53 protein-coding genes (1 of these 53 running past the window's edge) are annotated in these 57,671 nt (G+C 52.6%); 30 read left to right on the top strand and 23 right to left on the bottom strand.

Annotated features, from left to right (window positions below; translation table 11 throughout):
• Positions 1–663: 663 nt before the first annotated feature.
• On the bottom strand, positions 664–1,551 hold the full coding sequence (locus ACMHXH_RS19910; protein ID WP_319003354.1) for a GGDEF domain-containing protein: 888 nt from the start codon (positions 1,549–1,551) through the stop codon (positions 664–666).
• A 185-nt stretch (positions 1,552–1,736) separates the two neighbouring features.
• Between ACMHXH_RS19910 and ACMHXH_RS19915 the strand changes: the two genes are divergently transcribed.
• On the top strand, positions 1,737–3,683 hold the full coding sequence (locus ACMHXH_RS19915) for a monovalent cation:proton antiporter-2 (CPA2) family protein (protein ID WP_039036093.1): 1,947 nt from the start codon (positions 1,737–1,739) through the stop codon (positions 3,681–3,683).
• Positions 3,684–3,839: 156 nt separating this feature from the next.
• Positions 3,840–4,778, top strand: coding sequence for a hypothetical protein (locus ACMHXH_RS19920; protein WP_335912165.1), 939 nt, complete (start codon positions 3,840–3,842; stop codon positions 4,776–4,778).
• 7 nt (positions 4,779–4,785) lie between these two features.
• Here the strand turns inward: ACMHXH_RS19920 and ACMHXH_RS19925 are convergent, their stop codons facing one another.
• The 4 genes from ACMHXH_RS19925 to xseB form a co-directional block, all read right to left on the bottom strand.
• Entirely contained in the window at positions 4,786–5,910 is a 1,125-nt protein-coding gene (locus ACMHXH_RS19925) for a patatin-like phospholipase family protein (RefSeq protein WP_144361233.1), read from the bottom strand.
• A 161-nt stretch (positions 5,911–6,071) separates the two neighbouring features.
• Entirely contained in the window at positions 6,072–7,937 is a 1,866-nt protein-coding gene (gene dxs / locus ACMHXH_RS19930; protein WP_039036096.1) for a 1-deoxy-D-xylulose-5-phosphate synthase, read from the bottom strand.
• 21 nt (positions 7,938–7,958) lie between these two features.
• Entirely contained in the window at positions 7,959–8,840 is an 882-nt protein-coding gene (ispA, locus tag ACMHXH_RS19935; RefSeq protein WP_039036097.1) for a (2E,6E)-farnesyl diphosphate synthase, read from the bottom strand.
• Positions 8,841–9,080 (bottom strand): exodeoxyribonuclease VII small subunit, encoded by a 240-nt coding sequence (gene xseB, locus ACMHXH_RS19940; RefSeq protein ID WP_039036098.1) that lies wholly within the window; start codon positions 9,078–9,080, stop codon positions 8,841–8,843.
• A gap of 395 nt (positions 9,081–9,475) precedes the next feature.
• Between xseB and pomA the strand changes: the two genes are divergently transcribed.
• From pomA to thiI, 3 genes are all read left to right on the top strand, one after another.
• Entirely contained in the window at positions 9,476–10,243 is a 768-nt protein-coding gene (gene pomA, locus ACMHXH_RS19945) for a flagellar motor protein PomA (RefSeq protein ID WP_039036099.1), read from the top strand.
• Between the two features lie 4 nt (positions 10,244–10,247).
• Positions 10,248–11,183 (top strand): flagellar motor protein MotB, encoded by a 936-nt coding sequence (locus ACMHXH_RS19950; RefSeq protein WP_025887266.1) that lies wholly within the window; start codon positions 10,248–10,250, stop codon positions 11,181–11,183.
• Positions 11,184–11,345: 162 nt separating this feature from the next.
• Positions 11,346–12,800 carry a tRNA uracil 4-sulfurtransferase ThiI gene (thiI, locus tag ACMHXH_RS19955; RefSeq protein WP_335912163.1) on the top strand — a complete coding sequence of 485 codons (1,455 nt, stop codon included), beginning with the start codon at positions 11,346–11,348 and terminating at the stop codon, positions 12,798–12,800.
• Positions 12,801–12,866: 66 nt separating this feature from the next.
• Here thiI and ACMHXH_RS19960 read toward each other — a convergent pair whose 3' ends face one another.
• On the bottom strand, positions 12,867–13,145 hold the full coding sequence (locus ACMHXH_RS19960; RefSeq protein WP_071476304.1) for a hypothetical protein: 279 nt from the start codon (positions 13,143–13,145) through the stop codon (positions 12,867–12,869).
• 185 nt (positions 13,146–13,330) lie between these two features.
• Here ACMHXH_RS19960 and ACMHXH_RS19965 point away from each other — a divergent pair, with 185 nt between their 5' ends.
• The 5 genes from ACMHXH_RS19965 to ACMHXH_RS19985 all read left to right on the top strand — a co-directional run bounded on the left by ACMHXH_RS19965 (position 13,331) and on the right by ACMHXH_RS19985 (position 16,613).
• A complete protein-coding gene (locus ACMHXH_RS19965) occupies positions 13,331–14,242 on the top strand; it encodes a transcriptional regulator GcvA (RefSeq protein ID WP_025012011.1) in 912 nt (303 codons plus the stop codon).
• 76 nt (positions 14,243–14,318) lie between these two features.
• Positions 14,319–14,954, top strand: coding sequence for an imm11 family protein (locus ACMHXH_RS19970; RefSeq protein ID WP_144361229.1), 636 nt, complete (start codon positions 14,319–14,321; stop codon positions 14,952–14,954).
• A 6-nt stretch (positions 14,955–14,960) separates the two neighbouring features.
• The gene (locus ACMHXH_RS19975) at positions 14,961–15,452 is read left to right on the top strand and encodes a hypothetical protein (RefSeq protein WP_233962745.1); all 492 of its coding nucleotides are present in this window, start codon (positions 14,961–14,963) and stop codon (positions 15,450–15,452) included.
• Between the two features lie 124 nt (positions 15,453–15,576).
• Positions 15,577–16,221, top strand: coding sequence for an alpha/beta fold hydrolase (locus ACMHXH_RS19980; protein ID WP_234500707.1), 645 nt, complete (start codon positions 15,577–15,579; stop codon positions 16,219–16,221).
• 2 nt (positions 16,222–16,223) lie between these two features.
• Positions 16,224–16,613, top strand: coding sequence for a DUF423 domain-containing protein (locus ACMHXH_RS19985; RefSeq protein WP_039033710.1), 390 nt, complete (start codon positions 16,224–16,226; stop codon positions 16,611–16,613).
• A gap of 180 nt (positions 16,614–16,793) precedes the next feature.
• On the opposite strand, the gene ACMHXH_RS19990 is transcribed toward ACMHXH_RS19985, so the two are convergent.
• Positions 16,794–18,932, bottom strand: a complete 2,139-nt coding sequence (locus ACMHXH_RS19990; protein WP_071476299.1) for a M3 family metallopeptidase — start codon at positions 18,930–18,932, stop codon at positions 16,794–16,796.
• Positions 18,933–19,205: 273 nt separating this feature from the next.
• Here ACMHXH_RS19990 and ACMHXH_RS19995 point away from each other — a divergent pair, with 273 nt between their 5' ends.
• A complete protein-coding gene (locus ACMHXH_RS19995) occupies positions 19,206–19,784 on the top strand; it encodes a thymidine kinase (RefSeq protein ID WP_039033712.1) in 579 nt (192 codons plus the stop codon).
• Positions 19,785–19,862: 78 nt separating this feature from the next.
• A complete protein-coding gene (locus tag ACMHXH_RS20000) occupies positions 19,863–20,873 on the top strand; it encodes a tetratricopeptide repeat protein (RefSeq protein WP_335912161.1) in 1,011 nt (336 codons plus the stop codon).
• 18 nt (positions 20,874–20,891) lie between these two features.
• Here ACMHXH_RS20000 and ACMHXH_RS20005 read toward each other — a convergent pair whose 3' ends face one another.
• The 13 genes from ACMHXH_RS20005 to barA form a co-directional block, all read right to left on the bottom strand.
• Entirely contained in the window at positions 20,892–22,007 is a 1,116-nt protein-coding gene (locus ACMHXH_RS20005; protein ID WP_039033714.1) for an FUSC family protein, read from the bottom strand.
• Between the two features lie 205 nt (positions 22,008–22,212).
• Positions 22,213–22,674 carry a methyltransferase family protein gene (locus ACMHXH_RS20010; RefSeq protein WP_039033715.1) on the bottom strand — a complete coding sequence of 154 codons (462 nt, stop codon included), beginning with the start codon at positions 22,672–22,674 and terminating at the stop codon, positions 22,213–22,215.
• Between the two features lie 214 nt (positions 22,675–22,888).
• Complete coding sequence (locus ACMHXH_RS20015; RefSeq protein WP_039033716.1) at positions 22,889–24,280, bottom strand: NAD-dependent succinate-semialdehyde dehydrogenase; 1,392 nt, start codon at positions 24,278–24,280, stop codon at positions 22,889–22,891.
• A 340-nt stretch (positions 24,281–24,620) separates the two neighbouring features.
• Complete coding sequence (locus ACMHXH_RS20020) at positions 24,621–25,733, bottom strand: glycerol dehydrogenase (RefSeq protein ID WP_335912158.1); 1,113 nt, start codon at positions 25,731–25,733, stop codon at positions 24,621–24,623.
• Between the two features lie 313 nt (positions 25,734–26,046).
• Positions 26,047–26,628: a hypothetical protein gene (locus tag ACMHXH_RS20025; RefSeq protein WP_313954992.1), complete on the bottom strand. Its 582-nt coding sequence runs from the start codon at positions 26,626–26,628 to the stop codon at positions 26,047–26,049.
• A gap of 154 nt (positions 26,629–26,782) precedes the next feature.
• Positions 26,783–27,823, bottom strand: a complete 1,041-nt coding sequence (locus tag ACMHXH_RS20030) for a linear amide C-N hydrolase (protein WP_039033718.1) — start codon at positions 27,821–27,823, stop codon at positions 26,783–26,785.
• An 80-nt stretch (positions 27,824–27,903) separates the two neighbouring features.
• Positions 27,904–28,347 (bottom strand): hypothetical protein, encoded by a 444-nt coding sequence (locus ACMHXH_RS20035; RefSeq protein ID WP_039033719.1) that lies wholly within the window; start codon positions 28,345–28,347, stop codon positions 27,904–27,906.
• Positions 28,348–28,411: 64 nt separating this feature from the next.
• Positions 28,412–28,834, bottom strand: coding sequence for a DUF1801 domain-containing protein (locus ACMHXH_RS20040; protein WP_052248011.1), 423 nt, complete (start codon positions 28,832–28,834; stop codon positions 28,412–28,414).
• Between the two features lie 100 nt (positions 28,835–28,934).
• Positions 28,935–29,324, bottom strand: a complete 390-nt coding sequence (locus ACMHXH_RS20045) for an NUDIX hydrolase (RefSeq protein WP_039033720.1) — start codon at positions 29,322–29,324, stop codon at positions 28,935–28,937.
• Between the two features lie 39 nt (positions 29,325–29,363).
• Positions 29,364–30,506: a DUF5694 domain-containing protein gene (locus ACMHXH_RS20050; RefSeq protein WP_052248012.1), complete on the bottom strand. Its 1,143-nt coding sequence runs from the start codon at positions 30,504–30,506 to the stop codon at positions 29,364–29,366.
• Between the two features lie 506 nt (positions 30,507–31,012).
• Entirely contained in the window at positions 31,013–31,279 is a 267-nt protein-coding gene (locus ACMHXH_RS20055; protein WP_039033721.1) for a DUF3319 domain-containing protein, read from the bottom strand.
• Positions 31,272–31,880, bottom strand: coding sequence for a YjaG family protein (locus ACMHXH_RS20060; RefSeq protein ID WP_039033722.1), 609 nt, complete (start codon positions 31,878–31,880; stop codon positions 31,272–31,274). The genes ACMHXH_RS20055 and ACMHXH_RS20060 overlap by 8 nt, the downstream gene beginning before the upstream one ends.
• The gene (gene barA / locus ACMHXH_RS20065; RefSeq protein ID WP_335908386.1) at positions 31,870–34,653 is read right to left on the bottom strand and encodes a two-component sensor histidine kinase BarA; all 2,784 of its coding nucleotides are present in this window, start codon (positions 34,651–34,653) and stop codon (positions 31,870–31,872) included. The genes ACMHXH_RS20060 and barA overlap by 11 nt, the downstream gene beginning before the upstream one ends.
• 99 nt (positions 34,654–34,752) lie before the next feature.
• Here barA and rlmD point away from each other — a divergent pair, with 99 nt between their 5' ends.
• From rlmD to ACMHXH_RS20145, 16 genes are all read left to right on the top strand, one after another.
• On the top strand, positions 34,753–36,090 hold the full coding sequence (gene rlmD, locus ACMHXH_RS20070; protein WP_335912155.1) for a 23S rRNA (uracil(1939)-C(5))-methyltransferase RlmD: 1,338 nt from the start codon (positions 34,753–34,755) through the stop codon (positions 36,088–36,090).
• Between the two features lie 126 nt (positions 36,091–36,216).
• Entirely contained in the window at positions 36,217–38,427 is a 2,211-nt protein-coding gene (gene relA / locus ACMHXH_RS20075) for a GTP diphosphokinase (RefSeq protein ID WP_025889132.1), read from the top strand.
• Between the two features lie 116 nt (positions 38,428–38,543).
• A complete protein-coding gene (gene mazG / locus ACMHXH_RS20080; RefSeq protein WP_144361218.1) occupies positions 38,544–39,359 on the top strand; it encodes a nucleoside triphosphate pyrophosphohydrolase in 816 nt (271 codons plus the stop codon).
• A gap of 157 nt (positions 39,360–39,516) precedes the next feature.
• Positions 39,517–41,154, top strand: a complete 1,638-nt coding sequence (locus tag ACMHXH_RS20085; RefSeq protein ID WP_039033727.1) for a CTP synthase — start codon at positions 39,517–39,519, stop codon at positions 41,152–41,154.
• A 147-nt stretch (positions 41,155–41,301) separates the two neighbouring features.
• A complete protein-coding gene (gene eno / locus ACMHXH_RS20090) occupies positions 41,302–42,597 on the top strand; it encodes a phosphopyruvate hydratase (RefSeq protein ID WP_039033728.1) in 1,296 nt (431 codons plus the stop codon).
• Positions 42,598–42,695: 98 nt separating this feature from the next.
• Positions 42,696–42,998, top strand: a complete 303-nt coding sequence (gene ftsB / locus ACMHXH_RS20095) for a cell division protein FtsB (protein WP_335912152.1) — start codon at positions 42,696–42,698, stop codon at positions 42,996–42,998.
• A gap of 28 nt (positions 42,999–43,026) precedes the next feature.
• Complete coding sequence (gene ispD, locus ACMHXH_RS20100; RefSeq protein ID WP_052248014.1) at positions 43,027–43,779, top strand: 2-C-methyl-D-erythritol 4-phosphate cytidylyltransferase; 753 nt, start codon at positions 43,027–43,029, stop codon at positions 43,777–43,779.
• A 15-nt stretch (positions 43,780–43,794) separates the two neighbouring features.
• The gene (gene ispF / locus ACMHXH_RS20105; protein ID WP_028781518.1) at positions 43,795–44,274 is read left to right on the top strand and encodes a 2-C-methyl-D-erythritol 2,4-cyclodiphosphate synthase; all 480 of its coding nucleotides are present in this window, start codon (positions 43,795–43,797) and stop codon (positions 44,272–44,274) included.
• A 35-nt stretch (positions 44,275–44,309) separates the two neighbouring features.
• The gene (truD, locus tag ACMHXH_RS20110) at positions 44,310–45,374 is read left to right on the top strand and encodes a tRNA pseudouridine(13) synthase TruD (protein ID WP_039033731.1); all 1,065 of its coding nucleotides are present in this window, start codon (positions 44,310–44,312) and stop codon (positions 45,372–45,374) included.
• A complete protein-coding gene (gene surE / locus ACMHXH_RS20115; protein ID WP_101096167.1) occupies positions 45,371–46,117 on the top strand; it encodes a 5'/3'-nucleotidase SurE in 747 nt (248 codons plus the stop codon). The genes truD and surE overlap by 4 nt, the downstream gene beginning before the upstream one ends.
• On the top strand, positions 46,114–46,749 hold the full coding sequence (locus ACMHXH_RS20120; RefSeq protein WP_039033733.1) for a protein-L-isoaspartate(D-aspartate) O-methyltransferase: 636 nt from the start codon (positions 46,114–46,116) through the stop codon (positions 46,747–46,749). Before surE ends, ACMHXH_RS20120 begins: the two co-directional genes overlap by 4 nt.
• A gap of 93 nt (positions 46,750–46,842) precedes the next feature.
• Entirely contained in the window at positions 46,843–47,715 is an 873-nt protein-coding gene (locus tag ACMHXH_RS20125; RefSeq protein WP_162206768.1) for a peptidoglycan DD-metalloendopeptidase family protein, read from the top strand.
• A gap of 78 nt (positions 47,716–47,793) precedes the next feature.
• Positions 47,794–48,750 (top strand): RNA polymerase sigma factor RpoS, encoded by a 957-nt coding sequence (gene rpoS / locus ACMHXH_RS20130; RefSeq protein WP_039033734.1) that lies wholly within the window; start codon positions 47,794–47,796, stop codon positions 48,748–48,750.
• Between the two features lie 697 nt (positions 48,751–49,447).
• Entirely contained in the window at positions 49,448–50,137 is a 690-nt protein-coding gene (gene phoB, locus ACMHXH_RS20135) for a phosphate regulon transcriptional regulator PhoB (protein ID WP_025011640.1), read from the top strand.
• Between the two features lie 74 nt (positions 50,138–50,211).
• Positions 50,212–51,513 carry a phosphate regulon sensor histidine kinase PhoR gene (gene phoR, locus ACMHXH_RS20140; RefSeq protein WP_039033735.1) on the top strand — a complete coding sequence of 434 codons (1,302 nt, stop codon included), beginning with the start codon at positions 50,212–50,214 and terminating at the stop codon, positions 51,511–51,513.
• Positions 51,514–51,861: 348 nt separating this feature from the next.
• Positions 51,862–52,833: a PstS family phosphate ABC transporter substrate-binding protein gene (locus ACMHXH_RS20145; protein WP_025889126.1), complete on the top strand. Its 972-nt coding sequence runs from the start codon at positions 51,862–51,864 to the stop codon at positions 52,831–52,833.
• Positions 52,834–52,886: 53 nt separating this feature from the next.
• Here ACMHXH_RS20145 and ACMHXH_RS20150 read toward each other — a convergent pair whose 3' ends face one another.
• Positions 52,887–53,789 carry a LysR family transcriptional regulator gene (locus tag ACMHXH_RS20150; RefSeq protein WP_215774153.1) on the bottom strand — a complete coding sequence of 301 codons (903 nt, stop codon included), beginning with the start codon at positions 53,787–53,789 and terminating at the stop codon, positions 52,887–52,889.
• Positions 53,790–54,012: 223 nt separating this feature from the next.
• Here ACMHXH_RS20150 and ACMHXH_RS20155 point away from each other — a divergent pair, with 223 nt between their 5' ends.
• On the top strand, positions 54,013–54,966 hold the full coding sequence (locus ACMHXH_RS20155) for an AEC family transporter (protein WP_039033737.1): 954 nt from the start codon (positions 54,013–54,015) through the stop codon (positions 54,964–54,966).
• Positions 54,967–55,062: 96 nt separating this feature from the next.
• A complete protein-coding gene (gene recN, locus ACMHXH_RS20160; RefSeq protein ID WP_335912149.1) occupies positions 55,063–56,724 on the top strand; it encodes a DNA repair protein RecN in 1,662 nt (553 codons plus the stop codon).
• Positions 56,725–56,883: 159 nt separating this feature from the next.
• Here recN and ACMHXH_RS20165 read toward each other — a convergent pair whose 3' ends face one another.
• Together ACMHXH_RS20165 and ACMHXH_RS20170 are read right to left on the bottom strand one after the other, a co-directional pair.
• Positions 56,884–57,540, bottom strand: coding sequence for a CoA transferase subunit B (locus ACMHXH_RS20165; RefSeq protein WP_025009400.1), 657 nt, complete (start codon positions 57,538–57,540; stop codon positions 56,884–56,886).
• Positions 57,541–57,555: 15 nt separating this feature from the next.
• Positions 57,556–57,671: the 3' end of a CoA transferase subunit A gene (locus tag ACMHXH_RS20170; RefSeq protein ID WP_071476287.1), read on the bottom strand. It continues 586 nt past the right edge of the window; the window shows 116 of its 702 coding nt (coding positions 587–702); the start codon falls outside the window, past its right edge; the stop codon is at positions 57,556–57,558.

Genomic DNA, 57,671 nt, shown 5'->3' on the forward strand with positions numbered 1-57,671 from the left:
GTGGTTTGGCGAGTGTCGCGCAGCGACTGGCTGCGAGCGAGAGCCAGGGATGGCGAACTGGCCGTTGTGCATGGAGGCATTTACACCACGACTTTCGGCCGCTGGCACAGCGGCTATTTATGGCTTTAAGCCAAAACTCACCAATGAACTTGATCCTAGCGGCTAGCTAAGTTGTAGCCAATCACCTGCGGTGCGCTCTCGCACAGGCGATCCTGTGACTCGGCGAGAGTTGCATAGCAACATGCTTTCGAGCGCGAGTCATGGATGACGAGCTGGCCGTTAAACAGGGAAGTTGTTGCGAGTACGTCCCTGTAAGCTCTGCCTCGCCATCCCTAGCTCGGAAGGTCACAGTTCCGCCTGTGCCTGGAAATGAGGTGTATGTCTGAAGACACTTCAGATGTTTCAAGCTACTCAGTGCTAACAGAATTGCACCAATCCCCCTCGATGTCGCCGACAGCCGTTGGTGCAAATAACGTGGCTGAGGGCGAATACTCGCCATTAGCGAATACGCTTATGAGCGCGATCCCCAGATGGATTTGAGTACCAAATCTGCGCGGTTGATATGAAAACCAAGAGAGTCCTCTTGGTCGAGGGGCAAATCGAGGGGCACAGCACCGCGACTTATAGTCTCGATCGCAGGCTAGTCTCAATCGCCGGCTAGTCTCAGTCACGGGTCGCGACACAATATCTATTACGGCCGGTGGCCTTGGCGCGATAAAGCGCGCGGTCAGCCTGTTCAAACAGTTGATCCTGATTGATTCCGGCGCTCCAGACGGCGATACCTATGCTGCTGGCGATGCCGTGGCGCTGAAACAGGGGCTCCTTGGTGAGCATTTCAAGCAAGCGTTCGCTCATGCGCACCGCTGACTCCAGATCGCCTTCCACCAATACCACAAACTCGTCGCCACCTATGCGAAAAGCCTGGTCGGCATTGCGGATGCCACACTTAAGCAGCTTGCCGAACTGAGTCAGCACTCTGTCACCAAACTTGTGGCCGAGACTGTCGTTGAGCTGCTTAAAATTATCCAGATCAAGCACCACCAGAGATATCGGGCTGTGAGCCCGTCCGGCTCTGGCGAGCGAGGTGCGGATACACTGACCGAAATAGTGGCGGTTGCCAAGCTCGGTCAGGGAGTCAAACATCGCCTGCTCCGACATCTGCGAATAGGCGATGGCGTTGAACAGCGGTTGTGACAGTAGGGCTTCTATCTGCTCAAGCTCTGCCTGCTCTACCGGGCTCAATACTCTTTGCAGCCGGTAGAGTAGTTTGGCGGTACCCAGTTTACTGATCAGTTCTCTGCTCACTGTGCTCTGAGAGGTGCGTCCCCAATGAAATTGATGTCCTTGAACTTGTAACTGCACTCCCTGTACCGGCAAATATTGTTGCAGTAGCTTGCCATAGCAGGCAAATACTGTCCGCGGATCGAGACTTGCGTGTAACCGTTGAACCGCCTGCAGCAGATCCATTCTGGGGTGGATAGCCTGAGGTTGATCAGACAGATACTGATAGTCTTCAGGGTAAAACTCTGTTGCCAGACCAAAGTCCATCATAAATACTCCAATAAGGCAGAACCTTTTTCTATAGTTAATATGCAAGATTCGTGCCTGGTCGACCTTGGGCTAATTTGTATTGAGATCTCATTGAGTTAAGCTTTTTAGTGCTAAGTATATTGCGGTGACAAGTATTTGACACTGACAGAATAATGAACTGAACCATTGATAGCGGGGGAGTGTGCATGGAACATGGATTCTTTATCCAGATCCTTCTGATGCTGGTTATCGCCATAACAGCGATAGCCTTGCTCAGGCGCATAGGCTTGCCCGCTATTCTTGCTTATCTGTTGACCGGGGTTATCAGCGGCCCCTCGGGATTCAATTGGTTTTCGCAGCACCAGATGCAGTCGGTAGCTGAACTTGGAGTGGTACTGCTGATGTTTACCCTGGGACTGGAATTTTCCGTACCCAGGCTCTGGGCCATGCGCCGCACTGTATTTGGCCTCGGCAGTGCTCAGGTGGTATTGACCACCTTGCTGGCCATGGGGGGCGGATTACTTTTTATCAGCGACGTGACTCAGGCGCTGGTGATAGGTTCAGTGACGGCTTTGTCTTCCACCGCCATAGTGTTGAAATTGCTTAACGACAAGGGCTGGCTCAAGCGTCGTCATGGCGAACTGTCGGTCAGTGTGTTGCTGTTCCAGGACCTGGCCGTGGTGCCCTTGCTTATTCTGCTGCCTTTGCTTGCCGATGGCAGCGAACCTTTGACGGCCTTGCAGCTTGGGAGCGCGCTGGGGAAAGGGATCCTGGCCTTTATTGTGCTGATGGCCTTTGGTAAGTGGGCTCTGCCCAAACTGTTTGATGAAGTCGCCCGTTCCCGCTCCAACGAGTTGTTTGTGTTGTCGACTCTGGTGGTCGCGCTCTTGACCGGTGCCTTTACCCAATGGTTGGGGTTGTCCATGGCATTGGGGGCCTTTATGGCCGGGATGCTTCTGGGCGAGAGCCAGTACCGGCGCCAGTTGGAGGCAGATATTCGCCCGTTTCGGGATCTCTTGATGGGGCTATTTTTTATCTCCATTGGTATGTTGCTCGACTTCGGATTGGTATTGGCCTATTGGTGGCAAATCTTGCTGTTGCTGTTGGCGGTGATAGTCGGTAAGACAGTTATTGTCTTTACTTTGCTGAGGTTGGTTAAAGAGCCTTTTCGGGTAGCCATGTCTACCGGCCTCAGTCTGGCACAGGTGGGGGAGTTTTCATTCGTGGTGCTGGCACTGGCAGTGAGTTATCAATTGTTGGCCCCCAGTGTCAGTAATACTTTGGTGATGGTGGCTGTGCTGTCCATGGCGCTGGCGCCGGCATTGGTGCGTCATAGCATAGACATAGCCCGGCTGCTGCAGGGCCTTAAACCCAGGCCGGAACCGGCAGAAAACCTGCCGCCTTTGGATCCTCAACAAGATCTGGTTCTGCTGCTGGGTTATGGCCGGGTTGGGCAGACCATAGGGCGGTTTCTCAAGGCCGAAGCTATCCCTTTTATTGCCCTCGACCGGGATCCCTCCCGGGTTTCCGAGGCGCGCCGGGCCGGAGAGCCTGTGTATTTCGGTGATGCTTGTAAGCGCAGTTTGCTCAAACAAGCCAATGTGCGCCACGCCAAGAGCATAGTGCTGACCTTTTGCGAGCAACCGCAGTTGGAAGAGGCTTTGGTATTGTGTCGGCAACTGGCACCCGAGGCGAAGATCATGGTACGCACCCGGGATGACAGCGAACTTGAACAACTGGAGCAGGCCGGTGCCAGTCAGGTTATTCCGGAAACTCTGGAAGGCAGCTTGATGCTGGTGTCCCAGGTATTGTATCAGTCAGGGGTACCCTTGTCGCGGATCCTCAAACGGCTGGAGTCGGAGCGGCGCAACCATTATCAGTATCTGCACGGTTTCTTTTCCGGTGAGGAAGCCGACTTCTCTCTCGAATTACTACATGCAGTGGCTCTGCCAAGAGGCGCCAGCGCCGTGGGAAAATTCAGTGCCGAGATCCCCTGGCAACAGCTCAGGGTGGAACTGAGAGCCGTGCGCCGCGGCGGCAGGGAGTATGAGCCGCCGGATGAAGATTGGCAGTTCCGCGCCGGTGATACCTTGCTTATTCGCGGTAAGCCCAGAAGGGTGGAGAAAGCCGAAGTTATTTTGCTTCAAGGCTGATTGCCCGGCCGTTGGCGTTGGTTTTATTTGTACTTTAAATGGGGTACTCTGCGACCTTTGTGGAGCTGAATGCCGGGAAGGACCGCTTGGCTGCATGTTGCAGCGACTTTTTCTGAATAAGCGCAAACCCGAGTGACCTACAAGGAGTTGGCAACCGTGACCCATGACAGTAATGATGGCCCCGATATCTCGTTCGAGGAACTGTTTGAGATTTTGACTTCTACCCAGCAGCTGCTGTTTTGCCGTGATGGTGATGTGCCGCTGATCCTGCCGGTGAATATTGATGGCAATGAACAGGCCAGTCATTGTTATGCTTACCTTCCCATGATGGCTGAGCAGGACGCGAGCCGGGTGCTTGCAGAGAATCTTAAACAACCGGCTGATTACTATCTCAAACCCATGCATTGGCAACGGCTTATTCTGACCGCTCATGTCAATGAGGTGTTGTTGCTGGAGCTGGCGGGCAAACTCGTGCTGCCGCGGGAAGAGCAGCAAACCTACCTGAGCTATATGGCGGCGCGCCTCAATGGGGAAGATTGTGTGCTGCGGGTCAACAATGTGGAAATTAGCCCTTGGCTCACCGGAGAAGCCGACGCCTGGGAGCTGGTGGAAGCACTGTTTGCCCGTTACGGCTCACTCAAGGGGATCTGGCTGGCCGACTGTCTGTGGCAACAGGCCGATGGCAAACCCAGTAAGCTGATTATTCTCGATGCCGAGCTGGCCAGCTACGAGATGTCGGCCGCCTTGCAGGATCAGGCCAAGGCGCTGGGGTATACGCTTGTCCAACTGAAAGATTTGACTTTGGATTATCAGTTGGATGCGCTGACCATACTGCCGCCGCTGGTGAGCCGAAGTCAAACGGGGGAAGTGCGTCTCTATGTCGGTGACCCAAGCCAGCCCTTTATTCGGTTTCAGCGCCACCAGATAGTGCAAACCAGGGGCGATAACCTGGAGACGGATGCCGGTGGTTTACAGCAGGGCGCTGAGAACATAACCGTGACCGCCAATGAGCGACAGCAAGGCACCACCCCAACATTTGCCGTAACTCTGGTGTCAGTGTTGCTGGTGCTGGCTCTACTTATCTTTTTCGCCTGATCCATGTTCAACTGATATCGAAAAAGGCTTTCAATTCATCAATCTGGCACATGGCGTCCTGATAGCCCAAATCTATCAGGGCGCCTGTGTAGGCGTTTTCAAACAGCAGATAAGACACAATACTGGTGTCCGACTGGCTATCTATGCCAATCAAAGCCAGTAGCCGGCGAATGGCGAAGGGCATCTCCTGATAGTAACGCTTGGCCAGCTCACTGAGATCTTCACTGGGTTTAATCACCAAAGTATCAATCGGCCTCAAATCCAACTGTTGGCGACTCGGTTCCGGCACCAGCGCCAGAGTGCTGTTGATGCGCCTGAGCCGCTCCAGATCTGAGTTCAGGGTATCGGAAAATATGGTATCCAGCAGATGACCGGCAATGGTGGCCGTCTTGGGATGATAATCCAATTCAACGGGCGTGTTCTTGTGTGGGCTGTCCAGGTTGATCACCATGATCCGCTTGGCGCCCAGATGTATTGGGCTGGAAAGCGGCGCCAATTGATGCACTGAGCCATCGCCATAGTAGGACTGGGACAGCTTAATTGAGGGAAACACCATAGGAATGGCGGAGCTGGCCATCAGGTGCTCTGTGTGCAGCCGGGTGCGCTCGCCGCTGCGTCTGGCCCTTTGCCAGTTTTCCAACTCTTTGTGGGCCTGAAAGAAGGTCACGGAGCGGGAGCTGTTGTAGCAAGAGGTGTCAATGCTCAGCGCCATCAGGGAGCCGCCGCGGATGTTGCGATCGATTCGCTCGAAGTTAATCAGCTCATTGAGTAGTTGCCGCAAGGGTTCATTGTCCAGCAAACTGCCGGCGTCGGTATTGACCAGATCTCCCTGCATGCCTCGAAGGGCCATCTTCGCCAGGTGTGCCAGCACGCCGGTATTGGAGGCGCGGTAGACTCTCTCTGTGTGGATATTACGCCAGATCCATTCCAGCTTTCTCAGTCCCAGGTGAAAGCAGGAGGCGTGGGTAGCGATGGCGGTGCCATTGATGGCTCCGGCCGATGTGCCGCAAACAATCTTGAATGGAATGGCGTGATTGCGGGGATAAAACTGTACCAGCGCCTTGAGCACCCCAACCTGATAGGCCGCCCTGGCACCACCGCCCCCCAACACCAAAGCCCTGCTTTCCGGCACGGCGCCTCCTTTGCTAAAGCCCAAAACCATAAGAGAATGCCAAGGTATTATTTTGCAGACACGGCTTGGCTATCTCAGTTTAACTCTAGTTGGCTTTCCTGTGGTCGGAGAAGCAAAAAACCGCCCTGAGGCGGTTTTTTTAATGGTAGCGGATGCTTACCTTATGCGAGCCGGTTTTGGATCTGCTCGAGAATACCACTGGCATCCAGCTTGAGTTCAGTCAGTATCTCTTCCGGTGAGCCGTGTTTGATAAATTCATCCGGCAGACCAATTTGCAGTAAAGGCTTGCTGATCCCCTGGCTGGCCAGATACTCGAGCACGCCACTGCCTGCGCCGCCCATGATGGCGTTTTCTTCCACTGTTACCAGCAAGTCGTGATTGGCGGCCAGTTCCTTGATCAAATCTTCATCCAAGGGTTTGACAAAGCGCATATCGGCGACAGTGGCATTGAGGCTTTCGGCGGCTTCCAGGCTGGCAGCCAGGGTCGTGCCGAAGTTGAGAATGGCAATCTGTTTGCCCTGACGTCTGACAAGGCCTTTACCTATCGCCATCGCCGTCATCTCTTCAACCTGCTCGGCGCCGGTTGCACTGCCGCGAGGGTAGCGCACTGCGCTTGGGCCCTTATCGTAGCAGTAGCCGGTGTAAAGCATCTGCCGACATTCGTTTTCATCGGATGGCGCCATTATCACCATGTTGGGTACGCAGCGCAGGTAGCTGAGATCGAAGGCGCCCTGATGGGTAGGGCCATCGGCGCCCACAATGCCGCCGCGGTCAATGGCAAACAGTACTGGCAGGCGCTGCAATGCCACATCGTGGATCAACTGATCATAGCCGCGCTGCAGGAAGGTGGAGTAAATGGCCACTACCGGTTTATAGCCTTCACAGGCAAAGCCGGCACCTAAGGTCACTGCATGTTGCTCGGCGATGGCGGCATCGAAGTATTGCTCGGGGAATTTCTGGGAGAACTCCACCATGCCGGAGCCTTCGCGCATGGCCGGGGTGATCCCCAGTACCTTGTCATCCTTGGCGGCAATGTCGCACAACCATTTGCCGAACACCTGGGAAAAACTGGGTTTCCCGGGTTTGGTGACCGGTTTGCAAAATTGTGAAGGGTCAAACTTGGGCACAGCATGCCAGCCGATGGGATCTTTCTCCGCAGGCTCATAACCTTTGCCTTTCTTGGTCATGATATGCAGCACCTGCGGCCCCTTGAGGCTGCGCATGTTACGCAGGGTTTCTACCAGAGCATCCACATCATGGCCATCGATAGGACCTATGTAGTTAAATCCCAGCTCTTCAAACAGGGTTCCCGGTACCACCATGCCTTTAAGGTGTTCCTCGGTGCGGCGCGCCATCTCTTTGATGACGGGCATGCCCTTGAGTACTTTCTTGCCGCCTTCTCGTATCGTGGTGTAGAAGCGGCCTGACATCAGCTGTGCCAGGTGGTTATTGAGGGCGCCGACGTTTTCCGAGATAGACATCTCGTTGTCGTTGAGCACCATCAGCATGTCTTTGTGCAGATCGCCGGCGTGGTTCATGGCTTCAAACACCATGCCGCCTGTCATGGCACCATCGCCTATCACGGCTACTACCTTGCGGCCGGCCTGTTCTTTATCCGCGGCGACCGCCATTGCCAGTGCGGCGGAAATTGAGGTGCCGGAGTGGCCGACACTGAAGGTGTCGTACTCACTCTCTTCCCGCCAGGGGAAAGGATGCAGACCACCTTTTTGGCGTATGGTAGGCATGCGATCGCGACGACCGGTAAGGATCTTGTGCGGATAGGCTTGATGGCCCACATCCCAGACCAGGCGGTCAAACGGGGTGTTGTAGACATAATGCAGCGCCACGGTCAGTTCGACCGTACCTAAGCCAGAGGCAAAGTGACCGCTCGACATGCCCACAGATTTTAATAAAAACTCCCTGAGCTCGTCGGCCAGCTGAGGGAGCAGGCTTTGTGGAAGTTGACGTAACTCTTCCGGGGTATTGGCCTGTGCCAGCACAGGAAACTGAGTGATATCCAGACTCATAACGAGATACTTTGTCTCTTTTTATACTCTTCGCTCAACGATATAGCGGGCGAATTCGGCAATTAACTGGCTATTGTATGGCAATTTTGCCAGCGCTGATAGTGCATCTTCCAGCAGTTTTTGAGCTGTAGTCTTGGCGCCTTCCAGCCCCAACAGTTTCGGGTAGGTACTCTTGTTGGCATCGAGATCCGAACCCTGGGGTTTGCCAAGCTCTTCTGTGCTGCCGGTAATATCGAGAATGTCATCCTGTACCTGGAACGCCAGGCCCACGGCATCGGCGTATTCCAGCAGTGCTTGTTCTTCTTTGGCGTCAATATCGGCGGCAATGACCGCAAACTCGACGGCGCAGCGGATAAGGGCCCCTGTCTTCAATCTGTGCAAGGCGGTGAGTTGCTCAAGCGAGATCTCTTTGTCGGTGGCATTGAGATCCTGCGCCTGGCCGCCGCACATACCGCGGTAGCCGGATGCTTTTGCCAGCGCCTGTACCAGACGCAGGTGTTGGCGGTCGCTGAGGCCTTCAATGTCGCTGCTGATAAGTTCAAAGGCCAAGGTCTGCAAGGCATCACCGGCCAGAATAGCGGTGGCTTCGTTAAAGGCGATATGCACGGTTGGCTGACCGCGGCGCAGGGCATCGTCGTCCATGGCCGGCAGATCGTCATGGATCAGCGAATAGGCGTGAATACATTCTATGGCGGCGGCGCAATCATCGAGACGCTCAAGGGGGACGCCGAGCATCTCGCCTACAGAGTAGACCAGAAACGGCCGAATACGCTTTCCACCCAGCAGGGCTCCATGACGCATGGCGGCCTTGAGTCTGGGCTCGGTATCATCCAGGGTGTCCAGTATGGTGGCAATTCTTTGATTGACTCTCTGCTGGTATTGGTTAATAGCTTGGGTTAACACTCACTCACCCTCGACTGTAAATGGGCTCAATGGCGCCTGGGGATCCTGTGCCAGCAGTATGGCTACTTTCTGCTGTGCCTGTTCCAGTTTGGCTTGGCTGCTGCGCACCAAACCTATGCCACGTTCGAACTGTTTTAGCGCGTCGTCCAGCGATACTTCACCGCGTTCCAGTTCGACGACTATGCGTTCCAGCTCGTTGAGAGATTCTTCAAAACTTAGATTTTCGGGTTTTTTGGCCACAATCAGTTTCCTTGATGCACCTTGGTTGCCGGCCCATTCCTGCGACCTGATTGGCACGGTGCAAAGGTAAAAGGAGAGAGGGAGGGCTGCAGGTGTCTTGGCGTTATGTTCAGCGTGACACAAGGTATATCAGGGCGCGATAAGGGTCAAATTGAAGCGCCCGTTATTTGCTCAACAGCACGCTTTGTCGCTGATTTTTTTTAGAGAAAATTAAAATCTTCCTAAACTTGCTTAAGCCCTGTCCGATAACTCAAAATAGAAACTATTGAAAATTATCATATTCATCTCCTGTGAATAGCCAAGATCCTATATCACCCTTTGGGGTGGATCGGCTTGTATGGGATAGAGATCCCGGCCACACTGTGTCGGGTCTGCTTTAGAGGTGAGGAGCCACTGTGGATTTAGCAACCCTGATAGGACTGGTAGGTGCTTTTGCTTTTATTATCATGGCAATGGTCAGTAGTGGCGGCATTGCCATCTTTATCGATGTACCCTCTGTATTGATCGTGCTTGTCGGCTCGCTGTTTGTGGTGATGATGAAGTTCAACCTCAAGCAGTTTTTAGGGGCGGTCAAGATTGCCGCCAAGGCGTTTATGTTCAAACTGGATAAACCTGAAGAGTTGATTGAACAGTCGGTTACCATGGCAGACGCTGCCCGTAAAGGGGGCTTTCTGGCGCTGGAAGAGGCGCAAATTTCCAACAGTTTTATGCAAAAAGCGGTTGATATGCTGGTGGACGGCCATGACGGCGATGTGGTGCGTGAAGCGCTGGAGAAAGATATTCAACTGACCGAAGAGCGCCATAAGGCGGGGATCAGTATCTTCAAGGCTCTGGGTGATGTGGCACCGGCTATGGGTATGATAGGTACTCTGATTGGTCTGGTGGCCATGTTGTCCAACATGGATGACCCCAAATCCATCGGCCCGGCAATGGCGGTGGCCTTGTTGACCACCTTGTACGGCGCCATTATTGCCAATATGGTGGCGATCCCGATTGCCGATAAACTGGCGCTGCGGATGAACGAAGAGATGCTTAACCGCAATCTGATTATGGACGCTGTACTGGCTATTCAGGATGGCCAGAACCCCAGGGTGATTGAGGGCTTCCTCAAAAACTACCTGTCAGAGAAACAGCGCAAAATAGATACAACGGACGGAGAGTAGCACTATGGCCAAGCCCAAGTGTGATTGTCCGCCACCCGGTGCACCCATGTGGCTGGCAACCTTTGCCGACCTGATGTCGCTGCTGATGTGTTTCTTCGTGTTGCTGCTGGCTTTTTCTGAAATGGATGTCATGAAGTTCAAACAGATAGCCGGCTCGATGAAATACGCCTTCGGGGTGCAGAACAAGGTGGAAGTGAAAGATATTCCCAAAGGCACCTCAGTGATTGCGCTGGAGTTTCGCCCCGGACGTCCGGATCCCACCCCGATTGAAATAATTAACCAGCAAACCAACGAGATGACCCAGCAGATCCTCGAGTATCAGGAAGGGGATGACGACAGTGCCGGTGGCGTGCAGCAGCAAAGGGGCGAGCAGCGTGGCGGCGAGGCTTCGGCCACGGCGCAAGAGCAGGCCGAAGACAAGAAGACCCAGGAGCAGCAGGCAGCTCAGGATCAGATTAACGAGCAGGTCAAGAAGATGGCCGAGGCGCTCAACAAAGAGATAGTGGACGGCGCTATTGAAATCGAGTCTCTGGGACAGCAGATTATCATCCGTATTCGGGAGAAGGGCGCCTTTGCCTCAGGTTCGGGGTTCCTGCAACCCAGATTCAAGCCTGTGGTGCAGGCGGTTGGTGAGCTACTCAAAGATGTGCCCGGGATCATCACTGTCTCCGGCCACACCGATGACATGCAGATAAGCAATGAGCTGTACAGCTCCAACTGGGACCTGTCCAGCCAGCGGGCGGTGGCCGTGGCCCACGAATTGGTCAAGGTGCCCGGCTTTGATGCCAGCAGAATGAAAGTGGTGGGCATGGCTTCCACTGCGCCTTTGGTGCCGAATGATTCGCCGGAGAATCGCGCCCGTAATCGCAGGGTGGAAATCTCCATTGAGCAGGGCAAGGCCAAAGAGTCTGATGAGATTGAAGTCGATCCCAATCTTTGATGGCGCAGCAGCATCAGAATCACAGCAGCCTGAAAACGGCTGCTTTTTTTAGGCATCTGCAATCCGGACACGGCTTTGGAGTGGCAAATCTCTGTGCCAGTTAGCGGGTCTTTGTTATAATCCCACGATTGCTGTTTGAAATTTTTTTTCCTCGGGATCCCCATGAAGTTTATCGTAAAGCTGTATCCAGAAATCATGATGAAGAGCAAACCGGTAAGAATGCGTTTTACCAAGATGCTCGAGTCCAATATCCGCAATGTACTCAAAAAAGTGGATGAAGACGCTGCCGTTACCCGTCAGTGGGATCGGATTATGGTGCAGGTTCCCAAAGACAAACCCAAGCTAAAGCAAGTGTTTGCCGAGCGTTTAGCTTGTATTCCCGGGATTTCTACCATCAGCCAAGTCAATGAATACAACTTTGAAACTGTTGATGATATCTACCAGCATGCTCTCAAGGTGTATGCTGACGAGCTGGCGGGCAAGACCTTCTGTGTCCGCGCCAAGCGCAGTGGCAAGCACGACTTCAGTTCGCAGGATGTGGAGCGTTATGTAGGTGGTGGCCTGAACCAGTTTACCGAAGCTGCCGGTGTGCGCCTCAAAGACCCGGATATGACCATTCATCTGGAGATCAACAACGACAAACTCTACCTGGTAGAGAAAAAGATCCCCGGGCTTGGTGGATTCCCGATCGCGACCCAGGAAGATGTGCTGTCCCTTATCTCAGGCGGTTTTGACTCAGGGGTATCCAGTTTCCAATTTATCAAGAAGGGTTCCCGTACCCACTACTGCTTCTTCAACCTGGGCGGTGCCCAGCACGAAATCGGAGTTAAGCAGGTGGCGCACCATTTGTGGAAGACCTATGGCGAGTCGCATAAAGTCAAGTTTGTGACCGTTCCCTTTGAGCCCGTAGTGGCCGAAATCCTCGAGCGTATAGACAATGGCCTGATGGGCGTCATACTCAAGCGGATGATGATGCGCGCCGCGGCCAGGGTGGCGGAGCGTATGGGGGTTCAGGCACTGGTCACAGGTGAGAGCCTGGGACAGGTATCCAGCCAAACCTTGACCAACCTCAATGTGATTGACCGTTGTGTCGATACCCTGATCCTCAGACCTTTGATCACCATGGACAAGCAGGACATCATCAACGAGAGCCGCAAGATAGGTACGGAAGACTTTGCCAAGTCCATGCCTGAATACTGCGGCGTGATTTCACAGAAGCCAACGGTCAAGGCAGTATTGTCCAAGGTCGAAGCCGAGGAAACCAAGTTTTCTGAAGATCTGCTGGACAGGATTATCGCCGATGCGGTGGTTATGGATATTCGGGAGATAGCAACCGACATGGATACCAAAGTAACGGAAACCGAAACCGTCGCCAGTGTCGGCCAGGGTGAAGTGGTGCTGGATATCAGGGCGCCGGAAGAGGAAGAGAGCAAGCCGTTGCAACTGGAAGGTGCCGAGATAGTTCATATTCCTTTCTTTAAACTGGCCAGCGCCTTTGCCGAGCTCGATAGCAGCAAGACCTATCTGCTCTATTGTGACCGCGGCGTGATGAGCAAACTGCAGGCGCTCTACCTTCAGGAGCAAGGGCATGGTAACGTCAAGGTTTACCGCCCTTGATAAACAAAAAGCCGCCTCTATTGAGGCGGCTTTTTGCTGCTGACGTTCAGCGAAGTCCTTTGGGGCTCAGTTAAGCTGAACCTTTGATGGACTGGCTGTAGCGTCTTCGGCCAACAGCAGTGTCGGCTCGTCCAGCGCATGGGTTCTGAGCTCTTCGCCGCTGGCGGCAATGTTACGGCTCAGCTCCTGCTCAAGCAGTTTGAAGTCTATCTGCACCGCAGGGGCTTCGACAGCGACTCTGGGCAGTGGACGAGCTTGCGTTGGCGCAGAAAGGTTTTCCGCGGCCACTGCGCTGGTGCTCATGCCAAGCAGCAGGAGCACAAAAGCGGATTTAAAGTTCAACATGGGATGCCTCCGGGTGAGAACGGGCACTGAGTGCCAGTGTCAGACCTTCCCTTCGACTGCTCAGAGATTGTCTGAATATTCAACTTTTCGGGGTGAAATTTAATCAAAAGCGCTGGCTTTAACAAACGATAAAATGTAACAATCTGGATTAGAAAAACTAATTAAAAAATGAGAAGTGGATCACTATGTCAAAACGACTTCCTCCGCTGAATGCGGTTAAGGCGTTCGAGGCAGCAGCAAGGCATTTGAGCTTTACCCGCGCCGCCGAAGAACTGTTCGTTACCCAGGCCGCAGTGAGTCATCAGATCAAGGCGCTGGAAGACTTTCTGGGATTAAAATTATTTCGCCGAAAGAACCGCTCGCTGCTGCTGACCGAAGAGGGGCAAAGCTACTTCCTCGATATCAAGGATATTTTTACTCAACTGTCGGATGCCACCGACAGGCTGTTGGCCCGTAGCGCCGTGGGTTCCTTGACAGTCAGCATGTCGCCCAGCTTTGCCATTCAGTGGCTGGTGCCGCGTCTGGCGAAATTCAGCGAGAAGAATCCCGATATCGATGTGCGGATCAAGGCGGTGGATGCCGAGTTCAGTGCCCTGTCAGACGATGTGGATGTAGCTATCTACTATGGTCAGGGCAACTGGCCTGGGCTCAGGGCCGACAAACTGCGCAACGAAGTGCTGATCCCCGTGTGTTCGCCAATGCTGCTCAACGGTCCCAAACCATTGGAAAAGCCTGCCGATCTCAAGTATCACACTCTGCTGCATGATATGAGCCGCCATGACTGGCAGGCCTGGTTCCGCCAATGTGGCGTAACAGATGTCAATGTAAATCAGGGGCCGATATTCAGCCACTCATCTCTGGTACTGCAGGCGGCGGCCCATGGCCAGGGGGTAGCTCTGGGCTACAGCGTGCTCGCCCGCCCCGACATCAAGGCCGGGCGTTTGGTCTGTCCGTTCCAGGAGGTTCTGGTCAGCAAAGATGCCTATTATCTGGTGTGCCAGCAAAAGCATGCCGAGTTAGGTAAAATTGTCGCGTTCCGCGAATGGATGCTGGATATGTTTGCTGAGGAGTCACGTAGTGAATTGTTGCCGGGATAAGTCGGTAACACGTTTCTCTGCATATACAGGAAGGCACTACAAAGAAGTGAAAGCTTGCAGTTTATAGGGAACTTTGATGGAACTGGCTTACATAAACGAAAACACGGAAGAGAGTGATGCCATGTTTAGTTGCTCTGATAACAGAGGGCACCTGTACGAAGACATGGACTACATTCCAGTGAGCGCATTGAGTGCGGTTATTTGGGAGGATGAAGACAGTTATTCAGAAGCTGTTTTCGATATCACAAATTCAGGGGATTTAAGCGTTACCAAACCTATAGCAGACGTTTTTATGAGCTTTGACCCATATGGCGTCGCTTTTTTGCCCAATAAATTACAGTGCATGGATGGTCTGTCGACTCAGCAGCGATATATTATCGCGATAAATAACGAGTTGGATGTATTGGATCAAGAAAAGTCAAATATTGAATCTTTTGTTGAACATTACGATCCCAAAGAACATGGTTATGATGTGCCTCTTGAAGAGAGAGAGTCGTTTCATTCCGTTCTAGTTCAAAAATTATATCTGGACCGGGAAAAACTCGAAACCTACCCTATGAACCGCAGGCATATTTTTAGGGTTAAAGGCACCAACAGCTTTTTCTTTTCTTCAGAAATATATGATGAATTGTATATTATCGCTCGACAGGGGTTAGCTTGTGGACTGACCGCTTTTAAGTTTGATGTCGATGATGAAGCACCAAGGAGATAATAGTAAGTGAAAGATGAATACTCGATACTCACTAAACAAAATATGGATACTTTCCCATTCCAACAAACACCTGCACCAGTAGGTGCTGCAGCACCGGATCTGTTATTGGAAATGACCTTTTCTCCAAAGCTGTTCATTATTGGTGATATAGCATCCAAACTGGAGCCATTGGTGCAGCATGGTGTTGAATGGCTGGATGCTCGTGTTGACAATTCGCCAAGTCAACCTTCGGATGAACAACTCGAGGTATATGACAACTATCGAATGCCTTATATCCAGCAGACGTACAGATTGACGGATAAAGAAAAGCAATTTGGTAAGTTGAATTGGTTAGATACTGATTCGACAGAGTTCGATTTTTCTAAACTGGAAAATATTCCTGTGGAACAAAGATTAATATTTAAACTGGAAGAAGACTTTGGTTTGGTATTTATTCACCAAAGTGTGATTGACTTATTGGAAGAACATGTAAGGACGGTATGGGTAAGGGACGTGTAATTACCGCATGGGCGTTTTTTAGCGCTATTTGTTAATAAATTAATTTGTCAGGGAAGTACGGTATTTAATATTGTGGTTTATTCGAATCCAAGCATGATAATTATTGTTTCTTCGGACAGGGCTGATGATGAACTTGAATACTAACTGGCTGCTGGATCAAGGTAAGGACAATGACACTCTGGTGTTGTTCGCCCATGGCGCCGGTGCCGATATGCACAGCGACTTTATGGCGGATTATGCCGCGCTGTTGGCCGCCAGCGGCCCGAGCGTGCTGAGGTTTAACTTTCCTTACATGGTCAAGCGCGGCGAAGATGGCAAGCGGCGTCCGCCGGACCGGGCTCCGGTGTTGTTGCAGGCCTTCGAGCAGACTTTGGCAGCAGCGGTTGCCGAGTTTGCGCCCAAGCGACTATTTTTGATGGGCAAATCCATGGGCGGGCGGATGGCGGCCATGCTGGCGGCCAATGATAAACTGGCGATGACCCCCAGCGGCGTTATCTGCCTTGGCTATCCGTTTTTGCCGCCGAAGAAGACCGAGCCCAGACTTGAGCCCTTGTGGGAGTGTGCCTCGCCTCTGCTTATTCTGCAGGGCGAGCGCGACAGCTTCGGCAAACGCGAGCAGTTGGTCTCCTGGGCGCTGCCCGAGCTGGCCAAAGTACGCTTTATTACCGACGGAGATCATAGTTTTGTGCCGCGCAAGTCGTCGGGAACGGATCTTAAGGCTAACCTGCAGGATGCCGTGAAAGAATCACTTTTATTTATCGGGAGTTAGTTATGCGTAAGGGGTTATTGTTATTAGCGGCCATCAGTGGTTTCTTTGCCGTTGCTCTGGGAGCTTTCGGCGCCCATGGACTCAAGACCATTGCACCTGCCGAGTTGATTGCCATATTCAACCTGGGGGTGGAATATCAGTTCTATCACACCTTTGGTTTGATAGCCCTGGCTTTTGCCGGTCACTGGTTCAAGTCGCGTCTGATTGACTGGGCTGCCGGGCTATTTATCGTCGGGATCTTTATGTTTTCCGGTTCGCTGTATCTGTATGCCCTGACTGGCACCAAGTGGCTGGGCATGGTAACCCCCCTCGGTGGCAGCTGCTTCCTGGTGGGCTGGCTATTGTTGGCGGCAGCGGTATGGCGCCATCGGATGGATGAAACCGGTCTCTGAGTTGATGACTTCCGCAAGCAATACTATTTAACTGGTCTCCTGATGTTGCGGCAACTGGATTGTTAGCCAGATAATCGTGACGCTTTTAGGAAACGAATAAAAAAGCACCTTAGGTAACAACCAAGGTGCTTTTTGTTATTTAAGCCACAGAGGTGTCTCTATGGCTTAGGTGAAGGCTTATTAGAGCAGACCGCGACGCTTGAGTAGGGCATCGGTTGTAGGCTCCTGACCACGGAAGTTTTTGTAGGCTTCCATAGGTGGCACGCTGTTACCCACTTCGCGGATAGTCTTGCGATACTTCATACCGATATCCCGCTTGAGGCCGCCTTGGCTCTGCACATAGGCAAAGGCATCGGCCGCGAGGATTTCGCTCCACATATAGGCGTAGTAGCTGGCGCTGTAGCCACCCGGGAAGGCGTGGGCAAAGTAGGTCGACTTGTAACGTGGTGGCACGGCTTCAATGTTCAGGCCGTGCTTTTCAAGCGCCTTGGCTTCAAATTCGGCCACATTTTGCAGCGGTGCGTCCTTGTCCAGCGAATGCCATTCCATGTCTACCAGGGCGGCGGCCATATACTCCAGGGTGTCGAAGCCCTGGTTGAAACTGCGGGACTTCAGCAACTTGTCCAGCATCGCTTTGGGTAAAGGTTCACCGGTTTGGTAGTGCTTGGCGTAGTTGGCCAACACTTGTGGATGACCGGCCCAGTCCTCTTCGAAGGTGGATGGGAACTCGACAAAGTCACGGGATACTGCAGTACCGGACAGGCTAGGGTAAGTCACCTTGGAGAACATACCATGAGTGCCATGGCCCAGCTCGTGGAACATGGTGGTTACTTCATCATAGCTGACGAAGGTGGCTTCGCCTTCAGGCGCCTTCTTGATGTTCATTACATTGACCACCACAGGCTTTTCACCCTTGAGCAGGTTCTGACTGACGAAAGAGCTCATCCAGGCACCGCCACGCTTGCCTTCGCGGGCGAAATAGTCGCCGTAGAAGATGGCCATGCTGCTGCCATCGGCATCAAACATTTCCCAGGCTTTGACGTCAGGGTGATAAACCGGCAGATCCGGCCGAGGCTTGAAGGTCACCCCATAGAGTTGGTTGAGGGTAAAGAAGACGCCATCTTCCAACACCCGATTGAATTCAAAGTAAGGCTTGAGGCTGGCCTCATCCAGATCATACTTCTCCTGGCGCACCAGCTCGGCGTAGAAGGCCCAGTCCCAAGGTTTGAGCTGGAAATTGCCACCTGTCTTGTCGATCATCGCCTGGATATCGGCGGCTTCTTTCTGGGTGTTGGCGACAACGGCCGGCACCATGGAGCCGAACATTTCATAGACGGCCTCGGGTGTCTTGGCCATCTGTGGGCTCAGGCGGTAGCTGGCCCAGTTATCAAAGCCCAGCAGGGCGGCACGCTCGGCGCGCAGCTGCGCCAGACGAGCCACCAGAGAGGCGGTTTCATTCTCACCTTCAAGACCGCGGTAGGCCGAGGCTTCCCAGATCTGCTTTCTCAGCTCTCGGTTTTTCAGCTGCGTCAGTACAGGCTGGCGAGTGGTGTTGGTGATGCTGATAAGGTATTGACCATCGAGACCGGCGGCCTTGGCATCGGCCGCAGCATTGCGAATGGCCGAGTCGGACAGACCCTCCAATTGGACGACGTCAGTCACAGTTACGGCAATCTCTTTGTTCATCCGCATCAATCGTTGCTGGAATTCGTTCACCAGCTTGGACTGTTCTTCGTTCAGAGCACGGATCTGGGCTTTCTCGCTCTCGGTCAGCTTGGCGCCGGCGAGCACAAAGCGTTGGTGGTACACCTCAATAAGGCGCACTTCTTCGCTGCTCAGGTTCAGTTGCTGACGCTGGGAGTAGAGGCTGTCGATACGGGCAAACAGCTCTGGGTTGAGGTTGACGTTGTCTGAATGGGCCGCCATCTTGGGCGCCATTTCACCCTGAATTTTACGCAGTTCAGGGTTGGAGTTGGAGCTGGTCAGGTTATAGAAAACGCTTGAGGCGCGGTTTAGCAGTTCACCGGACTTTTCCAACGCCACGATAGTGTTGGCAAAAGTGGGTTTCTCTGGATTGTTGGCAATGGCCAGCACTTCCTGGTAGTGCTCGGCGATACCGGCTTCCAGTGCAGGCTTGAAGTGTTCATCTTTGATTAGCCGAAAATCCGGAGCCTGATATTGCAAGGTGCTCTTGGCAAAAAGTGGGTTGTTTTGGGTGGCTTCAGCACTTGTCAGATTGGTATCCTGAGGCGTGTGGGTACTGCAGCCAGAAATAGCCAGAGTGGCGCCAACGGCTAGCGCCAGAAGAGATTTTCGCATTGATATGACTTCCATCTTTAGTTATGAGTTTTTTAGCGCAATTTAGCACTTGTTGCTTAAAAGTGGCTGAATTTGATGATTATAGCCTACCTAATCCGGATGTTTATATGCCAGAGGCTGATTGAGATAGAAGTGTAACAAATTGATTTTAATGAGTAGATTTAGTGAATGCTGAATCAATTCCCAAGTTTGGCCGCAAGGGGCACGCGTCCTGTATTTATGTGGTAAAAAGTGTAAAATTGCGGCCGGAATTTTTCTCAGGGGAGAGCCGTTTTGGCGCAACTTTATTTCTACTATTCGGCGATGAATGCCGGAAAATCCACCTCTTTACTGCAGTCATCCTATAACTATCGTGAACGCGGCATGCACACCCTGGTGATGACCCCGGCGATAGATGACCGTTTTGGCGTGGGAAAGGTCGCCTCCAGGATAGGTATTGAATGTGATGCACGCATTTTTGCCCATGACGATAATCTACTTGAGATGATCCGCGCCGAACATGAGCGCCAGCCTCTGCACTGCGTGCTGTTTGATGAATCCCAGTTCCTCAGTAAAGAGCAGGTCAAGCAACTGGCCTATGTGGTCGACATCCTGGATATTCCCGTACTCTGTTACGGTTTGCGTACCGATTTCCAAGGCGAACTGTTTGTCGGCAGCCAGTACCTGTTGGCCTGGGCCGATAAGCTGGTAGAGCTGAAAACCATCTGTCACTGTGGTCGCAAGGCCAATATGGTGATCCGTCGTGACGGTTCAGGCAACCCGGTACGAGAAGGTGAACAGGTAGCCATAGGTGGCAACGAGAGTTATGAGTCTGTATGTCGCAAGCATTATCGCGAACTGATTTGGGATTGATGCCAAGACGCAGTATTTGAAAACTCGAAAGATACAAATTTAATCGCGAAAAGCCAAAGATATAAAGAAAGGAAGCTTATGTCGTCCAGTTCTCTCATCGTAAATCGTCTATGCTGGCGGGTGTTGCCGGGTTTATTGTTGAGTCTGTCACTGGGCTCAAGCCTGTTGCAACATGCTGTCGCCGGGCAGAAAGTGCCAAACTCAGAAATTAAAGTGATTCAAAAGCTTATTTTTGAAAGGAAGATGGCAGAGGCGGCGCCCAGACTGGATGCGGCCATAGAAAATTACCCGGACTCCGCTCGGCTGACATTTTTGCTTGGGCAGCTTTATTACTTCAGCAATCTCCCCAATTATTCCAAGGCGGTGGCGGCCTATGACAAGGCCGAGTCCATGTTGTCCAAGGACTCTGAGCTGTATTTTTTCCGCGCCGCGGCCAAGGCTCAGGTGCTGTCCGCTTATTCCCAGCGCCTGAGCCCGGACTATAGCGGTGCACTGGCCGATTACCGCAAAGCCGAGGCTTTGGGATCGGAGCGGGATCTCAGGTTGGATATTGCCAGGGCAATCTATGAAACCCGGAACTATCCGGCGGCGCTGGAGCAGATAAACCGCTATCTCAATAACCAGCCTCAGCTTTGGGCCGATGGCCAGATGCTCAAAGGCAATATCCTGGCACAAATGGGCCAGCATGAGGCGGCGCTCAAGAGTTATCAACGCGCTGCGAGGCAGTATGACTATCTGGATAAGCTGCAGTTCTATCAGGCTGTCAGCTTGCGGGCGTTGGGACAATCTGATGAGGCTCTGGCGCAGCTCGACAAGGGATTGAAGCGTCAGGGCCGTGCTTACTTGCAGCTTGTCTATCTCAAAGCCATGCTGAGCTATGAGCAGAAACAATACCAAGAGGCGGCCCTGTTGTACCAACAGCTGATAGAAAGGCGCCGGGACTGGGCCTTACCCTTACTCGGCTATTACAACAGCTTAAGCCAGATGGGCGAGGGACCCTTCAGCATCAGCCATATACTGGATCTGGCACTCAAGCTCGACCCCGAGGTGGTGATCCACTTTCATCAGCAGGATCTGTTGCGACTGTAACGCCCGGCAATTGACGGGTTAATCGGGAATATCCAACTGGCGCTGGGAAGATGCTTTGCGCTTATAGGCCAGATCCAGGCTGGCCAGCTCGCCATGAATGGCCAGCAGTGCCTGGGCCAGTTGATAGATAAGCCAGCTGTAACCGCTGAGCGCAAAGTCTTGATGGGCCGCTTCCGGCGAGTCGTCGCTCGGCTCAGATGGCAGTTGCTTTAGTAGCTGTTGCTGCAATTGATAACCAAGTCCCAGGGGGAGTTTGGGACAGTCGGGTGTGTTGCCGGCCACATAGTCTGCCAGATAGGCGAACTCTCGCTGTAGCCCACTGGCCACCTGTTTGACTCTGGCGTAAGCCGCATCTTCTTCGGCCTTCCAGCGGGTGAGCAGTAGCAGCTCCAAAAGAGTGATCACCCTTATCTGTTTGTTGGCCAGCTCGGTCAGAGTAGCGGCCTCTTTCTTTAATGTTTGGCTTTCCCATTCCAGCGAAAAAAGCAGCTTTTTCTGCGCCAGCACCGCCTTCATTGCCGTCTCCAGCGATTTACGGGCATTTTCCGGCTCTTCCTGGCCGGCATTGAGATGTTGTTCCAGTACTTGGGTCATGATTTTCAGTGAGCTTGCCAGCTGTGCCCGCCAGTCTTGTTTGGCCTTGATTGGCAATACAAACAGGGAGACCAGCACGGCAATCACGCATCCGATAAGAATATTGGCGGTACGCCACAGAGCTTCCGAGGTGTCGTGGTTGGCGTCACCTATCACTATAATCATGGTGAATCCCGCCACCAGATAGGCATAGCTGTAACGGCCGGCGTTGAGATAACAGACTATGCTGACCCCGAGGATCAGCAACCCCATCAGATCCCAATAGCCATTCATCAAGATCACCAATGAGACCCCGTAAGCCGAGCCCAGGCAGGTGCCTATGGCCCGCTGCAGTGATTTTTCGATAGCGCCGCCCACTTGTGGCAGGCCCATCATGATGATCACTATGGTGACCATGCTCCAGACAAAGTGAGGCAGGGACCAGATGGCATTGATGGCGGCGGCAATAAACAGCGCCAAGGCTAGTTTTACCGTATGTACGGCACGGGAATGGCGGTAGATAAAATCGGCGAAGGCGGAGGCTCTGGCAAACAGGGGCATGGCAGTGTCTCAAAAATATGTGGTTGACCGTCAGCATCAATTATGCCAGAGATGTGCAGCGATAGCGTCTCGGGTATGAGCTAAAGATGCAAACTGGGAAGCTGAATTAGCGGCGGATAATATGGTTGTGAACTGGGTCACAGCCATAGTGCTGTGGGAGCAAGCATCTTAGGGGCAGCTATGCTTTCCTTCGCCAAATAAGCGGCTAAATCCAGCGCCTGACTTTTTGACAATACAAGCGGTAGCTGTCACCAAAGAGTTGCTGCATTGCCCTTTCTTCCGGAAGGATCTGAAAGCGTTGCAAATAGGCAACAAAAAGGGCGATTAAAAACAGTAACCATAGGCAGTTGAGAAAGACGGCCTGTGCCAGCAGCAAGAATACAAACCCCAGGTACATGGGGTTGCGTGAGCAGCGGTAAATACCTGAGGTCACCAAGGCCGAACTCTGTTCGGGCACCCTGGGATCCGGCGTGGTTCCATGGCGTTTGAAGCTCAGTACTCCAGCCAAAGGAATAACCAGCCCAGCAGTTAACAGAGAAACAGCGAGCCCCAAACTAAAGGTCGGATGCAGGTTTGAAGAGGGCAAATAATAGGATGTTAGCTGCAACAGTAGCGCAAACAGCAGCAAGAGCGCCAGGGGCGGCAGTTTCTTTTCCAGTCCGGACATGAATTACGCGGTTTTGAGTATTAGGTATCGGTTAAGATGACATGGGCAAGGTACTGAATACAAGGGTCATACCATTGGTTATTCCGCTTTGGGCGCTGCCGCGTTCTGTGCTTTGTGCCGAAACCTGTCAGTTTGCAAGTCGATTTGATTGTGGCGATAAAAGACCCGGCCAGGTGACCGGGTCTTAATCTAATCAAGTATGCTTCAAGCGAGATCAGAAGGGGGCGTTGATATCCACCACGTTGATCAGCTTGTGGTTAACGAACTCTTTCAATCCGAGGTCTATCAACTCACGACCATAGCCGGAGCGGCGGATACCGCCAAAGGGCAAATCAGCCTTAACCATGGTGGGATGGTTCACAAACATCATCCCGGTAGAGACTTGCTTGGCTACCGCCAGACCGCGTTGTTCATCGGCGGTGAACACAGAGCCACCGAGGCCGAAGGGCGAGTCGTTGGCAATGGCAATCGCTTCCTGTTCATCCTTGGCCTTGAGGATCATTGAGACAGGGCCGAAGAACTCCCAATAGTAAGCCGGGTTGTCCGGGGTCACATTGGTAAGTATGGTTGGCTGTACAAAAGCGCCTTGCTCCGGCACTTTGGGGCCAACTTCGGTGGCTGTGGCACCATGCTCAACCGCTTCACGAATTTTTTGCTTCACTTCATCGGCAGCACCCTGGGAAGACAGAGGTGCCAGAGTCGTATTCGGATCCATAGGGTCACCGGCTTTAAGCGCGGCTACGCCTTTGGTATAGCCTTCCATGAACTTGTCATAGATGGCTTCCACCAGGATCATCCGTTTGGATGAAACACACACCTGACCGGCGTTCCAGTGACGGCCGAATACCGCCCAATCTATGGTTTTCTCAAGCTCGGCATCTTCCAGCACGATAAAGGCGTCAGAGCCGCCCAGTTCCAGGGTGGATTTTTTCAGTGCCTTACCGGCCTGAGAGGCAATAACGGCGCCTGCACCTTCAGAGCCGGTCAGTGCCACGCCATGTACCTTGGGTGAGTTGATGATCTGCTCGACTTGATCCCGGGTAGCATACAGGTTCTGGAAGGCTCCCTGTGGTAGGCCGGCATCCCGCATCAGGCTCTCGAAAGCGGCGGCGCACTGAGGCACATTGGAAGCGTGTTTCAGCAGCAGGGTGTTGCCGGCAGAAAGTTGCGGTGCCAAGATCCTGGCTATCTGGTAATAGGGGAAGTTCCAGGGTTCAATGGCCAGCAAGACCCCAAGAGGTTCATTGACCAGCAGCGCTTCCCCTTCGGCGGGATCGGCCACCGGCAGTTTCTGTGGTGCCAGCAGTCTCTCGGCATGCTGGGCATAGTATTCGAGGATCTGCGCCGACAGTTCGACTTCAGCTTCGGCCTCTCCAATGACTTTACCCATTTCCAGGGTCAGCAGTTCGGCGTAACGGCGCTTGCTGTCTCTGAGCAGGGTTGCAGCCCGATTGAGTATTTCAGCTTTGTCGGTAAAAGAGGTATTGCGCCAACTTAAAAAGGCCTGGTGGGCCGACTCAATTGCCTGTGTGACTTCGGCGTCAGTGGCATTGGGAAATTCTTTGATGAGCTCTCCCGTGAAGGGATTAATTGTTGCATATGCCATGTGTTCCTCCCAGCGTTGCAAGTAATAGGGTATTGACGCCAACTCCTGGCATCGGGTGAAAATGTTTGAAGTTATCGTGGGTTCTGCCCCTCAGGGGCGAGTGGCAAAAAAAGCTCAAACCTTTCTACGCTTTAAATGGCGATGTTTGTGTGATCTTGGTCACGTCGGCAGTCTGATGTCTACCGGTTGGTGATTTTTAATCCTTTCTTGTTAGTTCTTTGTTTTTAAAAAACTTAAAAACAGCAGCGGTTAACAAAAGTGCAACCTATCGCCTTGTTCTTGCGTGAGGAAAGATGCAACCCCTCCCTTTCGGGAGAGGGGTTGTGCTGTTTGTATATCGTCAGTTTCGGTGGCTATAGCGCTCGGCCATGGCGTTGGCTGCGATCATCGCCTGATAAACATCATCGGCACTGACCGCCATAGGCATATTGCCCATGGTATCGCCTTCGGCACAGGCAATTTCGGCAACTTTACGCCACTCCTCCTCACGGAAGTGTTTCAGCCCTATATCCGCCAAAGTCAGCGGTAAACCTGCGGTTTTAATGATACGGACAACATTGTCGATTTCGCTCTGTGGGGCGTTTTCCAGCACCAGTTGGGTCAAGAGGCCAAAGACCACCTTTTCGCCATGCTGGGCACCATGCAGATCGGCAACCGCCGACATGCCGTTATTGACGGCGTGCGCTGCCGCCAGGCCGCCGGCTTCGGCACCAACACCGCTTAAATAGATGGTTGCCTCTATGGTTTGCTCCAGCGCCGGGGTCACTATTTTGTTGTTTACCGCATCCATGGCGGCGGCCACGTTTTCACTCAGCAATTGATAGCACAGTTGTGCCAGACCAAGACCGGTACGCGAAGGCTTTTTTAGCACCAGGTTGACACCATCGGCTTGATAACAGGCCCTGGCTTCAAAGTAGGTGGCCAGAGCGTCGCCTATGCCTGCAGCAAAGAAACGCGCCGGCGCGGCGGCGATGATGCTGGTGTCGGCAATCACGGCATCCGGATTCTGTGGCAGGAACAGATAGCGTTCAAATTCACCCGCTTCGGTATAAATCACTGATAAAGCCGTACAGGGTGCATCGGTTGACGCTATGGTGGGGTACAGGACAACAGGGTGCTTAAGATGGAAGGCAACGGCCTTGGCGGCATCCAGTGTCTTACCGCCGCCGACACCGACAATGACGTTGGCGTGGGCTTGTTCAGCCAGGGCGACAAGGCGCTGGATCTCGACTTCACTGCACTCGTAGTTGAATTTTTCCAGTTGGTTGCTGATGCCGTTTTGCTCAAGCCCCGTCAGGGCTTCATCCTCAAGCCTGCTGAGAATAAACTCATCGGCGATAATAAAAGCATTGTCGCCGAAGTCATGTACATATTCATGCATTTTTGACAATAAGCCTTTGCCAATAATGAACTTTTTGGGAGATGTGACGGTACGTGGAACTGCTGTGCTCATATGGCCTCCATTACGTTCAGACTCGGATCCTTGTTCATAGAGACTCTATCACAGCTAAGATTTAAAGCTATGGCGCAATTGTCTGGTTTTTGTTGTTTTGGTGGCGATAAAAACTGGTTTTTGGTTTGAGTGTCTAATTGGGTAACTGGGATTTCTCTTTTATTTGGTGAGTCTGTGGCGCCTGTAGCCAAGTCCTTGGCGAGCAAGGGGAGGGGAGAGCGGCGGTAAGATCCCAACAGTGATTGAGCTTTGCTTAAGCTGGTGGCAGGTAATGGATAGCCGCCACCTTTTCTAGCGGAATGACGTTCAGCCGTTATCCATTTCCTTTAGGAGAGGATTGGCGGCATTGGTTCAGCAGGGTTTGCAGGTGGCCACCGAGTTGCTGATCCTTAATATCAGTGCCGTTTTTCAGTAGCTGTTCGACATCTGCCAAAGCCTTGTCTATTCCCTGGGATTCGATAAGTGTGCTGACATAGGCGGCGAGATCCGCACCCTTATTCAGTAGTGCGGCCGCGTTTTCAAAGCTGAAGCCTTGCTCCAGTAGCTGTTGAATTTGGCCGAGCAGCTCGCTGACCCTGGCGGGCTCTGCCAGGACGCCATCGACCTGGATCAGTTCACCAAGCGGATCGTGACTGAGCTTTTCAGCGACGCAGGCGGTCATTGAGCTGACCTCGGCGCTGCGATTGATGGCATCCAGACCTTGAGAGCGGATCTGCTCAATGGCTTGTTGTAACTCTTGATCTTTGGCGAGCCACTGCTGCTCCAGTTGTGTCTTTTCATCTGCGGCAAACCAGCCGCAGCCGGAGAGTGAGCCAAGGGCCAGGGCCGAAAACATCCAGAGTACAGTTTTTTTGGCGGGGAAATATTTTTTGCCTAAGGTGTTGGACTGCTTCATCCACAGGACTCCTGCAAAGGTTCTTAGAGTTCACAGTATCAGCTATCAGCCTTAAGCCGGGCTGAACAGTTTGAGTCCTTTATTCGGTAGGTGCATTCAATAGCAGGTTGGGCAAGGCAGACTGGGAGTCTTAGGCTCCCAGTCTATTTAGAGATTAAAGCCCCACGAACGTAAAGGGCTTGGCCGTGACAAAGTCTTGCAACGCATTACCTGAGTAGATGCTGCTGTTGTTGATGGCCAGCTTTTTCACTTCTTGCAGCTTACCAAAGTCGATGCCTTTCATATCGACCCAGAAGGTGTTGGGGGTCAAGGCGGTTTCAAAGTAATACACCCGATTTTTATGATCAGAGACCGAGCGCCAACGGGTCGAAGAGATATTCGGTTCGGTCTCGGAAGCTATACCGAAAGGCACAGAGGCGTTACGTATGACGCTGAAGGCGCCGGCAACCGCCACCCGGGTATTGGCAGTCTTGGGAATGGCATCCATATAGAAAGAGGCCCTGACAAACCGGTCGGCGGCGCGGTTGGTTCCAGGCAACATGGTAAAGCCGCCAATCTGCTGCCAATACTGGTTCAGTGCCAGTTGCTGCTCGAAGATGGGGGAGTTGGTCATGACCCGGTACTTTGGATCGTGATGGATCACCAGCTTGCCGTCTATGTACTCGAATATGGCGCTGTCACCTGTGGCATCGGAAATCGACAGATGCAGGGTGGCAAAGCGTTGAGTACCGGGAATATTGGCGGAAACCACTACAAAAGGCTCGGCTCTCAAAGCATCGACGGCTTCGGCGACAGTGGCAAAGTTATCCAGCACATATTGCACCCAGGCGGCGACCGACAAGCCTTTTCGTTTACCCTGGTACTCGGGATAACTCGACTCTGCCAGCCAGAGCAGATTGGCCACCAGACCTTTTTCATTCATGCCGTCGGTGCTGGAGATATCAAAGGCGCTGGTGATCAGGCTGCCGTAGCGTGAGGTCCAGGTGACTGAGTTGTCGCCGACTGCCCCATGACGCAGCATGCCGCGGGGAAACAGCCACAGGCTCGCCGGGATCTCGTCGCGCCAGTCCATGGAGCGGGCGGTGATCACCAACTGCTGTTCGCCGTGATAGACGGCGCGGGTGCAGGCCTGCGCAGTAGTGCCGAAAACCAGGATTAAGGCGCTGCTGATTAAGGTGATGAGTTTCCGATTCATAGTGACTTCCCTGTTTGATTGTTAAAGAGAGTTAAAGGTGTTGAACGCGTACTGGCAAGCCGGGTTGTTAATTCTGCCCATCAGTGCTGTCTCAGGTGAAACAGTGCCTCCAGGCCAGGGTTTTCTGTGTCATGCCCCGGATGATACAGGTAACAGCTGATGCGGGCATAGTTATCCAAATCGCCGCGCCAAAGGCAGCTGGCTTCAATATCCCGCTCTTGTTGCTGAAAGCGGATCCTAAGTACCTTGGCATCGCCGTTCAGCACTGGCTCTATCGCCGCAGTCCCTTGAATGCTTAAGCCTTCTATCTCCCGGTGTACCTTAAGTTCGCCGCCCTGCTCATAAATGCTCATCTTGCCGGTGTAGCTGGCATTTGAATCAATGGCTTTGCCAACCAGCTGATAATTGCCCTGTAGATACTGCTTAAAAAGCTCATCCGTTTCGGCAAATGCCGCGGGCGCCAGGCAGAGGGAAAATAAGGGCAAACATAATATCGCTAAACGGCGAATAAACGGGTTATTCATTGATCTTCCTTAGATTTGTATATCTTTAGCTTGGTGTATCTATGCTGCCGCTGTGGCAGCCCTTTTAGCGCTTTGATTGTTTCAGTGCCTTGTTGTGGTTGAAGTCGGCAGCGGCGCTTATCAGTGCCTTGAAAGCCGTTTCATCCAAAGATTGGCCCTGGGTAATATCTATGGCTCTACGCTGTTTGCCCTCAAGGCCAGCATTAAACAGTTTGTGGGGATCCGCCAGCGAAGCGCCATTGGCAAATGTGAGTTTTAATTTGGCTTTGTATGACTCGCCGGTACAGAGTATGCCTTGGCTTGACCATACAGGTACACCGGACGGGTTGGTTGGCTTTACCCATTTGCACTCTTCAACTACCTCGGGAATAGCGGCCTTGATAAGTTCACGGATATGGCCAAGCATCTCGGCGCGCCAGCCGCCCAAGGCAGCAATTTTATGGTCGATAGAAACGCTACCGTCAGTTTGTTGCCGTTTTTTGTCCATTTGTGTTCTCCCTGGCTCGCTTGCGAGTGCGAGCCTGACTCTGTGTTATCTGGCGGCTGGATAGACCAAGTTGGACAAGGCTGCTTTAGCAAACGTCGATTCAATGGTCACAGTCAAGCAGTCTTGCAATCGCCTGCTGCGCCGCCGGTGCGCATTTTGCCATATCTGCTATACCTATCCACTCCTGACTTTCTATCTCGGCGGCAGAATTGATGTTGCCACTAAAGCCCGCGCTGAAACAGTGCATCGTCAGCTCAGTGTTCTCAAGGCCAAAGGCCTTATCCGTGATGCTGAATCTGTAGCAAATGGTGCTTTGCTGCAGTTCTATGCTGAGTTCTTCCTTTAACTCCCGAGTCAGGGCTTGTTCAAGGGTTTCACCCGGTTCAGGTTTGCCGCCGGGAATAAAGAATTTATCTTTGCCCTTGGATTTGACACACAAGACTTCAGCGTTTTTCTCATGTAGCCAGGCGACACTTTGTAATTGTTTCATGGGGTTCCTTGTTGACAACTAAAACCAGCCATTGGCTCTTTAGTGGTTGTCATGTGGACTTTTGGGGGGAGTAAAATACTGCTGCGGCTGGATCAGTTTAACCCCTAACATATTGGCCAAATACTGCTCCAGAAACACCTTGTGGCTGGCTCCGACTATCACCAGCACCCGACCTCCAGGGTTAGCCGCCACCACGCGCATTATGTGGGAGCTCATGTTGAGATTGCGTATCTCCCAAAGGGCAACCCGGGAGAGCGCCGCATCCGGGGGTAAATCTTTATCGATAAACAGGCTCCACTCCTGGTCAATGACGGCCGTCTGGTACTCCTGGCTGTTTAGCCAGGAAAAGAGCGGCAACCAGTTGCCTGTTTCAAGCGCCTCTGTCTTCAGTCTTTGTGGCTTGTTGATATAGTCGCTTTTGGCCAAAGCGGCGGCATGGGGCGACTGATTGTAAGACTCCAGCAGTCGCGCTTCGATGGGGCGGTAGAGATCTTTATCCAGATGATCATCTATCGGATAAATCCGCTTGAGCTTCAGTGTCATGGCCAGGTTGTTGCCAAGGGTGTTTTTCTCGTTATTGCTCGAGGCAAGTTGCTCCAGATAGTGCTGCAACTCGGTGGAAATAGTTGAACTCGCTGCGGTTTTGTCCAAATAATGCCAGTGCAGCAGGGCTAACTCTTTGTGATAGGCGGCAACGGCTAACTTGATGAGCCTTGCTCGCTGCACAGGTTCAAGGCTTGTTTCGTCCAATAAGGGCTCCAGACTCTCAAGCGCCTTTTGCGCCGAGAGTCGCAACGCCTGCTGCTCTTTTATCGCCAGCGCCAGAAATCTTTGTCCCACAAAATGATCCAACACAGTTTGATACTCGCCAGAGCCGTTGATCATGGCCGCGATATCCTGTGGCCGCAGTGACTCCACCGCTATGGCCGTAGGCTGGTAACGGGAGAGGGGCTCAAGGATGGAGGATAGCGAGCTGCTGTCCAATTGCTGTTGAATACTGCTTAGGTGCAGGGTGCCGAGTATCATCACCTGGGTCTTGGGCTGGCTTTTGCTACTGAGTCTTTGCAGTGCATGTTCAGACCCTGGCGCTTGATCGGCGACAGTGTCTGCTTTGGCCGTTTTTATATGGGCAATACCCGATGCCGACAGGCAGATAAGAAAAAGCAGCGCTTTAATGGTCAAGTTGAGTCTCCCTAAAGTGATTGTTTTTGGCTAATACCTGAGATGGTAGAGATATAACAATACTGGCCGTAGAGAAACTTCTGGTTAACTTTTCACACAGAGACTATTGGATGATGCTGATGAACTAAGCATCTTGAATTCCGCCAGACAGTATGTTGAGTTGATTTATTGCAACTGGGAGAGATGACAAACTTCCCTGTTACTTGGTGGATGATCCTGAGGGCATCCCATCTAGCCTTCACGTCCCGGCCTAAAGCGGTTGCTTTACATCAAGCTTTATGTCGCTTCTTAGGTTTGGACCTTATGGGCTGAAGTTAAGCTATCCATTGCCAATATGGTTTCAGAGTAATTGATAGCCAGGAGGGAGACAAGAATGATTTGATTAAATTCAAGGCCCTGGAGAGCCAACCCTTCAAAGCATCCAAACCGCAAAAGGGCAGGGTTTATGGATGTTGGATATGCTTGAAATAGATAAACCCTAAGCCGGACTATTTGCCCGTCCGGCCTTATGGTTTACTGCTTTTGCGGAAATGTTGCTTTGGGGAGAGCTGTTTATTTCTTGTCTTCCCTTGGGGAGCCGATGAATTGTCTGTGACCTGCTGATCAGTCATTCTGGGCTGTGGCAATACCCCCAACTCTTCAAAGAAGTTGATTTGCCTTCTCAGTTCGAACAAAGAGCCGGTGCGGCTGGTCTGGCCTATGGTCAGGGTCCAGCTGTCGGTAAGGCCATCGGTATTACTGAGGATATAACCGCGATAAACCAGCTTACGCATCTTGTTGAACGCTTATTCCTATGTTGGATACGCCGTTCATGACGATTTCCTTGCGCAGTGCTTTGACAAAATCTGCGGTTATCTGCGGGTTTTCCTCGATAATTTCCAGCAAGGATGCCTGCAACTCGCGCTCTTCCTGCATCACTTCGTGGCTGAAGACAAAATCGTCCAATGCTTCACCGTCCAATTCGGGATCGGCAATGGCTTCAATATAGTTGGCGACAGTACCGGATGACAACTTGGAGATATTGGTGATGTCGTCTTCCACCTTGCTTTCCAGCGCGCCAAGCAGTGAACTGAGCGCCACAGCAGCATCCATGGCAGGGTAGACTCCATAGGCATCGAATTGGGCCGGTTCCGGGGTGTTTTCTTCCAATTTAGCCATCTGCAGCTCAAGGTTCAACTTGAGTTTGCGGTCATATAAAGACTGCCACAGCAGGTTGAGCACAGTATCCAATACTTGGGGATCGCCGAACTCACACACTTCGGAAAACAGTTGGTAGTTGGGGTACATACGTTGGCATAATGCCACGGCAAAGAGTTTTTTTTGCGGCAGTTCCAGTGCCTTCAGGCGTTTAAAGAAGCCAGGTTTAGTTGTCATCGGTTAAATCCATCGAAAGTTGGGATATCACTTGTTTTGCCGCGGATTCTACCTTAGTTAGCTCATCAAGTAACTCCAGTATTTCCGGCTCTAGCTCGGTAATGTTATTGCCTTGCTTGAGACCGCCTTCCACGGTCTGACAGAGTTTTTGCAGCGTCGGTACGCCGCAGTAGCAACAGGCACCGTGCAGTTTGTGAACACAGGCCTTCATTTCTTCTACGTCATTTTGTTCCAGTGACTCTTGTATGGTGGCTCTGGTTTTGGGCATGGAATCAATCAACATTCTGAGCATATCCAGTGCCAGATCCTGCTTCTGGTTGGCCTGGGTCAAACACAGCTCCCAGTTGAGAGTATGTTGATCAAAATGAGTAAACTTGGGCCGGGTGATCCAGCGACTGATCACTCCTTTCAGTGCGGCTTCATCGATAGGCTTGGGCAGATAGCCGTCCATGCCACTATTGAGGATCCGCTCGCGCTCCTCATTGATGGCATGAGCCGTGACCGCGACTATCGGTGTATTACGATTCAGCGAGTCCTGACGGATGAGCCGGGTGGCGGTAATACCATCAGTCCCCGGCATTTGAATATCCATAAAGATCAAATCAAAACTGCGTTTTTTGGCAAGGTTGACCGCCTGCTCGCCATTACTGGCCGTGGTTACTCCTGTAACCAGTTCATCGAGTAGGGTGTCAATCAGCTTGAGGTTGGCCGGGTTATCATCCACCGCCAGCACATTGAGTTTGTGGCGTGGCTGCGGCTCTACCAATTTGGGGCGGGCGGGTTTGAGCTCCGACTCCTGTGGCAGATAAATCATATTGCGTGCCATCAGGTATTCGCTGGCGGGGATACTCAACACCAGATCCACCGCGGGACGGATATAACGCTCCAACGCTTCCTGGTCATGGCAGTCAAATAGGGCGATAAGGGCCTCGGTGACTTGTCTGGCGCTCTTAAGTACTGACTGCAATTGGGATGGACCATCGAAGCCGTGACAACCGAGCAGCACATAGTCGAAATGTGCCTTGTTCTGAGCAAGCTCGGCTTCCAGTTGCGGCACAGTGTGGACACTGTTGACCTGCATCTGCCAATGTTGCAGGCGGCGGTTGAGCACAGAGCGGGTCAAGGGTCTGGGTTCAAACAGCAATACCGTCTTGGCGCTAAGCTGTTCCAGTGGCAGTGGTTCACCTATGGAGAATTGGCTGGTCATCAGTGGTAAGGTAAACCAGAAGGTAGAGCCTTTGCCCACCCTGGAACTGAAGCCTATCTGGCCGCCCATCTGATTAATGAGGCGCTTGGTTATCACTAATCCAAGACCAGTACCGCCAAAGCGGCGGGAGATGGATGAATCGGCCTGGCCGAACGCCTGGAACAGCAACTCCTGCTGACTCTCTTCAATGCCAATCCCCGTATCCGATACCTCACAGTGCAGCAGCAATTTGTCTTCTTTGATGTTGCTGATATCCACCTTCAACAGCACACTGCCCTGATCGGTAAACTTGATGGCATTACCCACCAGATTGGTAATGATCTGGCCAACCCGCATGGCGTCTCCGCTAACGGCATCCGGCACTTCCGGGGCCACATCCACGACAAGTTCCAGCCCTTTCTCGTGGGCGGAACCGGACAGCAGCATCAGGGTGTCATCCAGGGTTTCCCTGAGGGCGAATGGCATGGTTTCCAGCACCATTTTACCGGCTTCCAGCTTGGAGAAGTCGAGGATGTCGTTGATGATCCCCAGTAGGTTGGTGGCACTGCGTTCAATGGTACGAATATATTCCATCTGGCTGGCGTGCAGCGGCGTTTTCAATAGTTGACGGGCAAAACCTATCACGCCATTGAGCGGCGTTCTCAGCTCGTGGGACATGTTGGCCAAGAATTCGGATTTTATCCGGCTGGCTTCCAGCGCTCGTTTCTTGGCCAAGTCCAGTTCGACGTTCTGAATTTCAATCTGCTCCAGGGTTTCCCTGAGATCCGAGGTCGCCTGATCGATATTTTGCTGCATCTCGTCATGGTATTCCGACAAGGAGCCCGCCATGGCGTTAATCCCCCGTTTGAGCAGATCCAGCTCACCGATGAGATTACCCTCCAGTCGGGTATCCAGCTTGCCCTCACGGATTTTGGCCACCACCCGCACCATGTCGGTGATCGGCTGAGTGACATTCTTTACCAGGCGGAAGGTGAACAGCAGATTCAGCTGCACCCCGATAAGCACTATGATAAAAGCCGCCACCGCGGCTCTGTGCTGTTCCAGCAGCGCCTTTTCCTTGTTGAGCAGCAAAGAGATATAGCCCAGGGGTTTTTCATTGAAGCCGGGAGCGTCGTCTATCGCCAGCAGACTACCGGCAGCGAAAATCGGTGCCCTAAGCACCAGGCTGTCGCCTAGCTGATCGTATTCGGTGCGGGCCAGATCCGAGATGGCGCCCTTGTAGCGCATGATCTCAAAGTCTTTGTGATAATGGGAGGTGACAAACAGCTGGTTGTCGGCATCGAAGATGGCGATGGATTTCACCAAGGTCGACTTGTTGAGCTGAGCCGCGGCGAGCAGGCGTTTGGTGGCTTCGCGGTTGTTGGCAGCCAGGCCTATCTCGCTGGCGATGGCCAGCGGCTCTATGATATTACTGCCCTGTTCTATGAGCGTATCTTCAAGCTCATAAAAGCGATTTATGGTAAAGTAACTGCCCAGAAGAATACCGACCAAAATGGTAGGAGCCAGGGCCAATACCAGCACCCAGGATCTGAGGCTGTACTTGGTCATGTTATTCGCACTGTTCATGGGCGGTATAGGTATTCCAGCTAGTTTGTTTTACGGCTATAGATAGACTGCCAGATATCCCGGCGTCTTTGCCAGTTTTTTATTGTTTCAGGGGCCTAGATGGCACAATTTTTTAGAGAAAAACCAAACAGATCCAAGAAAGTCTCCGCAAAACTGTCACTCACGGCTTCCGGATTGGATCATCAGGGTGCCGGGATCGGTCAATATCAGGGCAAAGTGGTGTTCATTCCCGGCTTATTGCCCGGTGAGAGCGCCGAGGTGCAGCTCACCGAACAAAAAAAGAACTATGCCAGGGGAAAACTCATCCGCATCAGCCAAACATCCCCGGAGCGGGTTGAACCCCAATGCAGCCATTATGCGCTTTGCGGCGGTTGCGATCTGCAACACTTGTCAGATTTGAGCCAGCGGCAGCACAAGCGCCGGGCCTTGGCCGAGTTGTTTGCCAAGCTCTCTGGCTTGTCCGAACTGCCGGAGATAGGCGAGTTGGCTTCTGCCCCTTGGCATTATAGACGCAAGGCCAGACTGGCGACCTGGTATGACAAACAAAGTCGCGAATTCACCCTGGGGTTCAGGGCTAAATCCAGCAGTAAGGTAGTTGCCATCGGCGAATGCCCTGTGTTGGCGGCTTCGTTGTCTGAGCTGATAAAACCGTTGGCGGCGCAACTGGCGCACCTGCAGGGCGTGGCTCAGCTTGGTCATGTGGAGCTGATTGAAACCGAAGCCGGTCGTTTTGTGGTGCTGAGAATTACCCGGCCACTGGTGAATAAAGACAAGGAAAAGCTCAAGGCCTTTGCCGGGCAGCAAGGATTGCAGTTGGTGCTGCAGGACAATCAGGGCGAGTGTGAATATCTTACGGGCAGTCAGCCAAGCTACCGCTTGCCCGGCGTCGATGGCGATGAACTGACGCTTAAGTTTAATCCGGGGAATTTTATTCAGGTCAACGGCGAAGTGAACCGCGCCATGGTGGCCAAGGCCATAGATTGGCTGCAACCCAAGGCCGGTGAGCACATACTGGATCTCTTTTGCGGCATGGGTAACTTCAGCCTACCGCTGGCGGCCACCGGCGCCAGGGTCACAGGTGTCGAGGGTGTGCCCGCCATGGTTGAGCAGGCCAGGCAAAATGCCAAACAAGCCGGGCTTGAAGGTGTGCAGTTCTTTTGCGCCGATCTTAGCGCCGACCTTTCGGCCGAGCCCTGGCTTGGCAAGGTGGATAAGCTGCTGCTGGATCCCGCCCGTGCCGGGGCCTATGAGACGCTTTCTTACCTGAAAAACATCGCGCCAGAGCGAGTAGTGTATGTTTCTTGCAATCCGGCGAGCCTGGCGCGGGACAGCGTGTTATTGCTCGCGCAAGGCTATCGCCTGGAGCGCCTCAGTGTGTTGGACATGTTCCCCCAGACTCATCACACCGAAGCCATGGCATTGTTTGTGCGGAATTGATGCTTTTATTGTCTATCGAGTCAATTTTATCAATAAAGGTACTCACGGGGGTTTGACATACCATCGGGTATGCTCAAGATAGGGAGTCTTGTTGAGTCTGTTAATCGGACACTAAAGGAAGGTGAGATGGTATCTGTTCGCGAAGCACACTTTAAGGATCCTGATTTCAATCTGGATGAGTGGGTTAATCGTTATGTGGCCGACTCCGCCGATGCCGGGCGTTTGTTGGAGCTGATAGCCAAGGTGGAAGCACTGCCTATGGGCAAGTGCAAGCGTCCTAAAGCCGAGCTTCAGGCCAAGGCGCGGGAGATGATAGAGATCCTCGCGCCGCTCAACATGGATATCGAAACCCTGCAGGCCGCCATCTTATTTGTGTTTTTCGAGGTGGGCATAGTCGATGAAGCCAAGCTCACTGAAGACTTTGGTCCCGAGTTGGCTACCTTGGTCAACAGCGTCAAGACCATGGATGCCATAGGTGCACTCAAGGTGGGCAATGACAGCCGCAGCAGTGAGCCGCAAATCGACAATATCCGCAAGATGTTGCTGGCGATGGTGGAAGATGTACGCGCCGTGGTGATCAAACTGGCCGAGCGGGTATGCCTGCTTAGGGCCGTGAAAAACGACGATGAAGAAACCCGGGTATTGCTGGCCCGGGAAATTGCCGACATCTACGCGCCGCTGGCCAACCGTTTGGGTATAGGTCAGCTCAAGTGGGAGCTGGAGGATATCTCGTTTCGTTATCTGCATCCCGAAACCTATAAAGAGATTGCCAAGCAGCTGGACGGCAAGCGCCTGGACCGAGAAGTCTTTATCGACAACTTTGTCAATCAGTTGCAAACGCGGCTGGATGAAGAAGACATTCGTGCCAAGGTTTATGGTCGTCCCAAACATATCTACTCCATCTGGCGCAAGATGCGCGGCAAGCAGCTTAAATTTGACGAGCTGTTTGATGTGCGTGCAGTGCGAATCGTCACCGACCGGCTGCAGGACTGCTACGGCGCGCTCGGTGTAGTGCATACCCTTTGGCACCATATTCCCAGAGAGTTTGACGATTATATTGCCAACCCCAAACCCAACGGTTACCAGTCGATTCACACTGTGGTGGTGGGACCGGAGGGCAAGACAGTCGAAATCCAAATTCGCACCCAGCAGATGCATGAAGATGCCGAACTCGGGGTGGCGGCTCACTGGAAATATAAAGAGGGTAATCACTCCGGTAAACAGAGTGGCTACGAAGAGAAGATCAACTGGCTGCGCAAGATTTTGCAATGGCAGGAAGATGTGGTCGAGAGCGGCAACCTGGTGGAGGAGATCCGGGCTCAGGTCTTCGAAGACAGGGTCTATGTGTTTACCCCGTCCGGCGAAGTGGTGGATTTGCCAGCCGGCTCAACCGTGCTGGACTTTGCCTACTATATCCACTCCCAGGTGGGCCACAAGTGTATTGGCGCCAAGGTCGATGGCCGCATAGTGCCGTTTACTTATCAGGTGGAAACCGGTGAGCGCATCGAGATTATCACCTCCAAGCATCCCAATCCGAAGCGCGATTGGCTCAACCCCAACCTGGGTTATATCAAGACCTCCAGAGCCCGCAGCAAGATCCAACACTGGTTCAAGCAGCAGGACAGGGACAAGAACCTGGTGGCCGGACGCGAGATGCTGGAAGCCGAACTGGCGCGGGTGGGGCTGACACTCAAGGATGTCGGCAGCGCAATTGAGCGCTTCAACATGACCAACATGGATGACCTGTTGGCGGCCATAGGTGGCGGCGATGTGCGCCTCAACCAAGTGGTCAATCATGTACAGAGCCGACTCAGGACTCAGGAGCCTTCCGACGAAGAGGCGGTGGAAGAGCTGGTCAAGAAAGGTCAGCAGAAGCCCATAGGTGCCAATCGCGGCCAGATAGAGGTCAATGGTGTCGGTAATCTGATGAGCCATCTGGCGCGCTGCTGTCAGCCGGTGCCCGGGGATGAGATTTTCGGTTTTATCACCAAGGGACGCGGTATTTCGGTGCACAGAGCCGATTGTGAGCAGGTCAAGGAACTGATGCGTGCCCATCCCGAGCGGGTAGTGGATGTGGTCTGGGGCGAAAACTACTCCGGCGGCTACAAAATCCGTATTCGAGTGGTGGCCAATGACAGAACCGGTCTGCTGCGGGATCTCACCTCTGTGCTGGCGGCGGAAAAGTCCAATGTGCTGGCGATGAGTTCCTCATCGGATCTCAAGAACCAGACTGCGGCCATTGAACTTGAGATGGAGCTTTATAACCTAGACGGTTTGTCCAGGGTTATCTCCAAGCTGACCCAGATAGACGGGGTAATAGAAGCCCGCAGGCTCTGAGGCCAGTTCGGTATTCGACCGGTATTTAAAACAGGACGCCTAGGTTGCGTCCTGCTGTTTTTTAAGACTTATCAAAGAGTCGTTGGATTGGTAAGCGTATTAGCAATAAAGGAGTAATGGCGGTGGCGGCAGATATCAATGCATTGCTTGAGATTATGGCAAAGCTCAGGGATCCTGAGCTGGGTTGCCCCTGGGACAGGGCGCAGGATTTTGACTCCATAGTGCCCTACACCCTGGAAGAAGCCTATGAAGTGGCTGACGCCATAGAAAGCCGCGACTGGCAGGAGTTACCTTCTGAGCTTGGTGATCTGCTGTTTCAGGTGGTGTTCTATTGCCAGCTTGGCAAGGAAAAGGGCTGGTTTGATTTCGCCACTGTGCTCGAGCGGATATGTAACAAGCTTATCAATCGTCATCCCCATGTGTTTGCCGCCGATACCGACTTGAGTTTTGACTCGGCGCCGGATGCCAAGAACAACTGGGAGCGCATTAAAGCGGCAGAGCGCGCCGGGCGCGAGCTGCACTCAGTGCTGGATGATATTCCCAAGGCGCTGCCGGCGTTAGCGCGGGCGGGTAAGATCCAAAAGCGGGTCGCCCGGGTAGGGTTTGATTGGCCCGAGCTTGAGCCTGTGGTCGACAAGGTACAGGAAGAGATTGAAGAGGTGTTGCACGAAGCGCGTCAAACCACGCCGGATAAGGCCAGAGTTGAGGATGAAGTGGGCGACTTGCTGTTTGCTGCGGTGAATCTGGCGCGCCACTTGGGGGTGGATCCCGAGCAGGCCCTCAGAGGGGCCAATAACAAGTTTGAGCGGCGTTTTCGTGCTATTGAGCAAAAAGCCAATGCCAGCGGCAAGCCGTTTGCAGAACACGATCTGCAGGCTCTGGATGCTTATTGGGATCAGGTCAAGCGTGAAGAGCGCGGTGAAATCCAGTAGCAGGCTAAGCCTGGATTAAAAATGCGCGAATGAGATCAGCGCGTAAAAATTATCGTCATTCCTGTTTGGTAAATGGCAGGGGCTTTGATATACTGTCGCCCCGTCCTGGTGCTTTCATTCGAGCACCTATTTATCATTCTTTTTTCTCAGGTTCAGCATGACTACAAGGTATATCTTCGTTACTGGTGGCGTTGTTTCATCACTAGGTAAAGGCATTGCAGCGGCATCGCTCGCAGCAATTTTAGAGGCCAGAGGCCTGAATGTAACCATCATGAAGCTGGATCCTTACATCAACGTTGATCCGGGAACCATGAGCCCAACCCAACACGGGGAAGTGTTTGTCACTGAGGACGGCGCAGAGACAGATCTGGACTTGGGCCACTACGAGCGTTTCATCCGTACCAAGATGAACCGTCGCAACAACTTCACTACAGGTCGTATCTACGAGGAAGTGCTGCGCAAGGAGCGTCGTGGTGACTACCTGGGTGCCACCATTCAGGTGATCCCACACATCACCAACGCCATCAAGGAAAAAGTCCTCGAAGGCGGTGAAGGCCATGATGTCGCCATCGTTGAAATCGGTGGTACTGTGGGGGATATCGAATCTCTGCCTTTCCTCGAGTCTATCCGTCAGCTGGCTGTTGAACTGGGCCGCGAGCGCAGTTTGTTTATGCACCTGACTCTGGTGCCTTTTATCGGCCCGGCTCAGGAAGTGAAAACCAAGCCGACTCAGCACTCGGTAAAAGAGCTGCGTTCTATCGGTATTGCGCCGGATATCCTGGTTTGCCGTGGCGACCGCGCCATTCCGGCTACCGAGAGAGCCAAGATCTCCCTGTTCTGTAACGTTGAAGAGCGGGCGGTTATCTCCCTTAAAGACGTGGATTCCATCTACAAGATCCCGGCGCTGCTGCGCTCACAAGGTCTGGATGAGCTGGTCGTCAAGCGTTTTGGCCTGAGCTGCCCTGAAGCCGACCTGTCCGAATGGGAAAACGTGGTTTATCAGGAAGCCAATCCAAACAATGAAGTGACCATAGGTATGGTCGGCAAGTACATCGAACTGCCGGATGCCTATAAGTCTGTCAACGAAGCGCTGAAGCATGCCGGCCTTAAAAACCGGGTTTCAGTGAACATCAAGTATATCGACTCCCAGACGGTTGAAGTCAAAGGCGTTGAAGTGCTGGAAGGCCTGGACGGCATTCTGGTTCCCGGCGGCTTTGGTGAGCGTGGTGTTGAAGGTAAGATCCTTGCCGCTCAATATGCCCGTGAAAACCAACTGCCATACTTTGGTATCTGTCTGGGGATGCAGGTTGCCCTGATTGAATTCGCCCGTCATGTCGCCGGCATGGAAGGTGCCCACTCTACCGAGTTCAACAAGGAAACACCTTTCCCTGTTGTGGGCCTGATCACCGAATGGGTTGATGAAGAAGGTAATTTGGAGCAGCGTGATGAAGCTTCTGATCTGGGTGGTACCATGCGTCTTGGCGCTCAGCTGTGCCATCTGATTGAAGGCACCAAGGCCGCTGCCGCATACAAGAGCAACACCTGTATTGAGCGTCACCGTCATCGTTACGAAGTGAACAACGCTTTCCGTGAGCGTTTGGAAAAGGCTGGTCTGGTATTCAGCGGCTTGTCTTCCGATCGCAAGCTGGTGGAGATGATTGAGATCCCGGCACATCCTTGGTTTGTTGCCGGTCAGTTCCATCCGGAATTCACCTCAACACCTCGCGACGGTCACCCTCTGTTTGAAGGTTTTGTCGCCGCTGCCAGTACTTACCAAAAGCGTAATCTGGGTTAAACTAGAAGAGCCGGACTGCTATGGCAGCTCCGGCTTTTTCATCCCCGCTGCACCGGGAAGTGTGAAGTGAAAGTCCAATACCCATATGAGAGACGCTGAACGCTCAGATGGGTATGGTTTTTTTCTTTAACTTTAATCGAGGACATTATGGCTAAGATCATTAACGTCATAGGACGCGAAATCATGGATTCTCGCGGTAATCCCACTGTAGAAGCTGAAGTGCATTTGGAAGGTGGTTTCATTGGTATGGCAGCCGCTCCATCAGGCGCTTCTACCGGTAGCCGTGAAGCGCTGGAACTGCGTGATGGCGACAAGGCTCGCTATCTGGGTAAAGGCGTGCTCAAGGCTGTTGATAATGTCAACGGTCCTATCCGTGAAGCCCTGCTGGGTAAAGATGCCACGGCTCAAGCCGAGCTGGACGGCATTATGATCGCGCTGGACGGCACCGAAAACAAAGACAAGCTGGGCGCCAACGCCATTCTGGCTGTGTCTTTGGCTGCCGCCAAGGCCGCTGCTGCCTTCAAAGGTATGCCGCTTTACGCTCATATTGCCGAACTGAACGGGACTCCTGGTCAGTACAGCATGCCGGTTCCTATGATGAACATCTTGAACGGTGGTGAGCATGCCGACAACAACGTCGACATTCAGGAATTCATGGTACAGCCAGTCGGTGCCAAGAGTTTCCGTGAAGCCCTGCGTATGGGCGCTGAAATCTTCCACAACCTGAAGAAAGTGCTCCAGTCCAAGGGCCTGAACACTGCCGTGGGTGACGAAGGCGGTTTTGCGCCTAATCTGTCATCCAACGCCGACGCCCTGGCGGTTATCAAAGAAGCCGTTGAAGCCGCAGGCTACAAACTGGGTACTGATGTGACTCTGGCGCTGGACTGTGCCGCTTCCGAGTTCTACAAAGACGGTAAGTATGACCTGGCCGGTGAAGGCAAGGTATTCGATTCCAACGGTTTTTCTGACTTCCTCAAGTCGCTGACCGAGCAGTATCCTATCGTTTCTATCGAAGATGGCTTGGATGAGTCTGATTGGGATGGCTGGGCTTACCAGACCAAGATCCTCGGTGATAAGATCCAGCTGGTGGGTGATGACCTGTTCGTGACCAACACCAAGATCCTGTCTCGCGGTATCGAGCAGGGCGTTGCCAACTCGATTCTGATCAAGTTCAACCAGATAGGTTCTCTGACAGAGACTCTGGCCGCTATCCGTATGGCCAAGGAAGCCGGTTACACCGCCGTTATCTCTCACCGCTCAGGTGAAACTGAAGATGCGACCATTGCCGACTTGGCAGTAGGTACCGCAGCCGGCCAGATCAAGACAGGTTCTCTGTGCCGCTCTGATCGTGTTGCCAAGTACAACCAGCTGCTGCGCATTGAAGAGCAACTGGGTGCCAAGGCAGCCTACCGTGGCCTGAGTGAGATCAAAGGTCAGGCGTAATTTTCGCCTCCAGTTTCAAAAGGCCACCACTTGGTGGCCTTTTTTGTTGTACTATCAACACTAATCGTATTTTTAGGGCATGAGCTGAATTTATCACCATGAAACGACTGCTTTTTGTCATCGTCTTGCTGCTGGGGTTACTGCAATATCGTCTTTGGCAGGGAGAAAACAGTCTGCCGGAGTACTTTCATCTTGAGCAGCAGATAGCGGCTCAAAATGACAGCAATGCCAGGCTCGAAGAACGCAACCAGGTACTGAAAGAGGAGATCCGCGATCTGCGCAGCGGTACCGAAGCCCTGGAAGAGCGTGCCCGCAATGAGCTGGGGTTAATCAAGAAGGGTGAAACCTTTTACCGGGTTGTTGGTGGTGAACAGCGTTCTATGTCTTTGGCCAATCAATAACGGCCCAATTTCAACATAACGGATATCCATGAGTGAAGCTATTTCCTCCCGAGCCATAACGGCCGGGCTCCCCAGTGATGAACAAGTGATTGCCATAGTACCGGCCGCTGGAATAGGCAGTCGCATGGGCGCTGACTGCCCTAAGCAATATCTGCCGCTTGCCGGCTCATGCATTTTGGAGCAAACCCTCAAGGTTTTGCTGAGCCACAGTGGTATTTCAAGGGTGATAGTGGCGCTGAACCCGGAAGATAGCTTCTTTGGCAAACTCTCTGTGGCCAGTCATCCCAAGTTGGAGACTGTCACTGGCGGTAAAGAGCGCGCGGATTCTGTGTTGGCGGCGCTTGAGAGTCTGGTTGCCGACAAGCCATTGCCTGCCACTACCTGGGCCTTGGTGCATGATGCCGCCAGACCCTGCTTGACCCATGGCGATATTGATAAGTTGCTTGCTTCACGAAAACAATATCCGCAAGGGGCGATACTGGCAGCGCCGGTGCGCGATACCATGAAACGCAGCGGGATTGATGGTTGCATCAGTGAAACGGTTGCCAGAGAAGCGCTCTGGCATGCGCTAACGCCGCAGCTGTTTCCACTGCTTACTTTGACCGAGGCGCTGAAAGCTGCGTTGGCCGCCGGTGTGCTGGTGACAGACGAAGCCTCGGCGATGGAGTGGCGCGGAGTACACCCGGCGCTTATCAGCGGCCGTAGCGACAATATCAAGGTAACCCATCCGGACGATTTGCCGCTGGCAGCGCTTTATCTGGCGCATCAGCGGAGTAACTGACTACAGGAACAAGCAATGAATATACGTATTGGACACGGTTTTGATGTACATAAATTCGGTGGTGAGCCGCCCTTGGTTCTGGGTGGGGTGGAAGTACCGCATCACACAGGCTTGTTGGCGCACTCCGATGGTGATGTGGTATTGCACGCGATTTCAGATGCGATACTCGGCGCCATGGCACTTGGTGACATAGGTAAACACTTTCCCGATACAGATGCCGAATTCAAGGGAGCCGACAGCCGGGTGCTGCTGCGTCATTGTTACCGCCTGGCGCTGGACAAGGGCTTTCGTCTCGGCAACCTGGATGTGACCATTATTGCCCAGGCGCCCAAGATGGCGCCGCATATTGAAGCCATTCGACAGATGTTGGCCGAAGATCTGCACACAGATCTTGACTCCATCAACGTCAAGGCGACCACGACAGAAAAACTCGGCTTTACCGGCCGCAGTGAAGGCATTGCGGTAGAAGCCGTGGTGCTGATGTTCGGTATGTAATACCGACTCATTTACAGGAAAAGATTTCAAATAAGATGAATTCATTACACTTTCTCTATGGCAAGCCGCTCTCCAAAGGCGATATGCGCACCAGCAACAGCGATTTTCAGGTGCAGGAAATACTGCCTTTTCTGCCCTCGGGCGAGGGTGAGCACCATCTGCTGCATATTCGTAAAGATGGCCTGAATACGGTTCAGGTGGCCGAGATGCTGGCCAAATTGGCCAAGGTGCACCCCAAAGAGGTGACCTTTGCCGGTCAGAAGGATAAGAATGCCATCACAGAGCAGTGGTTCGGCGTACGAATTCCGGGCAAGGAAACGCCGGATTGGCTGAGCCTCAATAGCGAGTCCATCACGGTATTGAGTGCGGCGCGTCATAACAAGAAGCTGCGTATTGGTGCGCTTTCCGGTAACCGTTTCAAGCTGGTTCTGCGCCAGATAACCCAGCCGGCAGATGTATTGCAGCGGCTGGAATCGATTGCCGAGAGCGGCGTACCCAACTATTTCGGTGAACAGCGCTTTGGTCACAACGGCCGTAACATAGAAATGGCGCGGCAGATGTTACAGGGGCGCAAGGTGAAAGACAGAAACAAGCGCTCCATCTACCTGTCGGCGCTGCGCTCATTATTGTTCAATCAACTGGTCTCTCAGCGCCTGGCGACCCATGGGCTTGAGTGTCTGGACGGTGATTGTGTCATGCTGGCCGGCAGTCGCAGCTTCTTTGTTGCCGAGCGCTGGGATGAGGTGTTGCAACAAAGGCTGGCAGAGAAAGATATTTTGTTGTCGGCGCCCATGTGGGGTAGGGGCCAGCCACTCAGCAGTGCCGATGCCTTGGCCTTTGAGACTCAGGTGTTGGCCGAATACAGCGCCGATTGTGAAGGTTTAGAAAAAGCCGGGCTCGAGCAGGAAAGGCGACCATTGTTGCTGCGTCCCGAGGGGATGAAGTACCAATTTATCGAGCCGGACACTTTGGAGCTGGAGTTCAGCCTTCCCGCGGGCAGCTTTGCAACCTCAGTGCTGCGGGAACTGCTCGACTATGATGATGTGACCGAACGTCTGTGGCGTGAGCGCCAGGCGGCTCAGGAAGGAAATCCCGCATGAAAATCTTGGTCAGCAACGATGATGGGGTAACGGCACCTGGGATCCGCGCTCTATCAGAAGCCTTGTCAGCCGTTGCCGAAGTGCTGACTGTGGCACCGGATCGCAACTGCTCCGGCGCCAGTAACTCTTTAACCTTGACGAACCCCTTAAGGATTAATAAGTTAGAGAATGGCTACGTCTCGGTAAACGGTACGCCGACCGATTGCGTTCATCTGGCGATTCGTGAACTCTATGAAGGCGAACCCGACATGGTGGTCTCGGGGATCAATGCCGGTGCCAATATGGGAGACGATACCCTTTATTCAGGCACAGTGGCGGCAGCGATGGAAGGGCGTTTTCTGGGGTTACCGGCGGTGGCCGTATCCTTGGTGGGGCGTGAGTTTACGCATTATGACACTGCGGCGGCCTATGCGGTGAAGATCATTATGGGGCTTAAGAAGCATCCCATTGCCTCGGATCAGATCCTCAATATCAATGTGCCGGATCTGCCTCTCGATGAAATCAAGGGGATACGGGTTACTCGGCTCGGCGCCCGCCATAAGGCGGAGGGGATGGTCAGAGCCAGAGATCCTCATGGCCGCGAGGTATTTTGGTTGGGGCCCCCCGGGATTGAACTGGATGTGGGTGAAGACACCGACTTTTATGCTGTGTCTCAGGGATATGTGTCCATCACCCCATTAACTGTAGATTTAACCGCCTATCGGCAGCTTTCTCAATTGCAACACTGGATAGAAAAACTATGACCCGGGTAGCCTCCACATCGGCATTGAATTTAACCAAAAAACTGCAGGAAGCGGGGATCCGTCACCCGGGTCTGTTGCAGGTGGTGGCCAAAACCCCCAGAGAGTTGTTTCTTGATGGCGCATTGGCGCATAAGGCTTATGAAAATACTGCTCTCCCTATAGGCTCGGGTCAGACTATATCCCAGCCTTATATTGTGGCGAGAATGACCGAGTTACTACTGGAGCATAATCCTGCCAAGGTGCTGGAAATTGGTACCGGCTCCGGGTATCAGGCGGCGGTATTGGCGCAGTTGGTGCCTGAACTTTTTACGGTCGAGCGGATCAAAAGTCTGCAAATCCAAGCTCGTCAACGTCTCAAGCGGCTGGATCTGCATAATGTCCATTTCAAATATGGTGATGGCTGGCAAGGCTGGCCCAACAGGGCGCCCTTCGATGCCATCATGGTGACCGCGGCGGCATCTGATATCCCTGCCGCCCTGCTGGAACAGTTGGCTGAGGGGGGCGTATTGGTGATCCCTGTCGGTGATGAGAGCCAGCAGTTGTTGAAGATCCGCCGGGAGAAGGGACAGTTTACTTCTCAGGTTATCGAGGCGGTGAAATTTGTGCCTTTAATCAGTGGCGGCTTAGCCTGATAGTTATTACAGCGTGCAGGAGTATTCTTGAATCCATTGCATTTCAGCCGGTTATTGCAACGAAAGACATCATTATTTTGGCGTCTTGGCTCAGTGCTGTTGGTTACTCTGGTTTCTGGATGCAGTTTTCAGGCTCACAGACCCGCTCCGGTCGAATCTATTTATGGTGTAAAACGGCCGGCAATCGAAAGAGGCTCAATCCAATCTGATACTTACAAGGTGAGAAAAGGCGATACCCTCTATTCCATCGCCTGGGGAGCCGGTAAAGACTATGCGCAAATAGCCAAGTTAAATCAGCTAGATAAGTCTTATACCATCTACCCTGGACAGGTACTCACCCTAGAAAGTAAAAAAAATGTTAATAGCGGTTCGTGGCTGAAATCGAGTAAAAGCTCCAAACCTCAACCTCAAAAATCAAAAGACAAGGTCTATAAAAAACAAACGGTTAAACAGAAACAGGCCGTTGCTAAAGCCAAGCAAAATAAGCCGAAAAAAACACTTGATCCCAAACCAAAGTCTGCTTACCCTGTATCCAATGGTAAACAAAATGTTAACCATGTTGTCCATAAGCCGAGTTCGACTCTGCCGGACAAAGTCAGTCGCTGGATATGGCCGGTTAATGGCCGGGTGATTGGCGCATTCTCTGCCAAAGAGCAGGGAAATAAAGGAATCAAGATAGCCGGTAACCGAGGCGATATTATTAAAGCCACTGCCGATGGTCGGGTGGTCTATGCGGGTAATGCTTTGCGGGGTTATGGAAACCTCGTCATTATCAAACATAGTGATGACTATCTCAGTGCTTACGCCCACGCCGATAAGATCTTGGTCAAGGAAAAGCAGCATGTGTCTGCCGGGCAGACGGTTGCGAAGATGGGAAGCACAGGCACCAACCAGGTCATGCTGCACTTTGAGATCCGCTACCATGGTCAGTCTGTCAATCCACTCAATTATTTACCCAAACGCTGATTGTTTGGGAGCCAAAATTGGCATATGGAGGATAAAAAACGATGTAAATTAGTTTGTTAAGGTTTGGGAGAGAATATTATGAGCCGCAAAAATGCTAGCGCACCCGTGGAAGAGCTTGTAGATTTATCCGTAAACGACACGGAAGTGGCGTCAAAGAAGGAAGAAGCTCTGGCCGAAATGGTTCAGGATGACCTGCAAAAAAACTTAGACGCGACCCAACTTTATCTGAGTGAAATCGGATTTTCCCCTTTGCTGAGTGCAGAAGAAGAGGTTTTTTTCTCGCGCAAGGCCCTCAAAGGTTGTGAAAAATCACGCAACCGCATGATCGAAAGTAATTTACGCCTCGTGGTCAAAATAGCCCGTCGTTACAACAACCGTGGCTTGGCGCTTTTGGATCTGATTGAAGAAGGCAATCTTGGTCTGATCCGTGCCGTAGAAAAGTTCGACCCCGAGCGCGGTTTCCGTTTCTCCACTTATGCCACTTGGTGGATCCGCCAGACCATTGAGCGAGCCATAATGAATCAGACCCGTACTATACGCCTGCCTATTCATGTGGTTAAAGAGCTCAATGTGTATCTGCGTACTGCCCGGGAGTTGGCCCATAAGCTGGATCACGAACCCACAGCCGAAGAGATAGCCGAAAAGCTGGAACTACCGAGCAGCGATGTCAGCAAGATGCTGAAGCTGAATGAGAGGATCACCTCGGTCGACACCCCGATAGGCGGTGACAACGACAAGGCCCTACTCGATGTGTTGGCAGACGATGATGATATGACACCGGATGCCCAGGTGCAGGAAGAAGACATTTCCAACTCTGTGGTTAAGTGGCTCAATGAGCTCAATACCAAGCAAAGAGAAGTGCTTGCCAGACGCTTTGGCCTACTGGGATATGAACCTTCCACTTTGGAGGATGTAGGCTCGGAAATTGGCCTGACCCGAGAAAGAGTGCGGCAAATTCAGGTGGAGGCATTGAAACGCCTGCGCGACATACTCTCCTCTCAGGGATTGTCGGTAGAGGCCTTGTTCAAGGCCTAGATAAGTTTGCAATAATGCCCAAAGAATGCAATCCCGAACATATCTATCTGGCGACTTTAAGGGGTTCATGCAAAAGATAAAAATCCGATGTAAATATGTCATCGGATTTTTTGTTACTCAGCTTCATTGTTCCCCAGCATCATCAAGCCTCTTGGTAAATAAAACTCGTTAGCATGGCGTCGCCAGCCTCAGGTTCGTACTCTAAGGTGATGAGCTGCTTTCGTTTTCGGGCCGGTTTCAGGTATTAACCTGGTGGCGCTTCATTGAACTCCTGTGGTTGTTTATCGCCAAAAATCGCCGGTAATCACACTATTTGACTTGATTTCAGACCGGCAAGTTGGACCGGACATGCGATCACTTTAAGCATCGGCAGAATATGTGTCAGCGCCTTGGTCTGTGTCATATGTTCCGAGCCTGGTTCAACTTGGATTATTATCTTTTGGGAAATGTGGGATTTATTTCTAGGTAAGATATTGTTTGATATATGTTTTTGTTATGGATTTACACGCATTAGGATTGTTGTCGATAGCGGCTAATGGAGAGGTTTTAAAGATATTTTTATCAGGGTTTCAAGTGTTTAATCCGGAAAATTATGACAAAATGGTGGCGTTAATAGGGCTTAAACGAGTCTTTTTCATAATTTTGTAATAAAACTGTCCAATAATGGCCACGTGGAAATTCACTGACAGAAACCGTTATGACTGCAAGGATTTTAATAGTAGAAGATGAGTTGGCTATCCGCGAGATGCTGACTTTTGTTATGGAACAACACGGGTACACCACCAGTGCCGCCGAGGACTTTGACTCTGCTCTGGCACTGCTCAAGGAACCTTATCCGGATCTTATTCTGCTGGACTGGATGTTTCCGGGCGGCAGCGGTATTCAGTTTGCCAAGCGATTGAAGCAAGATGAGTTTACCCGTCAGATCCCCATTATCATGCTCACCGCCCGCGGTGAGGAAGAGGACAAGGTCAAAGGCCTGGAAGTGGGCGCCGATGACTATATTACCAAGCCGTTTTCCCCTAAGGAGTTGGTGGCCCGCATCAAGGCGGTTCTCAGACGCGCCGCGCCAACCCGCCTGGAAGAAACCATAGATGTGCAGGGCCTGACCCTGGATCCTGTCAGCCATAGGGTCACTGTGGGTGATTCAGTGCTGGAGATGGGGCCGACCGAGTTTCGTTTGCTGCACTTCTTTATGACTCACCCGGAACGGGTCTACAGCCGTGAGCAGTTGCTGGACAATGTCTGGGGCACCAATGTCTATGTCGAAGACAGAACCGTGGATGTGCATATTCGTCGCTTAAGGAAAGCCGTGGAGCTGTCCGGGCACGATAAACTGATCCAAACGGTTCGCGGCGCAGGTTACCGCTTCTCTACCCGTATCTAGCGGGGTAACAATGGGCATGGGCCGGGTTTTGCGTTATCTTGTGCAACCATCGGCCTTTTGCCTGGGCATTTTCTATGTTTGATTCCTATTCGGGTTATCGGCTGTTTTCCCGTCTGATGCTGTACCTGGCGGCTTGTCTGCTGCTTGGGTTGCTGCTTGGTCAGTTGCTCTTGGTGTTGTGTCTGGGAGCTTTTCTATTATTGGGTTGGCACTATCGCCAGCTTATTCGGCTCAATTACTGGTTGTGGCGCGATCGCCGCTTAACGCCGCCTCAGGGCAGCGGCAGCTGGGAAGGGGTGTTCAATGGCATCTATCGCCTGCAGGGTAAAAACCGCAAGCGGGTGAGTCAGTTGGCAGGGTTGCTGGGACGGTTTCGCCAGGGGGCCGAAGCGCTTCCTGATGCGGCAGTGGTACTCGATTCAGAGCACAATATTCTCTGGTGTAATAAGCTGGCGCAGCTGCTGCTTGGCTTTGTCTGGCCGCAGGATAATGGTCAGCGAATAGATAACCTTATCCGGCATCCCGACTTTTCGGCCTATTTGAAAAAGGGTCATTACAAGGAGCCGCTGGAGCTGCCGTCCCCGGTTTCGGATAGACGTTTGCTGGAAGTGCGTTTGATGGCCTATGGCGACAGGCAGCTGTTGCTGATTGCCCGGGATATTACCCGGGTTAGGCAACTCGAGGGAATGCGCAAGGAGTTTGTTGCCAACGTCTCCCATGAGCTGAAGACGCCGCTCACTGTGCTGCAGGGGTATCTTGAGATGATGCAGAGCATGGCCGAACCCGACTCCCCCAATGTTAAGGCGCTGGAGCTGATGCAGCAGCAGACCGGCAGGATGCAATCCATGGTAGAGCAGTTGTTGGCGTTGTCGCGGATTGAAGATGCCGCCGATATCAACCTGGAACACACTGTGGATATGAAGCAGTTGATGACCACCTTAAAGGAGGAGGGCGAAGCGCTCTCCCGTGGTCGCTACCAACTGAGCTTCCATGCCGAACCCGGGCTCAATACCCATGGCAATGAGTTGCAGCTGCGCAGTGCCTGCTCCAATCTGTTGTCCAACGCCATACGTTACACTGAACCGGGCGGTAGTATTGAGGTGCGCTGGCAACGGGTGGCAACCGGCGCCATGTTCAGCGTCAAAGACAGTGGTGAAGGAATTGCACCGCAGCATATCAGTCGACTGACTGAACGTTTCTATCGGGTCGACAGTGCCCGCTCGCGGCAAACCGGTGGCAGTGGTTTGGGGTTGGCGATAGTGAAACACGCCCTTAGTCATCACCACAGTGAACTCAAGGTGACCAGCGAGTTGGGTAAGGGCAGTACTTTCAGCTTTGTGATCCCGCAGCATCTGCTGGAGCAGCAAGATTCTTGAAGCGCTGGAATAGACTAATGTTATTAAGGAGCCGTAGGCTCCTTTTTTACTATCTGGTGCGAAGGGGATTTATTTTGCTGCTTGTGTCACCAGCAGCAAGCTTCAGATTATGATTATACAAACTCTTCGCTACAGAATAGTGAGCTGCTTAAACAATACTTTTACTCGAAGGCCCTTAATGTTGAAACTATTGAAAACTGTGCTATCCGCTACTTTCAATCCCTCATTTGCTGCGAATTTATCTTGGCCTGTCATGCAACTGTCATTTTAAAGTCATAGACTTGTCATTGTGGCAATTGATACTGGCTGCGTTTTAGAAACCAATTTCGGTAAACACTGGAGCAAATAATGAAATTGAAACAGCTTGTCGGTGCGGTGACTCTTACAGCCGCTGGTGTATTCTCAGCAGCATCTATGGCTGCTATCGATCAGTCACTGCCAACCTACGAGAAAACAAGTGGCGTATCCGGTAACTTGTCTTCTGTCGGTTCTGACACTCTGGCCAACATGATGACTCTGTGGGCAGAAGAATTCAAACAGATGTACCCTAACGTCAACATCCAGATCCAGGCTGCCGGTTCTTCAACTGCGCCTCCAGCCCTGACCGAAGGGACTTCTCAGTTCGGCCCTATGAGCCGCAAGATGAAGCCAAACGAAGAGGAAGCGTTTGAAAAGCACTATGGTTACAAGCCTACTGCGATTCGTGTAGCCATTGATGCTCTGGCAGTCTTTGTGCACAAGGACAACCCCATCAAGGGGCTGAGCATAGAGCAGGTTGATGCCATCTTCTCCTCTACCCACAAGTGTGGTGGCAGCGATATCACTCGTTGGGGTGATGCCGGTTTGGACGGAAGCTGGTCTGCCAAAGACATTCAGCTGTACGGCCGTAACTCAGTATCCGGTACTTACGGTTACTTCAAGAAGAAAGCGCTGTGTAAGGGCGACTTCAAAGCCAACGTGAACGAGCAGCCAGGCAGCGCCTCGGTGGTTCAGTCTGTATCTCAGTCGCTGAACGCTATCGGTTACTCAGGCATAGGCTACAAGACTGCCGGTGTGAAAGCTGTGGCTCTGTCGAAGAAGGGCGACGACTATATCGCGGCAACTCCTGAGAATGCTGCCAGCGGTACTTACCCACTGTCACGCTACCTCTACGTTTACATCAACAAGCACCCAAACAAAGAGCTGTCACCCATGCAGCGCGAGTTTGTCCGCTATGTCCTGTCCAAGCAGGGTCAGCAGGTTGTTGAGAAAGACGGTTATGTTGCACTCCCAAGAAGTGTGATTGCCAAAGACCTGGAGAAGGCTGGTATCCGTCTGTAAGACTTACCCCTTCGAAGAAAAGCCCGCGATGCGGGCTTTTTTGCGTCTGGGTATCAGTCCATGGAAAACAGCGCAGGGGCGCGCTGCTGCATGAACTCGATAAAGAGTTTTACCTTGAGAGGTTGCTGGCTGCGTTGATGATAGAGCAGGGAAATACGCCGTTTTTCTCCTTTCCACTCCGGTAGCAATACCTGTAGCCGGCCATCTTTCAACTCCTGTTTGCAAAATAGCTCTGGGCCGTAAAGAATGCCGCCGTCATTTAAGGTCGCGCGGATGGCACCGTGGAGATCCGTCAGGGTTAGGTTGGCTGGGCCATCATAATAGAAGGCATCGCCATCGGGATGGCGCAGCGACCAGTTGAACAGAGGCCAGACCTTGATAACCTTGTGCTGACTGAGCTGTTGCGGATGATTAAATACCGGCGCCTTTCGAAGATACCCGGGGGAAGCCACCAGGCGATAATCCAATACTCCAAGAGAGCAGGAGACCCAGGAGGAGTCTGGCTGGCTGCCGCCGACTATGGCAACATCTATGCCTTTATCGATGAGATCCACCACCTCGTTACTTTGGGCGATATGCAGCTTGATATCCGGGTAGCACTCGCAAAATTCGTTCAGTGTCTCGATGAATATCATAGAGATAATCGAGATGGGAGCGGCAATTCTCAGGGTGCCTTCGGGCTTGTCGGCGCAGGTGCCGCTGGCCAGGGCATCAAACTGGGCTATCAGTTGCTGATAGCGTTGGAACAACTCCAGTCCCTCTTCGGTCAACCTCAGTTTGCGGGTGGTTCGCATCAGTAGTTGTTTATCCAGCACAGATTCCAGCTTGGCTAGTTTGCGGCTGACGGTGGCCACCGGCATATTCAGTACTTTGGCGGCCTGGGAGAAACTTCCGGCATTGACCAGATGTACAAACAAGTAGAGCAGTTGCAGTTCGGGAGCCTGATTGTCACTCATTGCTGTTCCTCAATGTGCCAAGGATATGTTTAAAACGCTTGTCTGCCGATGTCTACGACCATAGCGCAATGGCTGGCAGATAACGGCTGTGGTAACTTGTCGGCAATCTCTGCCGAACTTACTTAGCTGTACTGATAAGGGCAGGCAAGATACAGAATTCCCCGCCATTTTCGCAGATCCTCGGCGGGAGTACGACAGCCAAAGTCAGCAAAATGGAAGAAGTATGACTGGAATCATTACTCCGCTGATCTCTGTGTTTGGCATTATGCTCGCAGGTTCACTGGTACAGAAAAGCAAAATCCTGCCGGATGGTACGGACGCCGCCCTCAACCAATATGTTTATTACATAGCTTTTCCGGCCATTATGATGATAGTGCTGGCAAGAACTTCTTTCGAGGAGATCTTCCAGTGGCATTTCATCGTCGGTTTCAGTGTGGCAATGATGCTGACCTATCTGCTGGTACTGCTGATTTCCGGTTGTTTCAGGGCCGGTCAGGGGGTTGGGGCAATTCGCGCCTTGAATGCCACCTTTGGCAATACCGCCTTTATCGGCATCCCCATGATGATGATAGTCTACCCGGGAAACCAGTTGGCGCTGGCTGCGGCGGCCATTGCCAGCCTGTTGTCTGTGGTGATGTTTGCCATCGCACTGGTGTCGCTGGAGCTTGCCAGAGATACAGAAAACAAGGCGCATCCCTTGCTGATTATTGTTGAAGCGCTGGCGAAAAACCCGATTGTTATCGGCAGCGCCTTGGGCGTTGCTGTCTCGGCTTCCGGTATGGCTCTGCCGGATGGGATAGCGATGATGATAAGCCAGATAGGCGCTACCTCCAGTCCCTGCGCCCTGTTTGCCATAGGTATGGTGTTGGCCAAGGCGACCCGGGTTCGCGGCGCCACCCGCTTACCTGGGCCTTGGCAGTTGGCCGAGCTTTTTGGTATCAACGCTTGCAAGCTACTACTGCAACCTCTGCTGGCTTATCTATTATTGAAAGCCATGGGGATCAGCGGCACCAATCTGCAGATGGGGGTTATTCTTGCGGCCCTGCCTACTGCAGCGAGTGTATACTTACTGGCGCAGCGTTATGACACCAAGGCTGGGGTCAGTGCCCAGGGTATATTACTGGGCACGCTAATCACCTTTATCAGTTTGCCTTTGATAGCGGCATGGGCTGTTTAGGCTGGGTAGAACACAGGGAATAATTAATCGACAGATATTTACTGTATAAAAAATCAGTATATACTGTTTATCAATACAGTGTTTTGGGAATTCATTATGCTTTGCCAACTCAGCATCAATAACTTTGCCATAGTGCGTTTTCTGGAGCTGGACTTCCGTCCGGGAATGACCAGTATTACCGGCGAGACCGGGGCGGGTAAATCCATTGCCATCGATGCCCTGGGGCTTTGTCTCGGTAACCGGGCCGATGCCGCCAGTGTGCGCCCCGGCGCCAGCAAGACGGAAGTCAGTGCCCGTTTCTCTCTGGCGGATGTCCCTCTGGCCAAGCGTTGGCTGGAAGATAATGATCTCGAACTCGAAGATGAATGTATTCTACGGCGCACCATTGGCAGCGATGGCCGCTCCCGCGCCTATATCAATGGTAACCCTGTGCCGCTGACTCAGCTCAAGGCGTTGGGACCCTTGCTGGTGGGGATCCACGGCCAGCATGCTCATCACGCCATGCTCAAGACAGAGCAGCAACTTTACCTGCTGGACAGCTATGCCAATCATAAGCTGTTGCTCGATAGTGTAAGCAGTGCCTATCAGCGTTATCGCCAAATCGAGCAGGAACTGCGGCAATTGGTGCTGTCGCAGCAGGAGAGAATTGCCCGCAAGCAGTTACTCAGTTATCAGGTGGAAGAACTCAATGACTTTGCTCTCGGGGAGCATGAATTTGCCGAGATAGAGCAGGAGCACAAGCGTCTAGCCAACAGTACGGCGCTGATCGAGTCCTGTCAGTTGGCCTTGATGCTGCTCAGTGAGGGCGAAGAAGCCAACATAGAGTCATTGTTGAACCGGGCCGTGCATATCAGTGCCGAGCTTGAGAGTGTCGATGCTGAGCTGTCCAATGTCGGCGGCATGCTCAACGATGCCCTGATCCAGGTGCAGGAAAGCAGCAGCGAACTGCAGCGCTATCTGGACAAGCTCGAGTTGGATCCTGAACACTTTGCCATGCTGGAGGCGCGACTTTCCAAGGCGATGCAACTGGCGCGCAAGCATCAGGTGATGCCCTCAGAGCTGTATCAACATCATCAGCAGTTGCTGGCCGAACTGGGGAGTCTCGACTCGGATGAGCAGAAGCTCGAAGAGATAGAGCAGCAATTGGAAGCCAGCAAACAGAATTATCTGACCCAGGCGCAAAAACTTAGTCAGAGCCGCAGCCGCTATGCCAAAGAGTTGGACAAGTTGGTCACGGCTTCCATCCATGAGCTCAATATGCCCAAGGGCAAGTTCAGCATAGCGGTGGAGTTCAGCCCTGAGCAGATGTCGGTCAACGGCAGTGACAGGGTGGAGTTTCTGGTGACCACCAACCCGGGGCAGCCACTGCAGAGTCTGGCCAAGGTGGCCTCGGGGGGCGAGCTTTCCCGTATCGGCCTGGGTATTCAGGTGATAACCGCCCGTAAGGTAGCGACTCCGACACTGATTTTTGATGAGGTGGATGTGGGGATTTCCGGACCAACAGCCGCCGTGGTGGGCCGCATGTTGCGCACCCTGGGAGAATCGACCCAGGTATTGTGTGTGACTCACTTGCCGCAGGTGGCAGGTAACGGCCATCAGCATATGTTTGTTGCTAAACATGCCAAGGGCAGCGGTACCGAAACCTCTATGGTGGCGCTGGATAAAGAGCAGCGAGTGCAGGAGTTGGCCCGGTTGCTTGGTGGCGATACCATCACCAGCAATACCCTGGCCAATGCCCGTGAGTTGCTCAGCAGCTAAAAGCGGCGTTTTGCAAGTTTTGAGATAAAACCGTCACACCCAATATTATCCGGGGGTTTTTGAGTCGCGATGGCGACTCAAAAACTATGGTCCGCTGAAAATCGGCCCGGTCAAGGTCGGCCTATTGTGAGTGATAATAGGCCTCAGAGACTTAATTTCTTACAAGGCCATCTCTGGCACATGTTCGGGGACAATAAGCTTGCCAGCGGTTTTGGCAACTATCTCCTCGACACTCACACCTGGCGCCCGCTCCAGCAGGTGGAAGGCGCCGTCCTTGATTTCGATAAAGGCCAGGTCTGTCAGTACCCGCTTGATGCAGCCATAACCCGTGAGCGGCAACTCGCATTTACTCAGCAGTTTGGAGTTGCCGTGTTTGTCGGCGTGCATCATGGTGACTATGATATTGTCGGCGCCGGCCACCAAGTCCATGGCGCCGCCCATGCCTTTAACCAGCTTGCCGGGGATCATCCAGGAGGCGATAGAGCCTTCGACATCCACCTCGAACGCGCCCAGTACCGTGAGATCCACATGCCCGCCACGGATCATGGCGAAGCTCTCGGCGCTGGAGAAGAAAGACGCGCCTTTGACGGCGGTAACGGTTTGCTTGCCGGCGTTGATCAGATCCGGATCTATAGTGTCTTCGGTGGGGAATTCACCCATGCCCAAGAGGCCGTTTTCCGATTGCAGCATTACCTGCATGCCCTCGGGGATATAGTTGGCCACCAGAGTGGGGATACCTATCCCCAGGTTGACGTAGTAACCGTCTTTGAGTTCCTTGGCGACGCGTTGGGCCAGTTGTTCTCTTGAAAGTGCCATTTTGCTCTCCTGCCCTTATGCCTGTTTGACTGTGCGCTGTTCGATACGCTTCTCGAACACACCCTTGATGACGCGATCCACATAGATGCCCGGGGTGTGGATATGATCCGGGTCCAGCTCACCCGGCTCGA

It is taken from the genome of Shewanella sp. BJSY2023SW001 (assembly GCF_047314685.1).
GTDB lineage: Bacteria > Pseudomonadota > Gammaproteobacteria > Enterobacterales > Shewanellaceae > Shewanella > Shewanella indica.

Bases quoted from the DNA above. Each gene is read 5' to 3' on its own strand.
- recN (WP_335912149.1), top strand. From the start codon at position 55,063: ATGCTTTGCCAACTCAGCATCAATAACTTTGCCATAGTGCGTTTTCTG.
- eno (WP_039033728.1), top strand. From the start codon at position 41,302: ATGGCTAAGATCATTAACGTCATAGGACGCGAAATCATGGATTCTCGC.
- ACMHXH_RS20040 (WP_052248011.1), bottom strand. From the start codon at position 28,834: ATGGACAAAAAACGGCAACAAACTGACGGTAGCGTTTCTATCGACCAT.
- ACMHXH_RS20000 (WP_335912161.1), top strand. From the start codon at position 19,863: ATGTCGTCCAGTTCTCTCATCGTAAATCGTCTATGCTGGCGGGTGTTG.
- mazG (WP_144361218.1), top strand. From the start codon at position 38,544: ATGGCGGTGGCGGCAGATATCAATGCATTGCTTGAGATTATGGCAAAG.
- ACMHXH_RS20005 (WP_039033714.1), bottom strand. From the start codon at position 22,007: ATGCCCCTGTTTGCCAGAGCCTCCGCCTTCGCCGATTTTATCTACCGC.
- ftsB (WP_335912152.1), top strand. From the start codon at position 42,696: ATGAAACGACTGCTTTTTGTCATCGTCTTGCTGCTGGGGTTACTGCAA.
- thiI (WP_335912163.1), top strand. From the start codon at position 11,346: ATGAAGTTTATCGTAAAGCTGTATCCAGAAATCATGATGAAGAGCAAA.
- ACMHXH_RS19980 (WP_234500707.1), top strand. From the start codon at position 15,577: ATGATGAACTTGAATACTAACTGGCTGCTGGATCAAGGTAAGGACAAT.
- ACMHXH_RS20015 (WP_039033716.1), bottom strand. From the start codon at position 24,280: ATGGCATATGCAACAATTAATCCCTTCACGGGAGAGCTCATCAAAGAA.
- surE (WP_101096167.1), top strand. From the start codon at position 45,371: ATGAAAATCTTGGTCAGCAACGATGATGGGGTAACGGCACCTGGGATC.
- ispD (WP_052248014.1), top strand. From the start codon at position 43,027: ATGAGTGAAGCTATTTCCTCCCGAGCCATAACGGCCGGGCTCCCCAGT.
- ACMHXH_RS20045 (WP_039033720.1), bottom strand. From the start codon at position 29,324: ATGAAACAATTACAAAGTGTCGCCTGGCTACATGAGAAAAACGCTGAA.
- rlmD (WP_335912155.1), top strand. From the start codon at position 34,753: ATGGCACAATTTTTTAGAGAAAAACCAAACAGATCCAAGAAAGTCTCC.
- ACMHXH_RS19915 (WP_039036093.1), top strand. From the start codon at position 1,737: ATGGAACATGGATTCTTTATCCAGATCCTTCTGATGCTGGTTATCGCC.
- ispF (WP_028781518.1), top strand. From the start codon at position 43,795: ATGAATATACGTATTGGACACGGTTTTGATGTACATAAATTCGGTGGT.
- ACMHXH_RS19990 (WP_071476299.1), bottom strand. From the start codon at position 18,932: ATGCGAAAATCTCTTCTGGCGCTAGCCGTTGGCGCCACTCTGGCTATT.
- ACMHXH_RS20020 (WP_335912158.1), bottom strand. From the start codon at position 25,733: ATGAGCACAGCAGTTCCACGTACCGTCACATCTCCCAAAAAGTTCATT.
- rpoS (WP_039033734.1), top strand. From the start codon at position 47,794: ATGAGCCGCAAAAATGCTAGCGCACCCGTGGAAGAGCTTGTAGATTTA.
- relA (WP_025889132.1), top strand. From the start codon at position 36,217: ATGGTATCTGTTCGCGAAGCACACTTTAAGGATCCTGATTTCAATCTG.
- barA (WP_335908386.1), bottom strand. From the start codon at position 34,653: ATGAACAGTGCGAATAACATGACCAAGTACAGCCTCAGATCCTGGGTG.
- ACMHXH_RS19960 (WP_071476304.1), bottom strand. From the start codon at position 13,145: ATGTTGAACTTTAAATCCGCTTTTGTGCTCCTGCTGCTTGGCATGAGC.
- ACMHXH_RS20085 (WP_039033727.1), top strand. From the start codon at position 39,517: ATGACTACAAGGTATATCTTCGTTACTGGTGGCGTTGTTTCATCACTA.
- ACMHXH_RS19970 (WP_144361229.1), top strand. From the start codon at position 14,319: ATGGAACTGGCTTACATAAACGAAAACACGGAAGAGAGTGATGCCATG.
- ACMHXH_RS20055 (WP_039033721.1), bottom strand. From the start codon at position 31,279: ATGCGTAAGCTGGTTTATCGCGGTTATATCCTCAGTAATACCGATGGC.
- dxs (WP_039036096.1), bottom strand. From the start codon at position 7,937: ATGAGTCTGGATATCACTCAGTTTCCTGTGCTGGCACAGGCCAATACC.
- phoR (WP_039033735.1), top strand. From the start codon at position 50,212: ATGTTTGATTCCTATTCGGGTTATCGGCTGTTTTCCCGTCTGATGCTG.
- ACMHXH_RS20155 (WP_039033737.1), top strand. From the start codon at position 54,013: ATGACTGGAATCATTACTCCGCTGATCTCTGTGTTTGGCATTATGCTC.
- ACMHXH_RS20035 (WP_039033719.1), bottom strand. From the start codon at position 28,347: ATGAATAACCCGTTTATTCGCCGTTTAGCGATATTATGTTTGCCCTTA.
- ACMHXH_RS20120 (WP_039033733.1), top strand. From the start codon at position 46,114: ATGACCCGGGTAGCCTCCACATCGGCATTGAATTTAACCAAAAAACTG.
- ACMHXH_RS20060 (WP_039033722.1), bottom strand. From the start codon at position 31,880: ATGACAACTAAACCTGGCTTCTTTAAACGCCTGAAGGCACTGGAACTG.
- ACMHXH_RS20150 (WP_215774153.1), bottom strand. From the start codon at position 53,789: ATGAGTGACAATCAGGCTCCCGAACTGCAACTGCTCTACTTGTTTGTA.
- truD (WP_039033731.1), top strand. From the start codon at position 44,310: ATGAATTCATTACACTTTCTCTATGGCAAGCCGCTCTCCAAAGGCGAT.
- ACMHXH_RS19910 (WP_319003354.1), bottom strand. From the start codon at position 1,551: ATGATGGACTTTGGTCTGGCAACAGAGTTTTACCCTGAAGACTATCAG.
- ACMHXH_RS19965 (WP_025012011.1), top strand. From the start codon at position 13,331: ATGTCAAAACGACTTCCTCCGCTGAATGCGGTTAAGGCGTTCGAGGCA.
- ACMHXH_RS20145 (WP_025889126.1), top strand. From the start codon at position 51,862: ATGAAATTGAAACAGCTTGTCGGTGCGGTGACTCTTACAGCCGCTGGT.
- ACMHXH_RS20010 (WP_039033715.1), bottom strand. From the start codon at position 22,674: ATGTCCGGACTGGAAAAGAAACTGCCGCCCCTGGCGCTCTTGCTGCTG.
- ACMHXH_RS19950 (WP_025887266.1), top strand. From the start codon at position 10,248: ATGGCCAAGCCCAAGTGTGATTGTCCGCCACCCGGTGCACCCATGTGG.
- ACMHXH_RS19985 (WP_039033710.1), top strand. From the start codon at position 16,224: ATGCGTAAGGGGTTATTGTTATTAGCGGCCATCAGTGGTTTCTTTGCC.
- ACMHXH_RS20030 (WP_039033718.1), bottom strand. From the start codon at position 27,823: ATGAATCGGAAACTCATCACCTTAATCAGCAGCGCCTTAATCCTGGTT.
- phoB (WP_025011640.1), top strand. From the start codon at position 49,448: ATGACTGCAAGGATTTTAATAGTAGAAGATGAGTTGGCTATCCGCGAG.
- ACMHXH_RS20025 (WP_313954992.1), bottom strand. From the start codon at position 26,628: ATGAAGCAGTCCAACACCTTAGGCAAAAAATATTTCCCCGCCAAAAAA.
- ACMHXH_RS20165 (WP_025009400.1), bottom strand. From the start codon at position 57,540: ATGGCACTTTCAAGAGAACAACTGGCCCAACGCGTCGCCAAGGAACTC.